At 41.0% G+C, this 44228-nt stretch carries 29 protein-coding genes, 1 tRNA gene and 2 pseudogenes; 25 read left to right on the top strand and 7 right to left on the bottom strand.

What is annotated here, in order from left to right:
- The 14 genes and pseudogenes from MICAI_RS23055 to devC form a co-directional block, all read left to right on the top strand.
- Positions 1-215: transposase (locus MICAI_RS23055; protein ID WP_198285276.1), on the top strand; the 215-nt coding region annotated here is incomplete at its 5' end.
- 66 nt (positions 216-281) lie between these two features.
- A pseudogene (locus MICAI_RS27730) lies at positions 282-464 on the top strand (hypothetical protein); the annotation flags it as partial.
- 599 nt (positions 465-1063) lie between these two features.
- Positions 1064-5989: a type I polyketide synthase gene (locus tag MICAI_RS03810; RefSeq protein WP_008198032.1), complete on the top strand. Its 4926-nt coding sequence runs from the start codon at positions 1064-1066 to the stop codon at positions 5987-5989.
- Positions 5990-6248: 259 nt separating this feature from the next.
- On the top strand, positions 6249-8003 hold the full coding sequence (locus MICAI_RS03815) for an aminotransferase class I/II-fold pyridoxal phosphate-dependent enzyme (RefSeq protein WP_008198034.1): 1755 nt from the start codon (positions 6249-6251) through the stop codon (positions 8001-8003).
- Between the two features lie 59 nt (positions 8004-8062).
- On the top strand, positions 8063-8593 hold the full coding sequence (locus MICAI_RS03820) for a hypothetical protein (RefSeq protein ID WP_008198036.1): 531 nt from the start codon (positions 8063-8065) through the stop codon (positions 8591-8593).
- The gene (locus tag MICAI_RS03825) at positions 8586-10562 is read left to right on the top strand and encodes an AMP-binding protein (RefSeq protein ID WP_008198038.1); all 1977 of its coding nucleotides are present in this window, start codon (positions 8586-8588) and stop codon (positions 10560-10562) included. The genes MICAI_RS03820 and MICAI_RS03825 overlap by 8 nt, the downstream gene beginning before the upstream one ends.
- Before the next feature lie 70 nt (positions 10563-10632).
- On the top strand, positions 10633-11679 hold the full coding sequence (locus tag MICAI_RS03830) for a 3-oxoacyl-[acyl-carrier-protein] synthase III C-terminal domain-containing protein (RefSeq protein ID WP_008198039.1): 1047 nt from the start codon (positions 10633-10635) through the stop codon (positions 11677-11679).
- Between the two features lie 75 nt (positions 11680-11754).
- Positions 11755-12789 (top strand): methyltransferase, encoded by a 1035-nt coding sequence (locus tag MICAI_RS03835; RefSeq protein WP_008198041.1) that lies wholly within the window; start codon positions 11755-11757, stop codon positions 12787-12789.
- Positions 12790-12890: 101 nt separating this feature from the next.
- Positions 12891-14075, top strand: coding sequence for a hypothetical protein (locus MICAI_RS03840; protein ID WP_008198044.1), 1185 nt, complete (start codon positions 12891-12893; stop codon positions 14073-14075).
- A gap of 50 nt (positions 14076-14125) precedes the next feature.
- A complete protein-coding gene (locus tag MICAI_RS03845) occupies positions 14126-16807 on the top strand; it encodes a PEP/pyruvate-binding domain-containing protein (protein WP_008198046.1) in 2682 nt (893 codons plus the stop codon).
- A 323-nt stretch (positions 16808-17130) separates the two neighbouring features.
- Entirely contained in the window at positions 17131-19752 is a 2622-nt protein-coding gene (locus tag MICAI_RS03850; RefSeq protein WP_008198048.1) for an aminotransferase class III-fold pyridoxal phosphate-dependent enzyme, read from the top strand.
- A gap of 51 nt (positions 19753-19803) precedes the next feature.
- Entirely contained in the window at positions 19804-20385 is a 582-nt protein-coding gene (locus MICAI_RS03855; RefSeq protein WP_008198050.1) for a hypothetical protein, read from the top strand.
- Between the two features lie 277 nt (positions 20386-20662).
- The gene (locus tag MICAI_RS03860; protein ID WP_039899565.1) at positions 20663-21970 is read left to right on the top strand and encodes an ABC exporter membrane fusion protein; all 1308 of its coding nucleotides are present in this window, start codon (positions 20663-20665) and stop codon (positions 21968-21970) included.
- A 19-nt stretch (positions 21971-21989) separates the two neighbouring features.
- A complete protein-coding gene (gene devC, locus MICAI_RS03865) occupies positions 21990-23147 on the top strand; it encodes an ABC transporter permease DevC (RefSeq protein WP_008198054.1) in 1158 nt (385 codons plus the stop codon).
- Between the two features lie 63 nt (positions 23148-23210).
- On the opposite strand, the pseudogene MICAI_RS26810 reads toward devC, so the two are convergent.
- A pseudogene (locus MICAI_RS26810) lies at positions 23211-23318 on the bottom strand (transposase); the annotation flags it as partial.
- Between the two features lie 405 nt (positions 23319-23723).
- On the opposite strand from MICAI_RS26810, the gene MICAI_RS03870 reads away from it, so the two are divergent.
- The 3 genes from MICAI_RS03870 to MICAI_RS03880 all read left to right on the top strand — a co-directional run bounded on the left by MICAI_RS03870 (position 23724) and on the right by MICAI_RS03880 (position 25422).
- Positions 23724-24443 (top strand): DevA family ABC transporter ATP-binding protein, encoded by a 720-nt coding sequence (locus MICAI_RS03870; RefSeq protein WP_008198056.1) that lies wholly within the window; start codon positions 23724-23726, stop codon positions 24441-24443.
- 61 nt (positions 24444-24504) lie between these two features.
- Positions 24505-24596 (top strand) — tRNA-Ser (locus MICAI_RS03875).
- Between the two features lie 19 nt (positions 24597-24615).
- A complete protein-coding gene (locus tag MICAI_RS03880; protein ID WP_008198057.1) occupies positions 24616-25422 on the top strand; it encodes a radical SAM protein in 807 nt (268 codons plus the stop codon).
- Here the strand turns inward: MICAI_RS03880 and mrdA are convergent.
- Positions 25419-27293, bottom strand: a complete 1875-nt coding sequence (mrdA, locus tag MICAI_RS03885) for a penicillin-binding protein 2 (protein WP_008198060.1) — start codon at positions 27291-27293, stop codon at positions 25419-25421. The genes MICAI_RS03880 and mrdA overlap by 4 nt on opposite strands.
- Positions 27294-27770: 477 nt before the next feature.
- On the opposite strand from mrdA, the gene MICAI_RS03890 reads away from it, so the two are divergent.
- Positions 27771-28208 carry a hypothetical protein gene (locus MICAI_RS03890; protein ID WP_198285278.1) on the top strand — a complete coding sequence of 146 codons (438 nt, stop codon included), beginning with the start codon at positions 27771-27773 and terminating at the stop codon, positions 28206-28208.
- Here the strand turns inward: MICAI_RS03890 and MICAI_RS03895 are convergent.
- Together MICAI_RS03895 and MICAI_RS03900 are read right to left on the bottom strand one after the other, a co-directional pair.
- Positions 28205-28618, bottom strand: a complete 414-nt coding sequence (locus tag MICAI_RS03895) for a ketosteroid isomerase family protein (protein WP_008198063.1) — start codon at positions 28616-28618, stop codon at positions 28205-28207. The two genes, MICAI_RS03890 and MICAI_RS03895, sit on opposite strands and share 4 nt — an antisense overlap.
- A 55-nt stretch (positions 28619-28673) precedes the next feature.
- On the bottom strand, positions 28674-29783 hold the full coding sequence (locus tag MICAI_RS03900) for an S-(hydroxymethyl)glutathione dehydrogenase/class III alcohol dehydrogenase (protein WP_002735864.1): 1110 nt from the start codon (positions 29781-29783) through the stop codon (positions 28674-28676).
- A gap of 83 nt (positions 29784-29866) precedes the next feature.
- Here MICAI_RS03900 and MICAI_RS03905 point away from each other — a divergent pair, with 83 nt between their 5' ends.
- Positions 29867-33622: a tetratricopeptide repeat protein gene (locus MICAI_RS03905; protein ID WP_008198066.1), complete on the top strand. Its 3756-nt coding sequence runs from the start codon at positions 29867-29869 to the stop codon at positions 33620-33622.
- 226 nt (positions 33623-33848) lie between these two features.
- Here MICAI_RS03905 and MICAI_RS03910 read toward each other — a convergent pair whose 3' ends face one another.
- On the bottom strand, positions 33849-34199 hold the full coding sequence (locus tag MICAI_RS03910) for a hypothetical protein (protein WP_004268952.1): 351 nt from the start codon (positions 34197-34199) through the stop codon (positions 33849-33851).
- Positions 34200-34508: a hypothetical protein gene (locus tag MICAI_RS03915; protein WP_008198070.1), complete on the bottom strand. Its 309-nt coding sequence runs from the start codon at positions 34506-34508 to the stop codon at positions 34200-34202.
- A 312-nt stretch (positions 34509-34820) separates the two neighbouring features.
- Between MICAI_RS03915 and MICAI_RS03920 the strand changes: the two genes are divergently transcribed.
- The 4 genes from MICAI_RS03920 (at position 34821) to metH (ending at position 41458) form a co-directional block, all read left to right on the top strand.
- The gene (locus MICAI_RS03920; RefSeq protein ID WP_002745368.1) at positions 34821-35318 is read left to right on the top strand and encodes a DUF29 domain-containing protein; all 498 of its coding nucleotides are present in this window, start codon (positions 34821-34823) and stop codon (positions 35316-35318) included.
- Between the two features lie 426 nt (positions 35319-35744).
- Complete coding sequence (locus tag MICAI_RS03925) at positions 35745-36377, top strand: type I restriction endonuclease (protein ID WP_008198081.1); 633 nt, start codon at positions 35745-35747, stop codon at positions 36375-36377.
- A 219-nt stretch (positions 36378-36596) separates the two neighbouring features.
- Complete coding sequence (locus MICAI_RS03930) at positions 36597-37763, top strand: SpoIID/LytB domain-containing protein (RefSeq protein ID WP_008198083.1); 1167 nt, start codon at positions 36597-36599, stop codon at positions 37761-37763.
- A gap of 131 nt (positions 37764-37894) precedes the next feature.
- A complete protein-coding gene (metH, locus tag MICAI_RS03935) occupies positions 37895-41458 on the top strand; it encodes a methionine synthase (protein WP_008198085.1) in 3564 nt (1187 codons plus the stop codon).
- Positions 41459-41614: 156 nt separating this feature from the next.
- Here metH and MICAI_RS03940 read toward each other — a convergent pair whose 3' ends face one another.
- The gene (locus MICAI_RS03940; protein WP_008198087.1) at positions 41615-42301 is read right to left on the bottom strand and encodes a hypothetical protein; all 687 of its coding nucleotides are present in this window, start codon (positions 42299-42301) and stop codon (positions 41615-41617) included.
- 255 nt (positions 42302-42556) lie between these two features.
- Between MICAI_RS03940 and hisD the strand changes: the two genes are divergently transcribed.
- On the top strand, positions 42557-43861 hold the full coding sequence (gene hisD, locus MICAI_RS03945; protein ID WP_008198090.1) for a histidinol dehydrogenase: 1305 nt from the start codon (positions 42557-42559) through the stop codon (positions 43859-43861).
- A 115-nt stretch (positions 43862-43976) separates the two neighbouring features.
- Positions 43977-44192, top strand: a complete 216-nt coding sequence (locus MICAI_RS03950) for a hypothetical protein (protein WP_039899567.1) — start codon at positions 43977-43979, stop codon at positions 44190-44192.
- Positions 44193-44228: the final 36 nt, after the last annotated feature.

Here is a 44228-nt window from a genome sequence, read left to right on the forward strand (position 1 = left end):
TCCCGGCAAAATCCTCCAGTGTTTTTACCAAGAGTTGTCAAACAATCCGAAACTGGTTTGGAGAAATAATTAGTTATTTTGAGCGAAGGACAACGAATGGGGTGGTCGAGGGAATCAACAATAAACTTAAACTAATAAAACGGAGAGCCTATGGCTTGAGAAACTTTCGGAATTTTTGGGTTAGAAGTATGTTGTCTTGGCATCTTGTCTGTTGATTTAGCATAAAGAGTAACGAAGAGCCATATTTGTCCTCCTTTTATTCTAAAATATGGTTCTTCGGTTTGTCTTATGCAACGTACAGGATTATAAGGAATGAAACTCTTATAGAGAAAGACATTTGGCGATTTTTGTCAATTGTTTTTGATCTAGAGCGAACTAATCAGTTAAGTCTCTTGCCAGATAAAGATTTAGTCGATTTATGCTCCCCTATCGAACCATACCAAGTAACGAAGAGCCTAAAATATTTCGGGATTGTTGTCGGCATTCTAGTTTACATATCATTTAGGCGCACTATATCAGCCCCAACTCTGTTAACTTTTGTTTCGAGCCTGTCGGACTTTTGGCTCGTGGGTGTTAAGATCACTACTAATGGGACTTAGACAAAAAACAAATCGATAAAAGCCTCAACTCAACTCCAATCCCCGCTTGGGATTTACTTGGCCGATTCAAGTTTGAATTGGCGCTTCGAGAAGCCCAAAATCGCTGAAACCCAGATATATCAAGGAAAATCATAAATCGAGGTTAACCCTTTGTCCCGTAATGGTTTGAGCCTTTTTTGCTGACCGAAAACTCCTAACTCCCACTAACCCGCACCTGTGGGGTTATAAAGTTATCAAGGTACTACATTTACCAAGCGGCTAATCCTCTAAACGTCTTACTGTCTAGTTTCTAGCCAACGAATCGCACTACACCCTACACCCTGCCTCTAGGAAAAACTTTTTCAGCAAACCCTACTCTAGAAGATCCCATGATATTAGCCAGAATTTTACGGAATTTATTTTATCCTTTTTGATTCAATGATCAACAACCTCCCAACGAAAAGCTGCCTCTTAGGTAAATTTAAATGATGACGACAAATCTTAGCTCTTTTTCCCCATGGTCGACCGAAATTTCTTCTGGTGATCGAGCTGAACCAGTTACATTGGTAAAATTACTTAAATATCGAGCGGTTCAACAACCGAATCAAATTGCTTATCATTTCTTAACAGACAACCAAGATATCCCCGCAAAGCTAACTTATGCTCAATTAGATCGAAAAGCTGGCGCCATTGCTGCTTGTCTTCAACGTTTTCATCCTGAAAATCAATGCGTTCTTTTACTGTATCCTGCGGGTTTAGATTATATCGCCGCCTTTTTTGGCTGTTTATATGCAGGTATGATTGCTGTTCCTGCCTATCATCCTAAGCCTAATCGCTCTTTAGAGAGAATTAAAGCGATAATGAAAGATTCACAGTCAAAAATTGCTTTAACCACTTCTGAGATTAGCCAAAATTTAGAACGCTGTTTTGAGTTTGCTCCCGAACTGAAAGACTTATCTTGGTTAACGACGGATCAGATAGATGGAAACCTAGCCGACCAATGGCAAGAGCCTAGGATAAACCCCGAAGATATTGCCTATTTACAATATACTTCTGGTTCAACCTGTACTCCCAAAGGAGTGATGATTAGTCATCAAAATGCCCTGCATAATACTTATGATATGGCTCAAACATGGGATATTTCTGGGGAGAGTGTGATTGTTTCTTGGCTGCCCCATTTTCATGATTTTGGTTTAGTATTTGGTATTTTAGAACCTTTTTACAGTGGCTGTTCTACTTTTTTAATGTCTCCTGAGTCTTTTGTCCAGAAGCCTCAGCGTTGGCTAGAGGCGATCGCCCAATATCGTGGGACTCATACGGGGGCGCCTAATTTTGCTTACGAATTATGTGTTGAGAAAAGTCAATCGATTCGAGATGCTCATCTAGATTTAAGCAGTTGGCGAGTGGCGGTCAATGGGGCTGAACCGATTTATTATGAAACCTTAGAAAAATTTGTCACTGCCTTTGCGTCTTTAGGGGTAAGTTGGGAAACTTTAAGCCCAGGTTATGGACTGGCGGAAGCAACCCTAAAAATCTGTAGTGTGCCACATGGTCAAGCTCCCCGTGTTCTCGCACTGCAAAGATTGGGGTTAGAACAAAAACGGGTGGTTGAACTTCCTTCATCGAGTCATGAGGAGGCAAATAAAGTCATAGGTTGTGGTCGTCCAATTTTAGGCTGTCAAATTGTTATTGTTGATCCAGAAACTCATATCCCTTGTCCCCCTGATGGCATTGGTGAAATTTGGGTGTCCGGTGCAAGTATTGCTCAAGGCTATTGGCAACGTTCTGAAACCAGTTTTGCAACCTTTCAAGCCTATTTAGAGACAACGAATGAGGGTCCCTATCTACGAACGGGTGATTTAGGTTTCCTAAAAGACGGTGAACTTTTTGTGATGGGACGATTAAAGGATTTGATTATTATTCGTGGTCGTAATCATTATCCTCAAGATTTAGAGTTGACGGCGCAAAATAGTCATCCTGCTCTCAGACTAGGCTTTGCGGCCGCCTTTGCCGTCACAGTTAATCATCAAGAACAATTAGTATTAACCTTAGAGGTCAAGCGTCAATTTGTTCGCAAGCTTAATACAGAGGAGGTGGTTGAAGCGGTTCGTAGAGCGATTGCAGAACATCATGAAATCGAAGTTTATGCCGTAGTTTTACTCAAAACGGGTTCAATTCCCAAAACGTCTAGTGGAAAAATTCAACGTTATGCTTGTCGGTCAGGATTTGAACAGTCTAGTTTAACCGTCATTGGTCAATGGCAAGCTCCCATCTTAACCGAAGAAACTGGGAAAGAAACTGGAGAGGAATTTTCTTCGGTTGGTTCATCGGTTTTGTTTGTGGAAGCCATTCGTCAATGGTTAGTAAATTGGTTGAGTGAAAAACGACAGTTAACCCTTAAAGAAATTAATATCCAAGAATCTTTTAGTAATTATGGCTTAAATTCCCTACAAATGGTTAATTTAGCGGCAGATTTAGGGAAATTGCTCGATAAAAACGTTTCTCCCACCTTACTTTGGGACTATCCGAGCATCAGCGAATTAGCGGATTATTTAGGGGAAAAAACAGGGACTTCTCCTGTTCAATCCCAAACCTCTCAGTCTGAGCCGTCTGATTCAGCGATCATTGAGGATGCTATTGCCATCATCGGTTTAGGTTGCCGTTTTCCCAATGCTAATAACATTAATTCTTTCTGGTATCTTTTATCTCAAGGTATTGATGCCATTCGTCGCTTACCTTCAGAAAGAAGCGCAAGTTTGCATCGTACGATGCCTGATCATCATCCTGCTTTATGGGGCGGATTTTTAGATCTAGTTGATCAATTTGACTCGTCGTTCTTTGGCATTGCTCCTCGCGAAGCTGCTCGCATGGATCCTCAACAAAGATTACTTCTAGAAGTGGCATGGGAAGCCTTTGAAAATGCTGGGGTTGTCCCAGATCAGTTAGCGGGTAGTCGTACAGGCGTATTTGTCGGGCTGAGTACGAATGATCATTCTCATATCCTATTACGGAATCCTGAAAACCTTGATGCCTATGTGGGAACCGGTAGTGCGAATAGTATGGTTGCCAATCGGTTATCCTATCTGTTGGATTTACGTGGACCGAGTATGACTGTAGATACGGCCTGTTCCTCCTCTTTGGTAGCAGTTCACATGGCTTGTCAAAATCTCAAAAACCATGAATCCGATTTAGCCTTAGCGGCTGGCATTAACTTGATCTTAACCCCTGATTTAACATTAGCGTTATCTCAAGCTCAAATGATGTCCCCAGAAGGACGTTGTAAGACTTTTGATGCCGATGCTGATGGTTATGTTCGAGGAGAAGGTTGCGGTGTGGTTGTCCTCAAACGTTTAAAAGATGCTATGGACGATGGAGATGCTATTTATGCAGTGATTCGGGGGTCAGCGATCAATCAAGATGGTCGCAGTAATGGCATTACTGCGCCGAATGGACTGGCTCAACAATCGATAATTCGTGAAGCTTTGGCCAAAGCACAAATTAAACCCGAACAAATTAGTTACATAGAAGCTCACGGGACAGGAACGCCTCTGGGTGATCCGATTGAAGTGGATGCGCTCAAGGCGGTTTTTGATAGCAATCGCCCTGTAAATCATCCTTATTGGGTGGGTTCAGTCAAAACGAATATTGGGCATCTAGAAGCAGCAGCCGGAATTGCTGGTTTAATTAAAGTGGCTTTATGCCTACATCATCGAGAAATTCCAGCGCATCTTCATTTAAAACAGGTAAATCCTCATATTTCTTTAGACAATACCTCTTTAGAATTTGTTAAAACCCATCAACCTTGGGTGACGAACACCGATAGTCTCTATGCAGGGGTCAGTTCTTTTGGTTTTGGGGGAACAAACTGTCATGTCGTTTTACAAGAAGCCCCACAATTGTCAGTTACTTCTGATGTAAAAGCTGATCTGCCTTTATTATTCACCTTATCAGCGAAAAATGAAAGTAGTTTACAGGCTTTAGTTGCTCATTATACTCAATGGCTAACTGAGCATCCTAATAATTCTTTGGCAAATTTGTGCTTCACCACAAATACAGGTCGTTCCCACTTTTCCCATCGTTTAGCGGTGGTAGCGAAGACTCAAGAAGAATTAAAGATCAAACTTCAGAGATGGAACTTGGGTGAATTTTCTAAAGGAGTTACTAAAAATGTCTTTAATGAGCGAAATGTCACAAAAATCGCCTTTTTATTTACAGGTCAAGGTTCACAGTATGTCGGTATGGGGCAACAATTATGGGAAACTGAACCGATTTTTCAAGAAGCTTTCCGTCAATGTGAAGCCTTATTCCGCCCTTATTTGTCTGAGTCTTTGTTATCTGTTATTTACCCTCAAGAGCCAAGATCAACACTCATTAATCAAACACAATACACTCAGGCGGCTCTTTTTAGTTTTGAGTATGCACTGGCCAAACTCTGGCAAGCTTGGGGGATTCAACCAACAGCAGTCATCGGTCATAGTTTAGGGGAATATGTCGCGGCTTGCATTGCTAATGTATTTAGCTTAGAAGATGCGGTTAAATTAGTGGCCAAACGGGGTCAATTAATCCAGAATCTGCCTGCTAATGGGACAATGGCTATGGTGGCTCTTCCTGCTGATAGCATTGTGCCTTACTTAGACTCTTATCAACAGAAAGTCGTGATTGCTACCCGTAACAGTCCTCAAAATACGGTAATTTCGGGAGAAAGTATAGCCGTTAACCAAATTGTTGAAATGCTAAGACTTCAAGGAATTGCTACTAAAATCCTTTCTGTTTCTCATGCGTTTCATTCTCCTTTAATGGTTTCTATCATTGAGGAATTTGCAGAAACGGTTAAGCAAGTTACTTTCAACGTCCCTCAGATTCCCTTAATTTCTAACTATACGGGTCGAGTCGCTTATTCTGAAGAAATTTGCCAAGCAGATTATTGGTGTAATCATCTACTCCATACAGTTGATTTTCAAGGTGGACTACAATCTTTAGTCAAGTTAGGAGTTAACGTTTGCCTAGAAATTGGTCCCAAACCGACCTTAGTAAGCATGGGTAAACAGTGTGGTTTCAAAGATGTCATCTGGTTAGATTCAGTTAAGTTAGGTGAAGAAAATTGGCAAACTTTAATCAACACTTTATCTATCTTATACACTGAAGGTTGTCGAGTGAATTGGGCGAATCTGTATTGTGATGCTACTTATCAAAAGTTGCATCTGCCGACTTATGCTTTTAACCGTAAACATTACCCAATCCTAACTGTAAATCATCATGCCAATAAAGAAAAAGACGAATCTTCAATCTTACCTGTTGTTCAACCGGAAGAAGCTAAGATTTTAAATTCTCCTTCGAGTCAATTGTTGGAAGTTCTTACTCAACAGGCTGAAGCGTTAATTGTACAAAGCAAAATCTTACTAAGTCGTTAGACTGACCTTCATTTATCGACTTCTTGCCAGATTCCGACATTTAGTAATCCTAAAAACAATGGATATTTGTTGTCTCAACTATTGAGATCAAGTTTCTGGTTGATAGGTCTAATACGGCGGTTTCTCTATCCATCTGGCACAGACAACTCCTTATTAGATCAGCCTTTCCACTTAGAAGATGTACCAGACTGAGCCTGAATCCGCCGTAATCCCTATCCGAAAGTAATCTTGACTTTTGATTTTTAAGAGGTTTCACGATATGTCGTTTAATTCTCCTTCTTTGTCTTCTTCTGATTCACTTTCCGGTCTGCCACCGAAGATTTTAGAATTGTTGAGCAAGCAAGCTGAAGCCATAGCCCTTCAAAGCAAAGTTTTACTCAAACAACATCAACAATTAACCTGTGCAAATGACCCATCCTTTCCTTTATCATCGCCAAGACAAGGCTTACAGACTTCTCCAATTTATCAAGATAATTCTCCATCGGGATTGTCTGCTACTGCTCAATTTCAAAGTCCTGAAGAAATTCGGTTAATTTTATGGCAAATTATTGCTAAAGTTAGCGGGTTTCCTCAAGAAGAAATTCAGTTACATCATCATCTTGTTGAGAATCTAGGACTTGATTCTTGGATGTTAGCGCAACTTTTACACCATCTCAAAAACACCTTTTGTCTTGCGTCTAATATGCCTATTCAACCCACTATGAAGGTAGAACAAGTTTTAGAACAACTGCTGTCACTTAATAATATTAATCCAACAGTTTCTCTCCCTACTCCTATTCCTTTATCTTCTCTAAAAAGTTCTGTTTCTCCTCAAGAGCGTCATCAAACTATTGAAACGTCTCCTGCTTATTTAGCTTTACAAGAAAGAGAACATTTAATTAGTTCATATACTCAATTAAACCCTTATTTTCGCACTCATGAAGGCGTAAATAGTAATAGGGTTATTATTGAGGGTCGAGAACTGATTAATTATTCGAGTTATAATTATGTGGGAATGTCTGGTGATCCTCAAGTGAATGAAGCAGCTAAACAAGCCATTGAACATTATGGAACTTCCGTTTGTGCCAGTCGAATTATTGGTGGTCAAATTCCTTTACATCAAGAATTAGAAAGTAAAATTGCTGAATTTATTGAGGTAGAAGATTCAGTGGTTTATGTGTCAGGCCACGGAACTAATGTTTCTACTATTGGCCATCTATTTGGAGAAGGCGATTTAATTCTTCATGATGCTTTAAGTCATAATAGTGTCATTGTTGGCTGTATTTTATCGGGCGCACAAAGACAGGCTTTTCCTCATAATGATTGGCAAGCTTTGGAAAATACCCTCAAAACTTTACGCCCTTACTATAACAAAGTGTTAATCGTGATTGAAGGGGTTTATAGTATGGATGGAGACATTCCAGATTTAGCGAAATTTGTTGAGGTTTCTAAGGCCAATAATGCTTATTTAATGGTGGATGAAGCCCATTCTTTAGGGGTGCTAGGCAAACGAGGCAAAGGAATTACTGAATATTGTAATGTTGATCCCAATGAAGTAGATTTTTTGATGGGAACATTAAGTAAAACCCTAGCCAGTTGTGGCGGTTATATTGCCGGCCGTCAAAACCTTATAGATTTTCTCCGAAAAACATCCCCTGGGTTTATTTTTAGTGTAGGAATTCCAGCCGCTAATGCTGCTGCTTCTTTAGAGGCGATTAAGCTTCTTGAAGCTGAACCAGAAAGAGTCCAAAAACTACAATACAATTCAAGCTTGTTTCTCAATTTAGCTAAAGAAAAGGGATTAAATACTGGAAACAGTGCTAACTCTGCTGTAGTGCCAATTATCGTAGGAGAATCTTCGGTATGTTTAAAACTGTCAGAAGCCCTCTTTAAAAGAGGAATTAATGTGGACGCTATTTTGTATCCCGCCGTCGAAAAAAATGGGGCGAGAATGCGCTTTTTTATTACTAGCGAACATACTCAAGAACAGATTTCTTATACGGTCAATACTTTAGCAGAAGAAATTCACAATTAGCTCTAAAATAAAGGTACAGATTCTACTACTTTGTTTCTTAAAATTAAGGAGAAATTTAGATGATTCCCCAACAGTGGTATCCTATTTGTAAGTCGGAAGAAATTCAAGGCAAAAAACCGCACGCCTTACACCGTTTTACAAAAATTGGTTCGGTTCTAGAACCTTATGAAGTTACCCTCAAAAATGACTGTATTAGGACCGAGGTAAAATTAAGAAAAGCCTCTGATCAAGAGTCTGATTTTAGCTTCAAGTTAAAGATGAGATTCCCTAATCTTACTTGGATTCAATTGTTACCCAAAATTTATTTTATTGTAGTAGCAACTCCTATAGATCAACAAAATAGTTGGGTAATAATTCGTTATTATCAAGACTACATTCGAGATCCTTTTTTGGGTTATTTATTTGCTTTGTTGCTGGTTACATTTGAAGTCCAAGTGGCTCAAAAAGAACAAGATATACCCATTCTGAAATCGATTACACCCCTACAACCCGATCCTCAAACCTATCATTGGGTTGCTGCTGACCAAGCAATCGTCTATTACTACCAATTAAAAGCAAAATTATCGAAGGAGATGATAAATAATGTCTAGTAGTCTTCCTTTTTCTACTTTAGTCGAACTACTCCGTTATCGGGCTTCTCAACAGCCTAATAAAATCGCTTATACTTATCTCCCTGATAACCATCAAGCCCCTCATACACTTACTTATGAGCAATTGGATCAAGAAAGTCGAGCGATCGCTTCTAAGTTACAAATGTGGCAAGCAACAGGCGAAAGGGCTTTATTAATCTATCCTCCCGGTTTAGATTTTCTTTCTGCTTTTTGGGGGTGTTTATATGCAGGCGTTATTGCCATCCCAGCCCCTCCACCTGATCCCCTTCGGCTAAAACGAACCCTACCTCGACTCAAAGCAATTATTCAAGATTCTCAAGCGACTATAATCTTAACAACCAGTCATATTTACTCTCATTTAAAGTCACAACTGACTGAGTTATCAGAGTTACAATGGTTAACCAGTGATCAAATTGCTAAAGCTAAGTCAAATGATTGGCAAATGACTTCTTTCAAAGGAGATGATCTAGCTTATTTACAATACACTTCTGGTTCAACTGCTACGCCCAAGGGAGTCATGATTAGTCATCAAAATGTTCTCCATCACTCTCAATATATTCAACAAGCATGGGGATATACTTCAGAAAGTATTGCTGTGACTTGGATGCCTTATTTTCATGATTACGGATTAATTGATGGTTTAATTCAACCCCTTTACACAGGAGTCCCTTGTTATATTCTGTCTCCTCTAGGCTTTATCAAACGTCCTTTAAGATGGTTAGAAACTATTTCTCGTTACAAAGCAACCCACACCCAAGGTCCCAATTTTGCTTATGAATATTGTCTTCATAATATTACAGAAGAAAAAAAACACAACTTGGATTTAAGTTTTCTAAAAACAGCTAGTAATGGTGCAGAATCTATTCGACCCGAAACGGTGGAGAAATTTATTAAAACTTTTGAATCTTGTGGATTTCGATCTGAGGCTTTTTATCCTGCTTATGGATTAGCAGAAGCAACTCTTTTAGTCACCACTAAACCCCATGATACACAACCCCGAATTAAGGAAATTATTGACTCAGAAGATCCGACGAAAAAAAACCGTAGAATAGTGAGTTGTGGCCTGCCCGTTGGTGAGATGAATGTGATTATTGTTAATCCAGATACCTTGTCGCTCTGTTCTGCTTCAGAGATGGGAGAGATTTGGATTAATGATCCAAGTGTAGCCCAAGGTTACTGGCAAAATTTAGAAGCAACAGGAATGACTTTTAAAGCCTATCTTAAAGAGACTGAACAAGGTCCTTTTTTACGCACAGGAGACTTAGGATTTATCGAAAAGGGCGAACTTTTTGTGACTGGTCGTTTAAAAGATTTAATTATTATTGGTGGTGTGAATCATTATCCGCAAGACATCGAATGGACAGTAGAAAAAAGCCATTCAGCCATTCGTTTAAACAACTGTGCTGCGTTTTCCATTGATGAGAATGGATTAGAAAAAGTAGTAATTCTAGCAGAAGTAGAACGCCGGACTTCGGATTTTCCCACAGTAGTGGAGGCGATTCGTCAAGCTGTCGATGACCATCATGAGCTAGAAGTGGCTGCGATTTCTCTTCTCAAACGAGGATCGATTCTCAAAACATCAAGTGGTAAAATACAGCGTCAGGGCTGCCGTCAAGCTTTTTTGGGAAAATCTCTTGATAGTGTTTTTGAATGGAACAAAAATCAAGAAATTCAAGCTTTAAACCAGCGTTTTGCTTCGGTTTCTGCAACAGAAATAAAAGCTTGGTTAATAGCCTATCTGTCCAAAGAGTTAGAAATTAATCCGCAAGAGATTCACCAAAAAATTTCTTTTATTGATTCGGGTCTTAGTTCTTCCGAAATTTTGTTCTTGTCTGCTGATTTAGAAACTTGGTTGGGTTATCCAGTTTCCCCCACAGTCATTTTTGATTGTGAGACGATTGAAGGTCTTAGTATTTATTTGAGTCGTTATCAAACTGTTCCTAGTTAGCCCTTTATCTCTATCTTGTCGAAATTGTTGAACTTAACTGTATTTATCCTGTCTATTTAGGAGTTTTCCCATGAAATTAGAATCAGTAAAAGTGGTACTTCCCTCACGCAAAGTTAGTAATGAGGACATTATTGAATTAATTGGCAAACATAGTATAGCTACTTTTGAAGGTAATCTTGATAAAACTCTAGATAATATTTTGTTTTATCTAAAATATTCGGGTTCTCAAAATCGTAATTGGTTAGGTGATGGTGAAACACCAATTGGATTACTGACTCAAGCAGTTAATCAAGCATTAGCGGAAGCTAATTGTGATAACTCAGACATTGACTTGTTAATTTACACTGGAATTGATCGAGGCTTTATTGAACCGGGGGGGTCTTATATGGTTGCCCATTCATTAGGAATGAAAGAAGTTCATTGCTTTGATATTCTAGATGCTTGTATGAGTTGGACTCGTGCTATCTACATTATTTATACTTTACTACAAACTGGGGCTTATAAACGGGCATTAGTCGTTAATTCAGAATTTAACTTACGAGATGATGGCTATGTTTATCCAAAGGTTTTTAGCTTAACAAATGAGGAGCAAATTAACTGGTCTTTTCCAGGTTATACTTTGGGGGAAGCAGCGACGGCTACGGTTATTTCTTATGATCCCAATAATCCTTGGGAATTTAATTTTCGTTCCCGTACCGATTTAGCTGATTTGTGTACTGTTCCTTTAGAGAGTTACCAGAAATATTATTCTTCTAATTCGCCCAAAGTTGGTCTAGATGGATTCAATCGTTTCACGTCTTTTGGCAATGATTTGCATCTTAATGCATCACAAGAATTAAAAGTTGTTTTAGAACAACTCAAAACCCCTCTAGATGAAGTTAAGATTGTTTTTCCTCATGCTTCCTCTAAAAAAGCTTGGGATGATGTGGCTGAAATTTGTGGCGTTAAACATTTAATGTGGCACATCTATCCAACTTGTGGCAATTTAGTTTCTGCTTCAGTTCCAGGGGGAATGGCTACCGCTATTCAGCAAGGCAAAGTTCAACGAGGTGATCGCATTGTTGGTTGGGTAGGAAGTGCCGGAATGTCGTTTTGTTCTTATTCATTTATTTACTAATTATTCTGAATGAATAACGTTAAATTTTTGTTCTCACTGTCAAATTAATGTCATTTCTAACAGGAGTTATTTCTGATGAATTTTCTCGATATCCAAGAATTAATCATTGCAGGTTGGAAAACACAAACTCTTTTCTCAGCTTTAGAGTTAGGAATTTTTGAACAATTATCTCAACAGGCAAAAACGATCGAACAACTGGCTCAAGACTGTCATTTTTCTCCCGTGAGTGGCAAAAAACTTCTCACGGCTTGTGTGGCTTTAGGACTTCTCACTAAGACTAATGATACTTATCAAAATGCTTCCGTAACCCAAGAATTATTAGTCTCAGGAAATCCTATTTATCTAGGGGATGTTGCTTTTCATATTCGAGATATTCTTCCTCTGTGGAATAAACTAACGGATGCTGTCAAGGAAAATAGTAACCGTTGGCAACAAGTGACAGGCTCTGAAGCGGGACATTTTTCGAGTTTGTATCAAGATCCTAATCAGTTGGCTCATTTCCTAAAAACCATGAATTTATACAATCAAGAAACCGCCGCCTCTGTCGCTCTCAATTTTGATTTTTCTCCCTATCATCATTTATTAGATATTGGAGGTTCTACTGGGGTTTTTGGTCAAATGATTATTTCTTATTTTCCTCATTTAAAAGTTACGGTTTTTGACTTACCCGAAGTCTGTAAAATAACAGAGCAATACATTAAAGAACAGTATCATCTAGAGGGGCAAATGGCAACTCATGAAGGAAATTTCTTAAGCAGTCATTCTTTGCCAAAAGGATTTGATATTATTTATCTAGGTTGGGTTCTTCATGATTGGCCTCATCACATTCAATTAGAAATTCTGGAAAAATGTTATCAAGCTTTGCCACCTAATGGAATTCTTTTAGCAACAGAGTCCTTAATTAATCAAGAAGAAACTGGCCCATTATTAACGGCTTTACTTTCATTGGATATGTTAGTTTCAACGGATGGAGGCGGTGAAAGTACAGGTGAAGAATATAAAGAACGTTTTAGCAAGGCCGGTTTTGAGTCAGTAGAGATTATTTCTTTGCCCATCATGCGAGACCTAATTGTTGGGGTCAAAAAAGTAAGAGCAATAGACCCTACCTGAGTTAACCCAATTTCCGACTGGGATCACTCCTCAATTATCAAGAATTTGGTAGACCTTGCCTACCTCCATCCTGAACAATTCACACATCAAAACATTGAGCAATGAAAGTACCTTCCTCGTTACCTATCAAGTTTCAATCAGAAATAAATCAAGCCCTGTGTTTAGCCAGTTTATCTCCTTCTTCTCATAACAGTCAACCGTGGGAAATTATTCAGGTGATTCAAAAAGATTCACGATTGATTTTAGAGGGTTTTCTTCAAGAACATACGGCAGCAGTTCTTCCAAATAGTAATGATAATACCTATCTAATTTTAGCCTTAAATCAAGAAAAATGTCTCCGTAGTTTAGAAAATCACAATCTAGAAATGTTACTCAGTTGTGGTGCATTTTTAGAAAGTTTAGTGATCGCTTTAGCCTCACAATCTCTTTCAGGAGAACTCATTTGGCATAATTCTGATATAGGTCAAAATTCTTTACCAGAATCTCTCAAAATTACTAATTCTTGGATTCCATTAGCTGTGCTGAATATTCAATTTGCCCCCAGTATTTTTAACATAGAAATCCAAGAATTAATTCAACAATTTAGCAAGAGAATAACTCATCGTAGTCCTTATGACATAAACTCACCTATGATTGCGCCTGATCACCCCCTTTTTTTTCTCAAAAGTCTAGCTTATCCCGATGCTTTTTCTGAGATTGAAATAACGATTATTAAAGAAAGAGAAGTAATAGAATCGATGGCTAAATTTGTCAGTCATTATGGAGAGATTGAGTTTACAAAAGCAGAGGTTTGGAGAGAAACCTATCAATTTATACACTTTAGTAAACAAGAAAAACATGAATATGGATTTCCGATTGAGCAACTATTAGAAAAAGGCTCTCAAAGTTTTAGTTTTTTGTTAAAAATTTTACTGAGCCCTTACTGTATGAATTGGCTAAAGTATTTAAGATTACCTCATCTTTTAGCTTCTGAAATGGGAAAACTTGTCAAAGCATCTCCTCTCTTGATTTATCTTAATTTTAAAACCGATTATCCTTCTTTAAAAATGCAGTTAGAAGGGGGCGCACTTTGGTTGAACTTTTGTTTAAATGCAACTAAAATGGGACTAGCTGTTCATCCCGTTAGCGTTGTTTTACAACATCAACATCTACGTCATAACTTCCAAAAAAGCTATCATTTACCAAAAGGACGCGGCTTTTTCTTCTGCCGTTTAGGACAACCGATACGGACTTTTTCTTCTGTTTCAAAACGGAAGAACTTGAGTCAAGAAATGTTAACCATTTAGCTAGTTAGTAATCTTGTCATCTTTTTTTGAATTCTTTTAGGAGATCATCCATGATAACCCACATCTTAGAATTAGGTACAATTTCCAAAGAACAAAATTCCTTAATTGGGGGAAAAGCCAAGAATCTTAATCAGATGATTAAAGCAGGATTTCCGATTCCAAAAGGATTTGTTATTACCTGTGACAGTTATCATCACTTTTTGGAAAGTTGTCAACTTGTAGGATTAATTCAAGAAACCATTAATCAGACCGATCAAAATACTTTGCAATCTCAATTTAAAACGATTGAAGATGCCATTCATAATTCAGCTATTCCTCTAGACTTACTCACAGAAATTAATCAAGAATATCGAAAATTAAATAGTGAATCAGTTGCGGTTCGATCTTCTGCCATTAGTGAGGATTCTAATCAATATTCTTTTGCAGGACAATTTGAGACCTATCTTAATATTACTAACGAAGAAGAATTACATGAAGCAATTATTAAATGTTGGGGGTCATTGTGGTCAAATCGAGCTTTAGTCTATCGAAGTTTAAATCAAAAAATAAGTGAATCAGAACCCCTTGCTGTGGTGGTTCAGCAAATGATTAACTCTCATATTTCTGGTGTTATTTTTACCCAAAATCCAGTCAGTAATCAACCTAACCAATTTCTAATTGAAGCGAGTTGGGGCTTAGGTGAGGCAATTGTCTCTGGGAAAACCATGACAGACTCTTTTATCTTTGATGTAGCGTCTCAATCAATTATTGATCAGACAATTAACTATAAACTAAATATGTGTGTTTTTGATGCAGATCAAGGAGTTGCCACTATTAAAGTTCCAGAAGAAAAACGTAGTTTAAGAACACTGTCGGAAGAGCAAATCGTTGAATTAGCCCAATTAGCCCAACAAATTCGTGATTTATATCAAGCTGAACAAGATATTGAATGGGCTTTTGATGGAGAAAAATTTTATATCTTGCAAAGTCGTCCCATTACTACTTTAGAATCCAGTCAAGCTGTCAAGGAAGAACAGCAATATCTCAATTCTCAAGCCTTATATACTTGTTTAGATATAGGTGAATCTTTTACTGGTACTTTTACTCCTTTAGGAGAATCTTTTGCGAGATATTATGTTCACAATACTCATCAAGGAATTTTAAAAGCTTTAGGGCTACGGGATATTGGCAATCCTAAAAAATATGGTTTTTTTCTGTTTGGTCGAGCCTATTTAGATGTTTCTTACTTTGCTTATTTATATGCTCAATGTTTTCTATTTAGAAATCAAAGTAAATTTTTGGAGCGGTTTGCTAGTGAAGAAGTCAACGTTGAAACTTATAAAAATCCTCATGGATTAGGTTCACAAGGATGGGCTTATTTTCGCTCAAATTGCTTTTATGTTAAGACCTTAATTAGTGATTTATTGACCTATCGCAAAAAATCCCGAAACTGGTTAAAAAACCGTCCTGTTGTCAGTGAAAATTTTCAGAATTTAGATTTAGTCAATTTATCCCTTTATGAATTAGGAGACAAGCTAAAAGAAGCTTATCAATATTATCACAATAGTTGTGTGCTATATGGTACTCCTTACATCGGCGCATTTGCTTTTTATGATGTATTAAAAGACATTTCTAAACAATGGTTTTCAAAAGAAGATGAATCGATTCCTGAGTTAATTAAAGCAGGAGCTTCTGAATTACGAACCACAGATATGATTGAAGCTATTGAAGATTTGGCCTTAGAAGCTCGAAAATCTTCTGCTTTAAAACAATTAATTCTCAAAGATTCTTCTCCTAATATTGTTAAAATAATCGAACAAAACCCTGAAGCGGAAACTTTCTACAGAAAATACCAGCTTTTACTGCGAGAACATGGAGTGAGAGCACATCAAGAAATGGAATTGATACATCCTCGATGGTTGGATGATCCTACCTATATTTTTACGACCCTAAAAACCTATTTACAACGAGATGATTATGAAATTCTCACCACAAGAGCTAACCGTAATCATCAACGGATTGTATTAGCCAAGCAAACATTAAAAAAATTGCCTTTATGGAAACGTAAAATCTATGAATTTCTCATGAATTCTTACCTTAAATTAAGTCAGGTACGAGAAGAAATGAGAATGTGTTTTATTCAAGGAATTTGGATGAATCGAGTGATTGTCATGGAAGTCGCCCGTCGTTTAGTAGCTGATCATATTCTTCAAAATTTAGATGAAGTTGCTTTTATTACTTATGATGATATCCTGCTCTATCTTTCTGGCAAAGAATCCGCTAAAAATTTATTCTCACGCCCAAAAATTGCCGAAAATCGTCGTCGTCACCTAATTAATCAGCAAATTCCTACTCCACCCCTAACTTTTATTGGTTATTGGGATCCAGCGACTCACCTCAGTCAAAAACTTGATGATAATTGTCTTGTTGGTGTTGCTAGTAGTCCAGGACGAGTAGTTGGGAAGGCTCGTATTATTCTCAATTTAGAAGAACAAATGGATGAATTTGAGCCTGGAGAAATTCTAATTACCTGTTTTACGGATACAGCTTGGACTCCTCTTTTTAACCTAGCCACCGCCGTCGTCGTAGATATTGGTTCACTCCTTTCTCATAGTTCTATTGTCGCCAGGGAATTAGGAATTCCAGCCGTTGTAAACACCAAAGTTGCTACGCAAGTAATTCGGACAGGAGATACATTAGTGGTTGATGGAAATGAAGGAAAAGTTTATCTTCAATCTCAATCTAATCCGTAATCAGAGTTTTGTCTGATGTAGATATTATGATACTATAGGGGATGTGATGTCATTAATTAGGGTTGACTGAGTGTCAGTGAAAGCTTTGCTAGAAAAGGGTTTTGAGACTTTTTGGGGAAAAAAGTCCAAGAAACAAACATTGAGAAATCGAAATAGGAACTCAAAATCCTTGCACTTTCGTCAGCGATTGCGAAGGGTTCCGCTTCCAGCCGCACAAAGTCATTCTATTATTCTAACTTCCCCCACCAACGACCGACTCCTAACCCCACCAACAGACTTTTTCAGTAAACCCTAAGTACTCGATTCTATTAGGACTTAAAGTTATGCTCAGATTTCCTTTTTTAAATTTCCTTATCTTCACTGTTGTTTACGGTGTTTCCTATCTCTACCAAATTTTTGGGAAAAATCCTAATGAAAAAAAAGAGTTGCAAGGCGAAATCTTATCAGAATATTTAATTAGTATGGGGCCTATCTATATTAAAATTGGTCAAATTTTGGCGACTCGCTCGGATTTAATTTCTAATACCATTGCTGAAAGACTTCGTCGCTTGCAAGATAATGTCCCCACTATGAATGAAGCGGATACAAAAAAGATAATTGAGCGAGAGTTAAAACAGCCGATTGAAGCCATTTTTAAAGACTTTTATTTTAGTCCGGTGGCAAGTGCTTCAATTGCTCAAGTTCATCAAGCAAAATTAAAAACAGGGCAAAAGGTGGCCGTTAAAATTGTCAAAAAAAACGTCCGTCGAGACCTACAAGAAAATCTTAAAGTCATGGGTTTTGTTGTTAAAATTGTAGATAGTTTGATTCCGTCCGTTAAATCTCTCAATTTACCAATTCGTTTTCGAGAATTATCCCGGTTATTAATTGCTCAAACCGATTTTATTCAAGAAGCAGAAAAACAAGCCCGAATTTACCTTAATTTCAAAAATCATCCTTATGTTAGAGTTCCCTCATTAGTTCCTGAATTATGTACTAATAATATGCTAGTGATGGAATTTATCGAGGGAATTCCGGGTAAAGAATCTGAGCGCTGTCATCTCCCCCCTCAACCACTCGCTCGCCGTTTTCAAGAAACCATTTATACCATGTTATATTTAGATGGTATTTGTCATGGCGATCCTCACCCTGGCAATCTCTTTTTTACCGAAGACGGCAAAATTATTTTAGTTGACTTTGGTATTACCGTAGAGTTAAGCGAAGATGAAAAATGGGGGTTATCTTCTTTTTATTATGCCTGTACTCGTAAAGAATGGGAGTTAGCCGTTGAACGGTTTACCGAACATTTTGTCATCAAAAAAGAGCAGGTTTTTGAGCGTTGGTCTGATTATCACCAAGAAATCGAGGCCGTTTTAATAAAGCACTTTAATGCTCAAACAGAACGGTGGTCAACCATTAGTTACTTCCAAGATGTTAATCAAGTTTTAAAGCGATATCAAGCTGAATATACGACAAACTTTACGAAAGTTGAATTAGTTTTTCTTTCTTGTGAAGGATTTGCTAGTCAAATTGACCCAGAAATTGATATTTGGGCGAATGCTCAAAAATTCACAGATCGCTATTCTCCTTACATGAATCCTAAGGTTAAACATAACTTTGATATTTATTTTGCTGAGGCTAATCCTCAAGCCTTAGCTTTACGAGATCGGGCAAAAAATGCTCTGGTTGCTCCCACTCACTTAGACCGTTATTTCTTCCCTAGCACTTATCCTTTATTTGTTAAAGAAGCAAAGGGGTCTCATTTAATTGATGTTGATGGTAAAAAATATGTTGATCTCGCTTGTGGATATGGCCCTCATATTTTGGGTTACAGTCATCCCGTGATTAATCAAAGTTTAACGGAAGCCATTCTTAACGGGGGTGTAAATGCGATGGGAACACTCCCCGAAATTGAATTAGCAGAGGCTATTGTTGAAGCCCTACCCGGTGCAGAAAAGGCGATATTTTCCAATTCAGGCACAGAATCAATTTTGCAAGCGATTCGATTATGTCGAGCTTATCGTCATCGGGATCGAGTGGCTAAATTTGAAGGTCATTATCATGGATTTTCTGATCAAGGCATGGTGAGTTCTTGGTTTCGCTTTACAGGAAACAAAGAAGCCCCTGAACCCATTAAGGGAACCTTAGGCAGTCATTCAGAAATCGTCAAAAATACCTTGGTTTTACAATATGCCCATCAAGCGAGTTTACAAAGATTGCGAGAACAAGCAGACAGTCTCGCTTGTGTGATCTGTGAACCCATGCCAACGGCACTTGCTGATTACGATCTAGAATTTTTAACGAAACTCCGGGAGATTTGTGACCAATTTGATTTACCATTAATCTTTGATGAAGTAGTCTCAGGTTTTCGAGTTACTTATGGAGGAGTACAAAATTTAACAGGAATTGTTCCTGATTTAACTTGTTTGGGTAAAATCATTGGTGGAGGATTGCCGGGAGGATGTGTTTCTGGAAAAGAACGACTGATTAATATTGCCAAAAGTTCGGAAGATCCCTTTCGCGATTATGAAAGTAAAGTGTTTGTAGGAGGAACAATGAGCGGGAATTCGTTGACCTGTACGGCTGGTTTAGCTGCATTAAGTTATTTAAAATTACATCCTGAAATCTATACTCGTTTGGCGGAACAAACCGAGTGGTTAGCTCACCAACTAAAAACCATTGCAGAGGCTCATCAAGTTCCTTTTCAAGTGAAAGCTAATCGTTCTATTTTTTCTCTAACTTTTAGCTATAAAAAAGCTCAATTTTATCGAGAAAAACAAGCAGGAAGCAATTTTAAAGCGAATTTAGCTCTTGCTTATTATATGCGAAAGTATGGGGTTTATATGCCAGAACTTCATACTTTAATGTTGAATGATGCCCATTCTCAAGAAGACTTAGAAACGGTTATTCAAGCCTTTGATAACAGTCTTTATGAAATGGTTAAAGATGGCTTTTTTGTTCTCTAGAATCATCCAGGTTACTTGTTTTCTTTATTAATTTTAGCAGGAATTCCCAGAATGAATACACTCAATAGTAATCTGAAAAAGCCCAGAAAAGGACTATTAGGAAGTTGGGATATGGTGGTCGGTCCCGGTATGTCTTTTCAAGAAACATGGATTTGTCTTATTCCGACCCTTTTAGCCACTGTCTTGATTCCTATTTATGCCATAATTAATCATTTTGGCTGGAATATTTGGCAATTATTAATCATGGCTTTTCTGTCCTTTGATTTGGTAGGAGGAGCTATTGTTAATGTCTCAGAGACTACAAAATGTTGGCATCATTCTCCTCAACACAATTGGCGTTATCACTATGGATTTATTGCGATTCATCTGCATCCTTTTTTGGTGGCATGGCTTTATGGAGGAAGTTGGCCAGAAGCCACCATCGCTTATGGCTATTTACTAATAGCAACCCCCTTGATCTTATTTGTTCCTTGTCGTCTGCAAAAATCAATAGCAATTACCCTATATTTAGGAGGATTAGTTTTATCTCATTATCTATTTCAAGGAATTGAGGGAATGGGTTGGTTTCTTCCGGTTTATTTTCTTAAGTTGTTTGTTAGTTATCTTCCAGAAGACTCTAATCGGTCTCTGTAGTAGAATACTCTATAGGAATTCTTTTTTGGAGAATCCCATTTTGGAAAAAACGTACCTAAAATAGGATAGATTTACGGCTCTTCCTTACTTGTTATGGTTCGATAGGGGGGCATAAATCGACTAAATCCTTATCTGGCAAGAGACTTAATTGATTAGTTCGCTCTAGATAAAAAACAATTGACAAAAATCGCTAAATGCCTTTCTATATAAGGGTTCCATCCCTTATAACCCCCGTCAATTGCATAACACAAACCGAAGAGCCAGATTTACTTGAATTATGAACAAAGAATCGATGAACTTTCCAAAGATCAAATTTTTAAAAGGCAAATGGCTGATGATTTGTGTTATTATTGGGGCTTTGTCAACTGGGATACTCGGACTACTATCTGTTACCCAATTCTCCAATTTGACAATTTCTGAAACAAAAACTGAGTCCTCTGAACCAGAATCGCCTGTAATCTCAATAACTGCTTTAGGACGAATTGAACCTCAAAGCAAAGTCATACAAGTCTCTGCAACCATTCCTCTAGAAGGAGCGCGTTTAGAAAAACTTTTGGTCAATGAGGGAGATACAGTCAAAACCGGACAAATTATTGCCATCTTGGATAGTTATGAACGAGAACAATCCGCTTTAAAATTGGCCCAAAAAAGGGTTCAAGTCGCTCAAGCTCGTTTAAATCAAGTTCAAGCAGGTGCTAAAATCGGAGCGGTACAATCTCAATCAGAAACCGTAGAACTTTTCAAAGCAGAATTGGAAGGCCAAATAGCTTCTCAGCAGGCTAATATTGCCAGTCTAAAATCTCGTTTAACTGGAGAAGTACAAGCTCAAAAAGCCACCATTGAACGGATAAAATCTGAGTTCAAGAATGCCCAAACTGAATGTCATCGTGCTGAGATGTTATATAAAGAAGGAGCGGTTTCCAGTTCTTCTAGAGATAATACTTGTTTACAAAAAGATGTTTTTCAAGAACAACTCAATGAAGCTGGGGCTAATTTACTCACAATTACTACAACTTTACAACAACAAATTAAAGAAGCCAAGGCAACTTTAAACCGTACCATTTTAACTACTCAAAAGCAGATTCGTTCTGCTCAGGCAACCTTAGAAGAAATTAAAGAAGTTCGGCCTGAAGATATCGCCTTAGCTATGGCTGAACTAGAGGAGGCAAAAGTAGCAGAAACCCAAGCAAAAACGAATTTAGCCTTAGCTTCTGTAAAAGCGCCCGTAGATGGGCAAATTCTTCAAATTCATACTTTACCTGGGGAAACAATTAATAGTCAAGGAATTGTAAAAATGGGTCAAACTCAAAAGATGGAAGTGGTTGCTGAAGTTTATCAAACAGATATTCAACAAATTAAATTGGGTAAAAAAGTAATTATTAGCAGTGATTCTTTTGGAGAAAAGTTAGAGGGAACGGTTAAACAAATTGGTTTATTAGTTCAAAAACAAAATATTTTTAGTAATGATCCAGGTGCTGATGTTGATCGTAAAGTAATTGAAGTGAAAATTGCGCTTGATCCAGAAACCAGTCGAAAAGTTCAAAATTTCACCTATTTACAAGTTCAAGTTGCCATTCAACTCTAAATTTAGTTAAGTAAAAACCATGATTTTACTACTTACTTTTGCCCTTCTTCAAATTGTCCGTAATAAGACTCGTTTATTGGTAGCTTTAGCGGGAATTGGGTTCGCTGTCATTCTCATTTTTCTTCAGTTAGGGTTCATGAATGCTCTCTATGAAGCTGCAATGGCCCCTCATAAAAGTATCAAAGCCGATTTGGTATTATTAAATCCTCAATCTAAAGTATTATTTGCTCTAGAAAGTTTTCCACGGGAAAGAATTTATCAAGCTCAAAGAGTGAAAGGGGTTAAGTCAGTGGCTTCTTTGTATGTTGGTCTAGGTCAATGGAAAAATCCTGATAATCACACGAAACGATCTTTGTTGGTTTATGCTTTTGATCCTGCTCAATCTGTATTTAAATTTCCCGAAATAGTCAACAATTTAAATGATTTAAAGATGACAAATCGAATACTTTTTGACAAATTATCTCGACGAGAATTTGGTGCCATTGCCAAAAATTTTAATCAAGGATATCAGGTTAGCACAGAATTAGAAGGAGTACGAGTTGAAGTAGCAGGATTATTTAGTCTAGGAGCTTCCTTTGCAGCAGACGGTAATGTTATTACCAGTGATTCAACTTTTTTACATATTTTTAAAGGTCGCAGCATTAACAAAATTAATGTTGGATTAATTACTCTAGAACCTAACGCTAATCCCCAAGCCGTGATTAAAACCCTAACAAAAATTTTACCCAATGACGTAAAAGCAATGACTCTCGAAGATTTTGCCTTATCCGAAAAACACTATTGGGAAACGAGTGCGGCCATTGGTTTTATTTTTGGCTTAGGTGTAATAATGGGCTTTATGGTAGGGGCAATTATTGTTTATCAAATTCTTTATGCAGATGTTTCTGATCATCTTGCTGAATATGCAACTCTCAAAGCAATGGGTTACCCTCATTCTTTTCTGCTTAATGTTGTTTTTCAGGAGTCTTTAATTCTTGCTGTTTTGGGATATATTCCAGGTTTCTTGATTTCAGAACTTATGTATGATTTAACTAGACGAGATACTAACTTACCTGTATTTATGACTCCCAGTTTAGCACTGTTCGTTTTAGTTCTTACAATTGCAATGTGCTTTTTAGCAGGCACGATTGCAATGCGAAAACTACAAAGTGCTGATCCCGCTGATATCTGCTTCTGATGCCTGGTGGTTTCATAAAAGTTGCTCGTTTCTCCTTATTTTACCCTATTTTTCACTTTGATCATACTTATTTGAAATCACTATATCTACTTTACCCTCTCGTTTAGCACCCATCCAAAGTCTTAAAGCTTTATTCCGGATGAATTGTACCGTACGAATAGTATCATCAATGGCAGAACACTAACTCGGTTTGACCACTGCTTTCATTTCTAAGATAATCATTGTTTATCGACCTCAAACAACTTATTTTGTACCAACAAACTTTGCACAAAATTGTTAAGGTTTGATCGTGCTTTGCCGATGCTCAATTAGTCATGGTTTTATGCCATCTGTAAAACTGAGGGTATTCAACATGACATTTTTGATAAAATCTTTCGATTTTTTGAGGTACCCTTAACTTATAATTTTCAAAGACTTGTCTTCTGGGAGAGTCGAACCGTGGGTCAGTTGTCTTTAAATATCGGTAAAATCGCCACAAAAGACCAATATTTGCTCCGAGAATTAAATTCTCATCCCTCCAAATAGCTTTAACTTGTGATCTTATTGAAGTATACTATATTTTTCGAGGTTCTCATAATGCGGATTTTTCAAAAAGAGCGAGAATTAGAGGATTTTAGCCCTAATGAACCCGTAATTGCCATTAAAGGCTTAAATCACTATTTTGGTACGGGGGAATTAAAAAAACAGGTTTTATACGATATCGATCTGGAAATTAAAGCGGGGGAAGTAGTGATTATGACTGGTCCTTCGGGATCGGGGAAAACTACTTTATTGAGTTTAATGGGAGGTTTGCGATCGGCACAAGCGGGCAGTTTAAAAATTCTCGGCCAAGAAATGTTAGGAATTAGTAAGGGCAAAATGCTGAAAATTCGCCGACAAATTGGCTATATTTTTCAATCACATAATTTACTAAAATTCCTGACAGCGAAACAAAACGTTAGGATGTCTTTGGAACTGCACGAGGAGTTTTTAGAACAAGATCTCGATCAAAAAGCCACGGCAATTTTGGAATCGGTGGGTTTAGGGGACCGCGTTGATTACTATCCCCACGATCTATCGGGGGGACAAAAACAACGGGTTGCGATCGCTCGCGCCCTCGTCAGTCATCCCAAATTAGTCCTCGCCGATGAACCGACCGCGGCCTTAGATAAACAATCCGGGCGCGATGTGGTGGAAATCATGCAGAAATTGGCAAAAGAACAAGGTTGCACGATTTTACTCGTCACCCACGATAACCGGATTCTCGACATCGCCGATCGCATTGTCAATATGGAGGATGGTCGTTTAGGCGATTAACTGCCCAAAAATTACTTGCCAAAAATCGGCCTTTCATGTTAGACTAAAGTAATGTCATCTTGGAGAGGTGGCAGAGTGGTCGAATGCGGCAGATTGCTAATCTGTTGTACGAATCGTAAGACCGTACCGAGGGTTCGAATCCCTCCCTCTCCGTATTTTTTGGGTAGGTTCGATGACTGCTCGCCAGGATTATTTCTGCTCCGTATATGGTCCGGTAGCCTCTTGGCGTTTCGGCAGTTCCTTGGGCATCGACCCGATCGGTTTAGTTTCCACCTGTTCCTTTAACTGTGCCTACTGTCAGTTAGGAGAAATTGAGCAAAAAACCGAGCAACGGAAAATTTTTATCACCAGCGAACAAATTAGCAGGGATTTAATTGCCTTTGCTCCCTGGGACGTGGATATAGTCACTCTCAGTGGTAGTGGGGAACCCACCCTCGCCCTCAATTTAGGGGAAATACTGGCCACCGTCAAGGAAATGACCAGACGGCCGGTGGCGGTCTTAACCAATAGTACCCTCCTGGGAGATGCCCGAGTGCGTCAAGAGTTGAGCAGAGCCGATATCGTCGCCGCTAAAATCGATGCTGTTTCCGAGGCCCAATGGCGACGGGTTAACCGTCCAGTCCCCGGCCTGGATTGGCAGGAGCTTTGGTGGGGATTAAGACAATTTCGCCAAGAATGGTCGGGAAAACTAGCAATTCAAACCATGGTGTTGGCCTCTTGGTCGCCCCAAGAGCAAGACCAGTATATCGATTTGATGCAACAGCTACAACCGGATGAAATTCAACTTAACACCCCGACCCGTCCCCGGGCCGGACAAAGACAATTAGAAACCCGCGGTAATAATCCCCTCAGCGCTGGCGACGGAAGGCAAATTCTCAAACCCGTAAACGCTGAAATATTGGCAATTTGGGCGGAAAAAATCGCCACGGCGACGGGAATTACCGTGCGCTGTGTGCCGCTTACCGCCACAGGTCTCTAAGGCTTCGGCCGGGGTTTTTCTTCTTTGGGTTTGACATTAAAATAAGCCTCCATTACCTGACGTACCATAGGTGCGGCCACTTTACCACCACCACCGCCGGAATGTTCCGCAAAGGCGACCACGACAATTTCGGGCTTATCAAAAGGGGCGAAAGCTCCAAACCAAGCGTGGGACTGGCCCGGAGGTGCTTCTGCCGTGCCGCTTTTGCCCGCTACGGGCGGTAAAGCGGGGTCTGATAGGGCCCGACCCGTTCCTTCCGCTACCACGGCTCTCAGGGACTTTCTCAGGGTGTCTAGGGTGCTAGGTTTCATGTTCAAAGACTTGCGCCATTCCTTAACATCCCGGGCATCCTGTAAAAGATGCGGTTTCACCAAAAAACCGCCGTTAGCGGGGACAGCAAACATCACAGCTACCTGTAGGGGAGTCGCTAGGGTAAATCCTTGACCGATCGACATATTAATCGTATCGCCTACGGACCAATCCCAGTTTTTAAAATTACGCAGCTTCCAATCGCGATCGGCAATTAACCCCGGGGTTTCTTCCGCTAATTCTATCCCAGTTTTCTGACCGAAACCGTAGCGCCGGGCCATGGCAATTAAAGCCGGTCCCCCCACCCCGCGACCTATTTGACCGTGAAAAGTGTTACTACTCATGGCCATGGCCCGGACAAAACCCATCGGACCAAAACCGGCGCGATTCCATTCCCCGAAAGCTGTCCCCCCCACATAAAGGGCAGCAAAGGTATTTAAGACCGTATTGGGGGGAAATTTCCCCGATTCCATGCCGGCAGTGGCAGTGACGACTTTAAAGGTGGAAGCGGGGGGGAATCCTTGCAGGGCGCGGTTAACAAACGGGTTGCCCTCCGCTTGTAGTTTTTTCCAGGTGGCGGTGGTAATTGGGGCCGAGAAAACATTGGGATCGAAACTAGGATAACTGACCATGGCCCGCACGGAACCATCCCGGGGATCGATCGCCACGATCGCACCTTTGCGTTTTCCCAAAGCGGCCTCGGCGGCTTTTTGGAGTTTTAAATCTAGTGTCAGGGTGACATCTTGCCCGGGTTTAGCAATTTTTTGGCCGAGAATTTGGATTACCTGTCCCGATCCGTTGACCTCTAACTGCATTCCCCCCCATTCTCCCCGCAATTTTGACTCGTAGGCGGCTTCTACACCCATTTTACCGACGACATCTCCCAACCGGTAGCCCTGTCGTCTTTTGGCTTGATATTCCTCCGGGGTTAGTTCCCCAGTATAACCGAGAATATGCGCCCCGATTTTACCATTGGGATAGTAGCGCACTGATTCCACGTCCACTTCAATGCCGGTTAATTCGTCTTTGTATTCCTCTAGGGCGATAATTTGGGCCGGAGTTAAACCCCTAGCGATGCGGATCAGGGTGGAGGGGTTTTCGTCCGCTTCGTTAATGCGTTTTTCTAGGTCGCTTCTGGGAATTGCTAAAATACTGGCTAAACGGTCAAGATTGAGTTTTTGGGCGGGATTACGCTGGGATTTGGGCCAAATATAGGCCGCATGGGTTAAGCGGGCCGTGGCCAAAACTTTGCCATTGCGATCGAATAAGTTGCCTCGGACTGGAGGTTTGGGAAGAATGCGAATCCGGTTATTTTCTGCCCTTTCTCGGTTAATTTGTCCTTGCTGCAGTTGTAAATAGGCCAAGCGCGAGCCAACTCCTCCTAGCAGGACAATGCTAATTAAGCCCATAATTAGCCATGACTGACGCTGACGACCGACTAGACGCTCCTTATCTTTAGTTTTATTCTGTGATTTATTCGGCGCTGGCCGCGTCGGCGAGGTGAGCGTTTTTTTCCGTTTCAGTTTGACTTTGGTTTTTGAGAGGAGTCCACTATTACGCATTTGCTTAAAGTTAAAAATTTAAAAGTTATCAGTTATCAGTTATCAGTTATCAGTTATCAGTCATCAGTTATCAGTTATCAGTTATCAGTTATCAGTTATCAGTTATCAGTCATCAGTTATGAGATTTGAGTTTTAAGTAAGAAGTATTAAGTGAGTAGTTTTAAATAGCACTTTCCTGATGTCTTTTCACTGGTCACTGGTTACTGGTTACTGATCACTGGTTACTGATCACTGTTTACTGATCACTGAAAAGGACGCAATACTAGGTGATTTAGCTCCTCTGTTTACTAAAGTTAAGGGAATCCGCAACATATCTTAACAAAATAGCAGTAAATGCTCCAATAAATTTTAACTTTTGTTAACTTACCTTGATTTTTCAAAAATACTCAGCAAGAATCTGTCACAGAGCTTTGATAGGAATTGCTAATAGTTCTGATTAAAAGTTCTGTAGTCCCTCTCCTGTTATCCACTGCCGACATGATGTTAGAAGCTTTTGTCCTTTCCCCCCGCTACTCTCTCGATGCAGCCAATTGGTTAGAAGGAATCGATCCTTCCCGTCATTACTGGTTATGGGTGAATGGAGATCCACAGCTGCCAGTGATTATCCCCGGTTTGATAGTTTCTAGTATAGAGGAATTAAGAACAGTTATCGGTCAGTTTCGAGGGCTACAGTCGGGAGAAAGCCTAAAATTAACAAGAATCGTCGGCAGCTGCAAGATTCATTGTGTGAGCAGTAATTGTTATGCGATCGAAGCAAGGGTTGACAGCGCCTTGGTCTGGCATTTATTCGATCGCGAAACCATAGAAAGTCTCCTCATGGCTGCCCATCCCGATTGGCTCCCCGCAGAAAAAGATCTAGAATTGGGCAGAAAAGCTTTAATGCGCTCCTTGAATCAACCCGTGTACGTTCCCTAGGCAAATTGGCGCAAATTGATTAATTCTTGGGGAGAAGCCAAGAGTTTTACTTCCACAGAGGCAATTTCTACCGAATTAGTTAATTGAAATTGCCAGCGCACATTGACTTTAAACAAAGGGGTTTGTACCTGGCCGGTGATGGTGATTCGGGTGGATTGATCCTCTAGGGTTTCTAAGCTTCCCTGAGCGGGAAAAGCGGTTAATCCTTGCGCTTCCTCATGGAGATAATTAGCGATCGCCTGTCTGCCGCACACCCCCTCCTCGAAAGGTGCGATTAAAACGCCATCTTCGGCGAATAATCCGGCAGTTTCGGCAAATTCGCCCGCGTTTAGCCTTTGAAAATAGCGATAGATAATTGGTTCCGTGATAGCGGCGATCGAGATTTCGGGACAGGAAACTGGCGCATACATATAATTAGGAGTCTTTTGTCAAGTATTTCTTAACTTAATGTAACATTATCCCTGCTCAAAATGTAATCACACTGCGGATAGAATCTCCTTGGCGCATCAGGTCAAAGGCCTCGTTAATCCTTGCCAGAGGTAGAACGTGGGTGATTAAATCATCAATGTTAATCTTGCCGTCCATGTACCAATCGACTATTTTTGGTACATCTGTACGACCCCTTGCCCCACCAAAAGCCGTACCTTTCCAGACCCGTCCGGTGACTAATTGAAAAGGACGGGTACTAATTTCTTGGCCGGCTCCAGCTACACCGATAATAGTGGCAACACCCCAACCCTTATGGCAACATTCCAAAGCTTGACGCATAATCTGGACATTGCCGATACACTCAAAACTATAATCGGCCCCACCTTTAGTTAAATCCACCAGATAGGCCACTAAATCCCCCTCGATTTCTTGGGGATTAACAAAATGAGTCATCCCGAATTTGGTCGCTAAAGCTTGTTTCTGGGGATTGATATCGACCCCGACAATCATATCGGCCCCCACCAAACGGGCCCCTTGAATAACATTTAAACCGATACCTCCCAGACCAAAAACCACCACTTTTGCCCCCGGTTCCACTTTAGCGGTATTAATCACCGCACCGATACCTGTAGTGACTCCGCAGCCGATATAACAGACTTTTTCAAAGGGAGCATCCGGGCGAATCTTGGCTAGGGAAATCTCCGGCAGTACGGTATAGTTAGCAAAAGTCGAGGTTCCCATGTAGTGATAAAGAGGCTGACCATCGAGGGAAAAACGACTGGTTCCATCCGGCATTACTCCCCGACCTTGGGTAAGACGAATCGCTTGACAGAGATTGGTTTTAAAGCTGAGACAGTATTCGCACTGACGACATTCGGGAATGTATAGGGGAATAACATGATCCCCCACTTTCAGGCTAGTGACACCTTCTCCCACTTCTACCACGATTCCAGCCCCTTCATGGCCTAAAATTGAGGGAAATAAGCCTTCAGGATCGGCCCCAGAGAGAGTATAGGCATCGGTGTGACAAACTCCCGTGGCTTTGATTTCTACTAACACTTCCCCCGCTTGCGGTGCGGCTAATTTTACCGTTTCAATAGTTAGGGGTTTTCCCGCTTCTAGGGCAACTGCCGCTCGAACATCCATAGGCTCAAAGCAATAGGTTTTTTCCAGTATAATACCGTTAAACTGCTGAAGAGTTGTAATAGAACAATTCTCAACTTATCTCTATGTTAGTCCTCACCATCCGCGAAGAAGGAATTAACGATGGTGGCTTTACTGCTACTCTCAATTTTGATAGCGGTAACAGCTACCCAATTACGGTTACTGACCCCTTTACTAACCAAGAAGAAAAAGACCTAGAATGGTACTTTGAGGAATGGTTAGTATTTCCGACGCTAGAGACGGATAAAGCGCAAAAAGCCGCCAACAGTGTCCAAAACTATGGCGAAAATTTATTTAAACAGGTTTTCCAGAGTAATTTAAATGCTTATGGGGAATATCGAGACTTGCGAAAGCAGTTAAGTCAACTGCAAATTATCATCGAAAGTCAGTCGCCAGAATTTCAAGCTTTACATTGGGAAGCGCTGAAAGATCCTGATTTACCGCGTCCTTTTTCTATAGATTGTATCATCTCCCGCCAGCGTCGAGGGGCTACAGTTGTCCCGGTGCAAATGGCCACTTATCCTACTATCAATCTTCTGGTGGTGATTGCGCGTCCTAATGAGGAATCTGATGTTAACTATCGCACGATTTCCCGTCCTTTGGTAGAACTGGTAAATAGTAGTGAAATACCGGTAAAAATTGATATATTGCGTCCCGGAACTTATGAATCACTAACCAGACATCTGGATGAGAAGGGAGAAGGATACTATCATGTTATTCATTTCGATGTTCATGGCGGATTAATGGAATATGAACAGTACCAAAGACAGGTTCACGGGGATTCTTGGCGCTATCAAAGGGGATGGGGACTGGAGGATTTAGCAGAATATGAGGGAGTAAAAGCTTTTCTGTTTCTGGAAGGAGAAGAAAAAGGTCAAGCGACTCCGGTAGAAGCGACGGAATTAGCGAATTTACTCACTGGGAAAAATATCCCTATTTGTATTCTCAATGCTTGTCAGTCAGCAAAGCAAATTTCCCAGGAATCAGAAGACTATCGGGAAACCAGTTTAGGGAGTCGTTTGATGACTGCGGGAATGCAAGCAGTGGTGGCGATGGGATATTCGGTGACGGTTTCTGCAGCTAAGTTGATGATGAAACCAATTTATCAGCAATTATTGAACGGAAAAGACCTAACGGAAGCGATGCGAAAGGGACGGTTAGAGTTATTCAATAATAAGCAACGCCGCGCCTATTATAACACGATAATAGATTTAGAAGATTGGTTATTACCGGTGATTTATTGTCGCGGTAAAATTAATCTCAATTTGCGTCCATTTACTCCAGAAGAGGAGGAAAAATACTGGGAACATATCGGCAATCAATATGTCTTTCCTTTACCAGAATACGGCTTTGTGGGAAGGGATTTAGAGATTCTCAAGATGGAAAAGGCGCTGCTGAAACATAATATCCTTTTACTCAAAGGAATGGGAGGGACAGGAAAAACTACCTTACTCAATTATCTACGAGAATGGTGGCAGAAAACCAACTGGGCGACCCATATTTTCTATTTTGGTTATGATAGAAAAGCTTGGACGTTAGAACAGATTGTCCATGAAATCGGTCAGGGAATTTATAATCGCTTTGAACAGGCGAGTTTCCAAGCGATGAACCTGAAAGCGCGGGTAAAGAAACTAGAACAAAAACTCCGCAGTGAGGCGTATATTCTCATTTTAGATAATCTGGAGTCGGTGACGGGACAACCGTTAGCAATTCAGAATACTTTACCGGAGAATGAAAGGGAAGCAATCGCCGAATTTCTCAAGAATTTGGTCGGGGGAAAGACGAAGGTGATTTTGGGTTCTCGCAGTGAGGAAACTTGGCTGCAACGCAGGACTTTTAAGGAGAATATCTATCACTTACAAGGATTAGACCAAGAGTCGAGAACTGAATTAGCGGAGAGAATTTTAGAACGTCAGGCGAAGAGTCGGAAAAATGCGATTAAAAAGGATGATTATTTTAAGCGCTTGATGAAGTTGTTGGCGGGATATCCGTTGGCGATGGAAGTGGTATTAGCGAATCTGAAGCGACAGTCACCGGAGGAGATTTGGCAAGGGTTACAGTTGGCAGAGTTAGTTAATGTGGGGGATGAGAATAAGACTAATAATATCATCAAATGTGTGGAATATTCCCACAGTAATTTGTCGGAGGAGGCGCAGAAGTTGTTACTGTGTTTAGCGCCTTTTAGTGGGTTTATTCACAGGGGTGTTATTCCTATTTATAGTCAACAACTACAGCAATTAGAACCTTTACAAGGCTATCAATTTGACCAATTTGATGCAGCGATTGAAGAAGCGATTCATTGGGGTTTGCTTTCGCCGATGAGTGAAGAAATGCCGAGTTTTTTGACTATCCAGCCCATTTTTCCCTACTTCTTGAAGACGAAGTTAAAGGAATTAGCACCAGAGACGCAAGCAGCAATTTGGGAGGGTTTTAAGAATCATTACCGAGACTGGGCAGGTAATTATAGTAACTTACTAAATTCCAAAAATCCGCAAAATAAGCAGTGGGGGATATTGTTATGTCGCTGGGAGTATGAAAATCTGTTCAATGCCTTGCAGATTTGTTTGGAGAAGCAGGAAAGTATTGAGATCTTCTTTTGCTTACTTAATTATTTTGTTGTTACCAATGATGTTAGTAGCAGCCTGAAACTATGCGAGAGTGTTTGTCAAGCTTGTCAAGCTTATCCTGAGCAGATTAAAACTGGGATAATCGGTGGCAATATTATCAATGCTTTGGCTAGTCTCGCCCTCGCCTATCAAAATACAAAAAACTATGAACAGGCGAAACAGACTCATCTAAAAGTTATTGAATTAACTCAAAATCTCCAAGGGGTGGATGAGCAAAAAAAAGCCTCAATATTGGGAAATACTTATCACAATTCGGGAATGATAGCCCACCAATTGAGTGAATGGGAGCAAGCCCGGAGCTACTACCAGCAAGCTATTGAGATCTACATTGAATATGGCGATCGCTATTCCCAAGCCCGCACCCTGCACCATTTGGGAATCGTAGCCTACCAATTGAGTGAATGGGAGCAAGCCCGGAGCTACTACCAGCAAGCTATTGAGATCAAGATTGAATATGGCGATCGCTACTCCCAAGCCGGAACCCTGCACGAGTTGGGAATCATTGCGCAAGAATTGAGGGAATGGGAGCAAGCCCGAAGCTACTACCAGCAAGCTATTGAGATCTGCATTGAATATGGCGATCGCTATTCCCAAGCCCGCACCCTGCACCATTTGGGAATCGTAGCCTACCAATTGAGTGAATGGGAGCAAGCCCGAAGCTACTACCAGCAAGCTATTGAGATCTGCATTGAATATGGTGATCGCTACTCCCAAGCCGCAACCCTGCACGAGTTGGGAATCATTGCGCAAGAATTGAGGGAATGGGAGCAAGCCCGAAGCTACTACCAGCAAGCTATTGAAATCAAGATTGAATATGGGGATCGCTTCTCCCAAGCCAGCACCCTGTACCAGTTGGGAAACCTAGCGCAAGCATTGAGGGAATGGGAGCAAGCCCGAAGCTACTACCAGCAAGCTATTGAAATCAAGATTGAATATGGGGATCGCTTCTCTCAAGCCCGCACCCTGCACCAGTTGGGAAGGTTAGCGGAAGAAGTTGGCGAATTGAGCCAAGCCAAAAGTTATTACCTGCAAGCCTTACAAATTTTTGCAGAATTTAACGATAATTACACGATACAAACCTTTTCTTTGCCTCGTCTTGTTGCTCTTTATCAGCAAACGCAAGATGAGGAGATTTTCGTTGCTGCGGCTGATATTTTGGGGGTTGGGGTTGAGGAGGTGCGGGGTTTGGTCTAACTCCCCCCTAATACTAAATCTGGCTTTAAAAAGAGAGGGTGATGAGGTGATGGGGTGATGGGGTGATGATCCTCCCTCACTCCCTCACGAACCTGGCTTGTTGTTGCGCTTCAGCGCTAACTATTTCGGGCTTGCTGAAAAAGTAAGGGCGAAGCATTCGGATAGGAAATCTACGGTTTCAGCGATAGGTTATTGCCCGAATGCTTCGCCCCTACAATGTTGTGATCTACGGATGAGGTGTAATAGCGAGAATGGTGATTTCCCCCGAATGAGGTCCATAGCACCAGAAAATTCGATAGGCTCCCGGTGTATTCTGTTGGGCGTAGGCTTCAAAAACCTTCTGTGTTGCATCATAAGGGTTATCGAGGGAATTAAATTCGTGGGTTTTTAGTCCCGGATGTCTTGGGTTTGTACTGAGGAGCTTGAGGGCTTTTGTTACCTGTTTGTAGAGACCCTCTTGTTTCGATGCTTTTGTCCTACCTTGAGCCAGGCGAGTCTTTTGAGCCTGTTCCGCTTCTGCTCGCAATTCAGATAGAGTATTTCGAGCTTCCTGTGTCTGTCGTAAAGAGAAATTCAATTACTCCTCGACCTCTTCAGGAATAGATGCAGCAAACTCAAGCATAGCGTCTAAATCGACGGGTTCTTCAGCTAAATTTCCCGTGCTGGCTTCCGCGAGCCCCCGTTTGAGCGACTCGCGGACACTAGGATTCTGAAATACCCATAGCTCTTGCTCTGGAATCGCCACCATGGGAACCAAAAGAAGTTCCCCGCTTGTATTCATCAGTATCCGATAGTGACGGTTGCTACATTGAGTCCCAAGGCTAATCCGTCCCCAAGCATCAGCCTGAATATCTTCTTTAATGAGCGAAAAATTCTGATACTCCATCACGTCTCCTCCTCTCTTCATATACTTATTCTAGATAAGTTACCCAATTTGGGCAATAGGGTTATGTCCATTTAGCTTCTCACTATCTAAAGAAAACAGGTTAAACTTGTTCGGGCTGGAGCCTTGACAACAAACCCAGTTTGTTGTTGCACTCTCTTCGCTAAATTCTCTCCCCTTTCCTTGTAGGATAGGGTTCAGGGGAGAGGTCAATAATTAAGAACCCAATGCGATCACACTATCTGGTAAAGATCAAGTATAATAATAAATATAAAGACCAAATTATTCATCTACAGTTAACTTAATGAAAGCCAAATGAACTTATTAAAACAATCGGACATTCAAGAAAATCCCACAACACTTTATGAACAAGATCTTCAGTTGTGGATTGAGCAAACTATTCATCAATTACAGAATCGACAGTTTGAACAACTGGATATAGAAAACTTAATTGAGGAGTTAAAAGATTTGGGTAAGTCAGAGAAACGCGCCTTAGAGAGCAACTTAATGGTCTTGTTGATTCACTTACTCAAATTAAAGATACAGCATGATGCTCCTGAGACAATGAAAGCAAGTTGGTATAATTCAGTAGATGAGCATCGCCAGCGCGTTCAAGATGATTTACTTAAGATTCCCTCTCTTAAATCTTATCTCTTAATCTCCATCACACAAGCCTATTCCAGCGCTCGTAAAGTCGCCATCAAACAGGGTAAACGCGCTCAATTTGGTATTCGTATTCCCCAAGAAAGTGAGTATCCCCTCGCTTGTCCTTTCACACCTGAACAGATTCTAAATGAGGACTTTTACGGGTAAAAACGAAAGTAAACATTATCGATAATAAAACCATGAAACCAGAATATGACCTTGCCAACATGAAAAATCGCCCGAATGACCTAACCCCCCTTCCCTGGGAAATAAGGGGGGAATAAAGTTTTTAACACCTAACTACTTATATCTCAATAAATCTCTTGGATAAATCATAGCAAAGTGAACCTTTCATGTACTCTAAATTAAGGAGAAGACGATGGCTAATCTGGATGATGTAGGAAGAGCGAAAGCATCTGATAAAAACCTGAACGATGCTAACCGAAGCGATGTGCAGGTAAACAAAACAAGACCATATCCTTAACTGTTCTCTCTGATTTAGAGCAGTTAACCCTGTCAGTAACGGATATTTTGCTTGGTTAAATTAAAAATAGCAAATTACCATTAACGTAAGTGTTAATTAAAGAGGTAAATATGGTTCAATTTTTACAAGCGAAAGAAGTCACTCTCAGAGATTTAATTAATCATTTTCAACTAGAGTTTATAGAAGATAAGCATTTTTTTGGTGAATGGCAGCAAGACCTAGAAGCAATCTCTGAACAGGAAAAAGAATTGTTAGATAAAATCAAAACAGGTTATTTTAACTTATTGAATTATCCTCCCTTTTTAGAAACTTCGGTGAGGATGACGGTTTTAGACCCATTATTATTTATTGGTAACTTTTATCTATTTCCCTTTCACATTAAAGCAGAAGAGTCTGTTGAAATTATTACAGAAGATCAAGATTTAATAATTAAAGGAAGGTTAGATACTTTAATTCTAAAAGAGCAATTATGGGTAATGATTATTGAATCAAAACGGGTGATTTATTCCGTTGAAGTAGGTTTACCGCAATTATTAGCTTATTTAATGGCCAATCCTCATCCCAACCGTCCTAATTATGGAATGTTGACCAATGGTTCCGAGTTTTTATTTGTTAAATTATTATGGGACGGTAAACCTTTATACGGAACCTCTCGTTTATTTGCCATGAGAAATCCGGGGGATTTATACGAGGTTCTCAAAATCCTTAAACATCTCTGTCAGTCTAGCGAGGGGGTGGAATGAACCACAGAGACACAAAGGACACAAAGATCGATCGCTTCTATGGTAAGTTAAGCTGATCACACAGAACCTAGAAGAGCCTGGATTAGAGGAGATTCAGCTAATCTAAGGATGGGTGGTTAAGAATTTTTTCGGCTTTTCTTGACTATTTCAGCCTTATTTGTCCTAACAAGCTCAAGAATACGAGAGTTTTTGTCTAGAATTGCCCGGCCTGAGAGGGGAATGGTAAAGTTAGATAAGAAAATTAAAGATGGTGTGATTAAAGTGAAATTTGCTGCTAGTACCTATTTTTCCCTGCTGCGTCATTGTGCCGTTCCTTTGTTGTCGATCGCTACTTTTACGCCAATTCTCTTAACTTATTTAGCCAAGGAAAAACCAGAAACCCCGCAACCGCAGGCAAATCTAGAGACTGCTGCCTCCCCTGCTCCTATTATCCCATCTCCGATCGCACCCTTAACCGCACCATCGCCGAAACTATTCCCCTCTCCCCAATCTTCTGCGATTCCAAAATCAGCACCCTCTCCCCAATCTTCCCCCTTAGCACCGAAAAAATTAGCACCATCGGTTCAAACTTCCCCTAATACTGCCCCTAATACTTCCCCCGCTGCCGCAGCCAAACCGGTAACTAGACAACCCTTATTGGTTCCCGCTAATTATACGCCGCCGGTCCTAGAAATTCGCGTGGCGATTAAAAGGGATGTGGCCAGTGTTTTGATTGGAGTTAACGGACCTGCGGTGATCACCGATCGCCAAGGTCGTGGTTTAAAAACGATTGCCACTAACGAGGGTTTACCAGTCATTGCCAGTGCCAATGGCTTAAAAATGGGCGATTTATCGCTGCCAGAGGTGATTTTTGTGCAGCCCACCAGTGCCGATGGTTTAGTTTATGTGGATGATAGTTGGTATCGGGGCAAAATCCTCCTTGTCGCCCAAGGCGATCGCTTGTTAGTGGTTAATCATGTTAATTTAGAGGCCTATCTCTATAGTGTAGTGGGTAGTGAAATGCACTCCACCGCACCAATGCACGCTTTAAAGGCACAGGCGATCGCCGCTCGTTCCTATGCCCTAGTACACATGATCCGCCCCGCTAATGCTTGGTTTCATCTGGGCAATACCCAACGCTGGCAGGTATATAAAGGCATTCGCTCGGAGTATCAATCGACTCACCAAGCGGTTAATGCCACTGCCGGGCAGATTCTCAGCTATAAAGGGGGTGTGGTCGAGTCTCTTTATGCCGCCACCGATGAAATTGTCGCTTGGGCCCACGGTGGTCGCGGTATGAGTCAAACTGGAGCTTATAAATTAGCGGAAAAAGGCCTAGATTATCAACAAATTCTCGGTAATTATTATCCCGGAGTTGGTTTAGCCCGTCTAGTGCTACAAAATTAGATTGATTGGCTTTCTCGACTGAAAACTCAAATCTGATCACTGATAACTGATCACTGAAATGCCGACCATAGCAGATTTCTAGTAACTGTATTACAATAAACTTTCAAAATGCTATAGCAGTAAATCTCTCTATGAATAGCCCCTTTCTTGACTACCTCAACGGTCCCAAGCATCCCGTCCTCGTCTTTGATGGGGCGATGGGAACTTCCCTACAAAGCCAAAATCTGACGGCCGAGGACTTTGGTGGGGCAGAATACGAAGGTTGTAACGAGTATCTTGTCCATACTAAACCTAGCGCCGTAGCGAAAGTCCACGAAGCCTTTTTAGCCGTGGGTGCGGATGTGATTGAAACCGACACCTTTGGGGGAACCTCGATAGTTTTAGCCGAGTACGATTTAGCCGACCAAGCCTATTATCTCAACAAAAGCGCCGCCGAACTGGCCAAGGCTTGCGCTAATAAATACTCTACCCCCGAAAAACCCCGTTTTGTGGCGGGTTCCATGGGGCCGGGGACAAAACTGCCCACTTTGGGTCATATTGACTTTGATACCCTCAAAAATGCCTATGTGGAACAGGTAGAGGGTCTGTACGATGGCGGGGCAGATTTATTATTAGTAGAAACCTGTCAGGATGTCCTGCAAATTAAAGCGGCTTTAAATGCTATTGAAGAAGTATTTCAGAAAAAAGGTCAACGATTGCCCCTGATGGTTTCGGTGACGATGGAAACCATGGGAACGATGTTAGTAGGAACGGAAATTAACGCCGTTGTCTCTATTTTACAACCCTATAAAATCGATATTTTGGGACTTAACTGCGCCACCGGTCCCGATTTAATGAAACCCCATATTAAATATCTCTCGGAAAATTCCCCTTTTATTGTTTCTTGTATTCCTAACGCTGGTTTACCGGAAAATGTCGGCGGTCAAGCGCATTATCGCCTCACTCCCGTAGAATTAAAAATGGCTTTAATGCACTTTATCGAAGACTTGGGAGTACAAATTATCGGCGGTTGTTGTGGTACTCGTCCCGACCATATTCAAGCTTTAGCGGAACTAAGTCAGGGTTTAACTCCGAAATCTCGTCATTATCATTATGAACCCTCCGCCGCTTCTATTTATAGTACCCAACCCTATATTCAAGATAATTCTTTCCTGATTGTCGGGGAAAAATTAAACGCCAGTGGTTCTAAAAAATGTCGGGAACTGCTCAATGTTGAAGACTGGGATAGTTTAGTATCGATGGCGAAAGCTCAGGTAAAAGAAGGAGCGCATATTCTCGATGTCAACGTCGATTATGTGGGCCGGGATGGGGTGCGCGATATGCACCAATTAGCCTCTCGTTTAGTTAATAATGTCACCCTACCTTTAATGTTAGATTCCACCGAATGGGAAAAAATGGAAGCGGGGTTAAAAGTAGCGGGGGGTAAATGTATCCTCAACTCTACTAACTACGAAGACGGGGAACCGCGTTTTTATCAAGTCTTGGATTTAGCGAAAAAATACGGCGCAGGGGTAGTAATTGGAACCATTGATGAAGAAGGAATGGGACGCACTGCCGAGAAAAAATTCCAGATAGCTAAACGGGCCTATTATGGGGCGATAGAATACGGAATTAATCCCTACGAAATCTTTTTTGATCCTCTAGCTTTACCGATTTCTACCGGTATCGAAGAAGACCGAGAAAATGGCAAGGCTACTATCGAAGCAATGCGTCGAATTCGCCAAGAACTGCCCGAATGTCATATTCTTTTAGGTGTGTCTAATATCTCTTTTGGGTTGAATCCGGCAGCGCGTCAGGTATTAAATTCCGTCTTCCTCCACGAAGCGATGCAGGTGGGTATGGATGGGGCAATCGTCAGCGCTAATAAAATTCTTCCTCTGGCAAAAATTGAACCAGAATATCAGCAAGTTTGTCGGGATTTAATCTATGATAATCGTCGTTTTGATGGCGATATCTGTGTCTATGATCCCCTGACCAAATTAACCGAATTATTTGCGGGGAAAACTACTAAAAAAGACCCCTCTAGTAATGCTAATTTACCCGTGGAGGAACGCTTAAAACAGCATATTATTGATGGGGAAAGATTGGGACTGGAAGAGGCTTTAAAGCAAGCTTTACAGGACTATCCACCCCTAGATATTATTAATATTTTCCTCCTGGATGGGATGAAGGTAGTGGGTGAATTATTTGGTTCGGGGCAAATGCAGTTACCTTTTGTTCTCCAATCTGCCCAAACTATGAAAGCGGCCGTTGCCTTTTTAGAACCCTTTATGGAGAAAAAAGAGGGGGATAATAATGCCAAAGGGACTTTTATTATCGCAACAGTTAAAGGGGATGTTCACGATATTGGTAAAAATTTAGTTGATATTATCTTGACAAATAACGGCTATAAGGTGATTAATTTGGGCATTAAACAACCCGTAGAAAATATCATCGAAGCCTACAAAGAACATCAAGCCGATTGTATCGCTATGAGCGGTTTATTGGTGAAATCAACGGCTTTTATGAAGGAAAATCTGGAGGTTTTTAACGAAAAAGGAATCACCGTTCCCGTTATCCTTGGCGGGGCAGCTTTAACTCCCAAATTTGTCCATGATGACTGTCAAAAAACCTACAAGGGACAGGTTATCTATGGTAAGGATGCCTTCTCTGACCTGCATTTTATGGATAAATTAATGCCCGCTAAAGCTGGGGGTCAATGGGATGATAGTAAAGGCTTTTTAGCGGAGTTTGCCGAGGCAGAAAAAACCCCGGTTGTTGCAGAAGAATTAGAGGTTAATCCCGATACTATTTTTACCGATGGAACCCTAGACAAAGAATTAGTTATTGATACCCGTCGTTCGGAAGCGGTGGCAGTTGATATTCCCCGACCAACACCGCCCTTCTGGGGTACTAAAATATTAACAGCCGCAGAAATTCCCATCGAGGAGGTTTTCTGGTATTTGGACCTACAAGCTTTATTTGTCGGTCAATGGCAATTTCGCAAACCCAAAAGCCAATCAAAGCAAGAATACGACCAGTTTTTACAGGAAAAAGTTCATCCAATTCTGACAGCATGGAAAGAGAAAATTGTCAAGGAAAATTTACTAAACCCCACATTAATTTATGGTTATTTTCCCTGTCAGTCGTCCGGTAATTCCCTGTTAATTTACGATCCCGAATCGATACAAGCAGGCGAAAACCCCGAAAATCTGCAACCGATCGCCATTTTTGAGTTTCCTCGCCAGAAATCCGGTCGTCGTCTCTGTATTGCTGACTTTTTCGCCCCGCAGGAATCCGGTATTATCGATGTTTTCCCGATGCAAGCGGTGACAGTGGGGGAAATCGCCACGGAATACGCTAAATCTCTCTTTGATGCCAACGAATATACTGAATACCTCTATTATCACGGCATGGCTGTCCAAACCGCCGAAGCCATGGCCGAATGGACTCACACCCGCATCCGTCGCGAGTTAGGTTTCGCCGAGTTCGATCCCGATAATATCCGCGATATACTGCAACAGCGTTACCAGGGTTCTCGCTATAGTTTCGGCTATCCCGCTTGTCCCAATATTCAGGATCAATACAAGCAACTGGATCTGTTAGGATGCGATCGCATTGGGATGTATATGGACGAAAGCGAACAATTGTACCCAGAACAATCCACCACCGCCATTATCACCTATCACCCCACCGCTAAATACTTTAGTACCTAATCAGTTATCAGTGATCAGTTATCAGTGATTCAGTTATCAGGTGTGAGTTTTTATCGGTAAAACCCCACACCCCACACCCCACACCCCACACCCCACACCCTACACCTCACACCCCACACCCTGTCCCCACGAAAAACCTTTTGCCGCCAACCCTAATTAGGGCAGCCATTCCAGTAAAATTCCTACGGAGCTATCTTTACGAGCGCGGGAATTTTGGGCTTGAATATCGGCGGCTAAACGTAAATTAGAGGTAATCGCATAACCAACCGAAAGAGTAGTTAATCCCACCTCGTTATCACCACCGGGGGAGATAAAACTCTGACTGACGGTGATATCTGCCGCCCCCGTGCGAGAAAGGGCTAATTTGAGCTTTAATCCTAAGTTAAGCCCATCGGTGCTGTAATTTCCCGTTTGAATGTAACGATAGCCCACCATGGGAGCTAGATTGACATAATCACCCAAAGGGAGGAAATAGTATTGTAAATTTGCCCCTATTGCCGTCCTTTTGCCGTTAAAAGCCGTCTGATAATCGCCGCTTAGGGTTAAACTGGTTTGACCGAAAAACACATCTTCTACCCCCAAAATCACGGCACTGGAATTATCCCTAGAAGGAAACTCTGCATATCCTAAACGGATACGAGTGCGAAAACTAGGATCGCGGCGAATCTCTTCGGCGATATCGGGTATTTTTTCTAACCAACGCTCTAAAACCGGGCTTTCTTGTCGAATTTTCGGATCTAGGTCTAAATCCGTTTCTGCCCACACGGCACCACTCGCCCCCCATAATAAACCAAGAGCGATCGCATTTACAGAACAGCAAGAGAGCCTAAACATAATCTGCATTATACCCAAGGAGGCAGGAGGCAACAGGCAAGAGGCAAGAGAAAGAATCTGGCAATAAAGCTTTTAGCTTAACAAATTAGGTTTTAGATTCGGCTTTTGTTATCAGTTATCAGATGTGAGTTTTCAGTTCACTGATTACTGGTTACTGTTTACTGATCACTGAAAAGCCGGCACTCCCCCAAAGGTTACAATAAAAATAAAGATTCAGATTCCCTGTTATTCTTGAGAGGACGGGGGGCAGTAGGAGCAGCAATAGTGGTTAGAATATTAAAACTTTCGCAATTAAGTGGCGAGGAACGGGCAAAACTTCAGAAAAGAGCCGAGTTAGATATTGATAACGCCCTAAAAGTCGCTCAAACGGTGATAGAAACCATCCGCGAGCGGGGGGATGCCGGCGTTGTGGACTATGTGCGGCGTTTTGACTACGAGGGGGCGACGGTAGAAAATATCAAAGTCAGCGAGGCAGAATTTGAGCGGGCTTTTCAGTTAATTGAACCGGAAGTAAAAACCGCCATTGAACAGGCTTTCCGGAATATTCAAGAGGTACATCGTCGCCAAATGCCAGAAGAAACACTACTGGCAGAAATTGAAACCGGTGTCTTTGCCGGCGAAAAAATCTCTCCTATCCCCAATGTGGGTTTATACGTTCCCCGGGGCCGCGGTGCTTTTCCCTCGATGATGTTAATGTTAGCCATCCCGGCAATGGTGGCAGGAGTGGAAAGAGTTGTCGTTTGCACTCCCCCCGATAAACAGGGCAACGTGGAACCCGTTTCTCTGGTGGCGGCGCAGATGGCTGGAGTCAAGGAAATTTATAAGTTAGGTGGCGTACAAGCGATCGCTGCTTTAGCTTTGGGAACAAAAAATATCAAAAGGGTTGACAAAATTACCGGTCCGTGCAGCGTCTATGGGGCGGCGGCTAAACGGTTACTGTTCGGCACTGTGGATGTGGGTTTACCGGCCGGTCCAAGTGAGTCGATAGTTTTGGCCGATGAGTCCACCGATGCCCGTTTAGCGGCCTTGGATTTATTAATTGAAGCGGAACACGGGGCGGATTCGGCGGCTTTATTAGTCACCCACTGTGAAGATTTAGCGATCGCTGCTAGTGAATATGCACAGGAATACCTGCAAAAACTCCCGGATTGGCGACGGGAATTTTGTGAGGCGGGTTTAGCCGCCTATGGGGGCATAATTTTAACCGATAGTTTGCAGCAATCCCTCGATTTTGTCAATGAGTACGCCCCGGAACATCTAGAGGTTTTAGTTAGTAATCCTTTTGCCATTCTGGGCAAGATTAAAAATGCTGGGGAAATTCTCCTGGGAAATCATACTCCTTCCTCTATGGCTACCTACGCCATCGGGGTAAATGCTGTGCTGCCGACGGGAAGTTTTGCCCGTTCCTATTCGGCGGTTTCGGTTTATGATTTTCTCAAGCGCTCCACTTTGGCTTATGTCACCTCCGAAGGCTTTGAAAAGTTAAAAGAAACCACGAAAACTTTAGCCGAGTACGAGGGGTTTCCCGCCCATAAATTAGCAATTCAACACAGGGAAAATTTACTCTAAATAGGGGGAATAGGAAACGGGGAATAATGCACCAGATGGAAGCGCAAATGGTGCATTCTGTATGAGAAGTTAGGCAAGCTTATTTTTTAGATTCAGTACAGCTTGAGTAAATTCCATGATGCAACTCGAAGACTATTTTAACTTTCTAACCCCTAATGATATTCGCTTAAAAGGGACAAGAATTGGCATTGAAACCATTCTCTATGACTATATTTATAAGGTAAGCCAGACATCAAAGCCAACAAGAAAGGGTTTACCTACAATCAGTCATCAGAGAAAGAGCGAAAAACTCCAAAAAAGCACAATAAAGGCAGTAAGAACGGGACTATAAAAATAGATGGAGAAGAAATATACTTTGCACGGCTAT

Origin of the sequence: Microcystis sp. T1-4 (genome assembly GCF_000297435.1) — a bacterium.
Lineage (GTDB): Bacteria > Cyanobacteriota > Cyanobacteriia > Cyanobacteriales > Microcystaceae > Microcystis.

Excerpts from the sequence above, each read along its gene's own strand:
- MICAI_RS03810 (WP_008198032.1), top strand. The coding sequence starts at position 1,064 with ATGATGACGACAAATCTTAGCTCTTTTTCCCCATGGTCGACCGAAATT.
- MICAI_RS03815 (WP_008198034.1), top strand. The coding sequence starts at position 6,249 with ATGTCGTTTAATTCTCCTTCTTTGTCTTCTTCTGATTCACTTTCCGGT.
- MICAI_RS03820 (WP_008198036.1), top strand. The coding sequence starts at position 8,063 with ATGATTCCCCAACAGTGGTATCCTATTTGTAAGTCGGAAGAAATTCAA.
- MICAI_RS03825 (WP_008198038.1), top strand. The coding sequence starts at position 8,586 with ATGTCTAGTAGTCTTCCTTTTTCTACTTTAGTCGAACTACTCCGTTAT.
- MICAI_RS03830 (WP_008198039.1), top strand. The coding sequence starts at position 10,633 with ATGAAATTAGAATCAGTAAAAGTGGTACTTCCCTCACGCAAAGTTAGT.
- MICAI_RS03835 (WP_008198041.1), top strand. The coding sequence starts at position 11,755 with ATGAATTTTCTCGATATCCAAGAATTAATCATTGCAGGTTGGAAAACA.
- MICAI_RS03840 (WP_008198044.1), top strand. The coding sequence starts at position 12,891 with ATGAAAGTACCTTCCTCGTTACCTATCAAGTTTCAATCAGAAATAAAT.
- MICAI_RS03845 (WP_008198046.1), top strand. The coding sequence starts at position 14,126 with ATGATAACCCACATCTTAGAATTAGGTACAATTTCCAAAGAACAAAAT.
- MICAI_RS03850 (WP_008198048.1), top strand. The coding sequence starts at position 17,131 with ATGCTCAGATTTCCTTTTTTAAATTTCCTTATCTTCACTGTTGTTTAC.
- MICAI_RS03855 (WP_008198050.1), top strand. The coding sequence starts at position 19,804 with ATGAATACACTCAATAGTAATCTGAAAAAGCCCAGAAAAGGACTATTA.
- MICAI_RS03860 (WP_039899565.1), top strand. The coding sequence starts at position 20,663 with ATGAACAAAGAATCGATGAACTTTCCAAAGATCAAATTTTTAAAAGGC.
- devC (WP_008198054.1), top strand. The coding sequence starts at position 21,990 with ATGATTTTACTACTTACTTTTGCCCTTCTTCAAATTGTCCGTAATAAG.
- MICAI_RS03870 (WP_008198056.1), top strand. The coding sequence starts at position 23,724 with ATGCGGATTTTTCAAAAAGAGCGAGAATTAGAGGATTTTAGCCCTAAT.
- MICAI_RS03880 (WP_008198057.1), top strand. The coding sequence starts at position 24,616 with ATGACTGCTCGCCAGGATTATTTCTGCTCCGTATATGGTCCGGTAGCC.
- mrdA (WP_008198060.1), bottom strand. The coding sequence starts at position 27,293 with ATGCGTAATAGTGGACTCCTCTCAAAAACCAAAGTCAAACTGAAACGG.
- MICAI_RS03890 (WP_198285278.1), top strand. The coding sequence starts at position 27,771 with ATGATGTTAGAAGCTTTTGTCCTTTCCCCCCGCTACTCTCTCGATGCA.
- MICAI_RS03895 (WP_008198063.1), bottom strand. The coding sequence starts at position 28,618 with ATGTATGCGCCAGTTTCCTGTCCCGAAATCTCGATCGCCGCTATCACG.
- MICAI_RS03900 (WP_002735864.1), bottom strand. The coding sequence starts at position 29,783 with ATGGATGTTCGAGCGGCAGTTGCCCTAGAAGCGGGAAAACCCCTAACT.
- MICAI_RS03905 (WP_008198066.1), top strand. The coding sequence starts at position 29,867 with ATGTTAGTCCTCACCATCCGCGAAGAAGGAATTAACGATGGTGGCTTT.
- MICAI_RS03915 (WP_008198070.1), bottom strand. The coding sequence starts at position 34,508 with ATGGAGTATCAGAATTTTTCGCTCATTAAAGAAGATATTCAGGCTGAT.
- MICAI_RS03920 (WP_002745368.1), top strand. The coding sequence starts at position 34,821 with ATGAACTTATTAAAACAATCGGACATTCAAGAAAATCCCACAACACTT.
- MICAI_RS03925 (WP_008198081.1), top strand. The coding sequence starts at position 35,745 with ATGGTTCAATTTTTACAAGCGAAAGAAGTCACTCTCAGAGATTTAATT.
- MICAI_RS03930 (WP_008198083.1), top strand. The coding sequence starts at position 36,597 with ATGGTAAAGTTAGATAAGAAAATTAAAGATGGTGTGATTAAAGTGAAA.
- metH (WP_008198085.1), top strand. The coding sequence starts at position 37,895 with ATGAATAGCCCCTTTCTTGACTACCTCAACGGTCCCAAGCATCCCGTC.
- MICAI_RS03940 (WP_008198087.1), bottom strand. The coding sequence starts at position 42,301 with ATGCAGATTATGTTTAGGCTCTCTTGCTGTTCTGTAAATGCGATCGCT.
- MICAI_RS03950 (WP_039899567.1), top strand. The coding sequence starts at position 43,977 with ATGATGCAACTCGAAGACTATTTTAACTTTCTAACCCCTAATGATATT.